General features: G+C 69.7%; 49 protein-coding genes, 1 tRNA gene, 1 pseudogene and 2 riboswitches (1 of these 53 running past the window's edge). Of the genes and pseudogenes, 32 read left to right on the top strand and 19 right to left on the bottom strand.

All coding sequences use genetic code 11. The annotated features are described in order from the left end of the window. Both AC5RUW_RS15840 and AC5RUW_RS15835 read right to left on the bottom strand, forming a co-directional pair. Nucleotides 1-1,106, bottom strand: the 5' end (the start) of a protein-coding gene (locus AC5RUW_RS15840) for a helicase-associated domain-containing protein (protein ID WP_494161555.1). Its footprint begins 1,360 nt before the window's first position; 1,106 of the gene's 2,466 nt are visible here — the first part of the coding sequence; the start codon lies at nt 1,104-1,106; its stop codon lies off the left edge, out of view. 39 nt (nt 1,107-1,145) lie between these two features. Beyond that, on the bottom strand, nt 1,146-1,406 hold the full coding sequence (locus AC5RUW_RS15835; protein ID WP_494161554.1) for a hypothetical protein: 261 nt from the start codon (nt 1,404-1,406) through the stop codon (nt 1,146-1,148). Nucleotides 1,407-1,615: 209 nt separating this feature from the next. On the opposite strand from AC5RUW_RS15835, the gene AC5RUW_RS15830 reads away from it, so the two are divergent. The 3 genes from AC5RUW_RS15830 to AC5RUW_RS15820 are packed head-to-tail and all read left to right on the top strand — an operon-like array spanning nt 1,616 to nt 3,906. Continuing rightward, nucleotides 1,616-1,999 carry a cold-shock protein gene (locus tag AC5RUW_RS15830; RefSeq protein WP_494008470.1) on the top strand — a complete coding sequence of 128 codons (384 nt, stop codon included), beginning with the start codon at nt 1,616-1,618 and terminating at the stop codon, nt 1,997-1,999. 15 nt (nt 2,000-2,014) lie between these two features. Then, nucleotides 2,015-2,587, top strand: coding sequence for a DUF3027 domain-containing protein (locus AC5RUW_RS15825; RefSeq protein ID WP_494161553.1), 573 nt, complete (start codon nt 2,015-2,017; stop codon nt 2,585-2,587). Between the two features lie 44 nt (nt 2,588-2,631). After that, nucleotides 2,632-3,906, top strand: a complete 1,275-nt coding sequence (locus tag AC5RUW_RS15820; protein ID WP_494161583.1) for an MFS transporter — start codon at nt 2,632-2,634, stop codon at nt 3,904-3,906. A gap of 34 nt (nt 3,907-3,940) precedes the next feature. Here AC5RUW_RS15820 and serC read toward each other — a convergent pair whose 3' ends face one another. Next, nucleotides 3,941-5,068, bottom strand: coding sequence for a phosphoserine transaminase (gene serC, locus AC5RUW_RS15815; protein WP_494161552.1), 1,128 nt, complete (start codon nt 5,066-5,068; stop codon nt 3,941-3,943). A gap of 285 nt (nt 5,069-5,353) precedes the next feature. On the opposite strand from serC, the gene AC5RUW_RS15810 reads away from it, so the two are divergent. The 9 genes from AC5RUW_RS15810 to fdhD all read left to right on the top strand — a co-directional run bounded on the left by AC5RUW_RS15810 (nt 5,354) and on the right by fdhD (nt 12,859). Next, on the top strand, nt 5,354-6,049 hold the full coding sequence (locus tag AC5RUW_RS15810) for an iron-dependent transcriptional repressor DtxR (RefSeq protein WP_494161551.1): 696 nt from the start codon (nt 5,354-5,356) through the stop codon (nt 6,047-6,049). A gap of 81 nt (nt 6,050-6,130) precedes the next feature. Beyond that, a riboswitch (cyclic di-AMP (ydaO/yuaA leader) is annotated at nt 6,131-6,340 on the top strand. A gap of 109 nt (nt 6,341-6,449) precedes the next feature. Continuing rightward, the gene (locus tag AC5RUW_RS15805) at nt 6,450-7,106 is read left to right on the top strand and encodes a M23 family metallopeptidase (RefSeq protein WP_494161550.1); all 657 of its coding nucleotides are present in this window, start codon (nt 6,450-6,452) and stop codon (nt 7,104-7,106) included. A gap of 125 nt (nt 7,107-7,231) precedes the next feature. Continuing rightward, nucleotides 7,232-7,388: riboswitch (cyclic di-AMP (ydaO/yuaA leader) on the top strand. Nucleotides 7,389-7,391: 3 nt separating this feature from the next. After that, a complete protein-coding gene (locus tag AC5RUW_RS15800; RefSeq protein WP_494161549.1) occupies nt 7,392-8,147 on the top strand; it encodes an NlpC/P60 family protein in 756 nt (251 codons plus the stop codon). A gap of 36 nt (nt 8,148-8,183) precedes the next feature. Next, nucleotides 8,184-8,981 (top strand): NlpC/P60 family protein, encoded by a 798-nt coding sequence (locus AC5RUW_RS15795; protein ID WP_494161548.1) that lies wholly within the window; start codon nt 8,184-8,186, stop codon nt 8,979-8,981. Nucleotides 8,982-9,199: 218 nt separating this feature from the next. Next, nucleotides 9,200-9,700: an HNH endonuclease gene (locus AC5RUW_RS15790; protein ID WP_494008463.1), complete on the top strand. Its 501-nt coding sequence runs from the start codon at nt 9,200-9,202 to the stop codon at nt 9,698-9,700. After that, a complete protein-coding gene (mobA, locus tag AC5RUW_RS15785) occupies nt 9,697-10,446 on the top strand; it encodes a molybdenum cofactor guanylyltransferase (RefSeq protein WP_494161547.1) in 750 nt (249 codons plus the stop codon). The genes AC5RUW_RS15790 and mobA overlap by 4 nt, the downstream gene beginning before the upstream one ends. Further along, on the top strand, nt 10,421-10,708 hold the full coding sequence (locus AC5RUW_RS15780; RefSeq protein ID WP_494008461.1) for a DUF6457 domain-containing protein: 288 nt from the start codon (nt 10,421-10,423) through the stop codon (nt 10,706-10,708). Before mobA ends, AC5RUW_RS15780 begins: the two co-directional genes overlap by 26 nt. After that, nucleotides 10,701-11,999, top strand: coding sequence for a molybdopterin molybdotransferase MoeA (locus AC5RUW_RS15775; protein ID WP_494161546.1), 1,299 nt, complete (start codon nt 10,701-10,703; stop codon nt 11,997-11,999). Before AC5RUW_RS15780 ends, AC5RUW_RS15775 begins: the two co-directional genes overlap by 8 nt. Before the next feature lie 32 nt (nt 12,000-12,031). Beyond that, nucleotides 12,032-12,859: a formate dehydrogenase accessory sulfurtransferase FdhD gene (fdhD, locus tag AC5RUW_RS15770; RefSeq protein ID WP_494161545.1), complete on the top strand. Its 828-nt coding sequence runs from the start codon at nt 12,032-12,034 to the stop codon at nt 12,857-12,859. Nucleotides 12,860-12,875: 16 nt separating this feature from the next. On the opposite strand, the gene AC5RUW_RS15765 is transcribed toward fdhD, so the two are convergent. Next, entirely contained in the window at nt 12,876-14,555 is a 1,680-nt protein-coding gene (locus AC5RUW_RS15765; protein ID WP_494161544.1) for a sensor histidine kinase, read from the bottom strand. Nucleotides 14,556-14,696: 141 nt separating this feature from the next. On the opposite strand from AC5RUW_RS15765, the gene AC5RUW_RS15760 reads away from it, so the two are divergent. After that, nucleotides 14,697-16,625 carry an ABC transporter ATP-binding protein gene (locus AC5RUW_RS15760; RefSeq protein ID WP_494161543.1) on the top strand — a complete coding sequence of 643 codons (1,929 nt, stop codon included), beginning with the start codon at nt 14,697-14,699 and terminating at the stop codon, nt 16,623-16,625. A gap of 33 nt (nt 16,626-16,658) precedes the next feature. On the opposite strand, the gene AC5RUW_RS15755 is transcribed toward AC5RUW_RS15760, so the two are convergent. The 6 genes from AC5RUW_RS15755 to AC5RUW_RS15730 are packed head-to-tail and all read right to left on the bottom strand — an operon-like array spanning nt 16,659 to nt 21,429. Beyond that, on the bottom strand, nt 16,659-17,471 hold the full coding sequence (locus AC5RUW_RS15755; protein ID WP_494008456.1) for a DeoR/GlpR family DNA-binding transcription regulator: 813 nt from the start codon (nt 17,469-17,471) through the stop codon (nt 16,659-16,661). Between the two features lie 6 nt (nt 17,472-17,477). Further along, complete coding sequence (locus tag AC5RUW_RS15750) at nt 17,478-18,338, bottom strand: class II fructose-bisphosphate aldolase (RefSeq protein ID WP_494008455.1); 861 nt, start codon at nt 18,336-18,338, stop codon at nt 17,478-17,480. After that, nucleotides 18,335-19,309, bottom strand: coding sequence for a 1-phosphofructokinase family hexose kinase (locus AC5RUW_RS15745; protein ID WP_494161542.1), 975 nt, complete (start codon nt 19,307-19,309; stop codon nt 18,335-18,337). Before AC5RUW_RS15745 ends, AC5RUW_RS15750 begins: the two co-directional genes overlap by 4 nt. Continuing rightward, nucleotides 19,306-20,244 carry an ROK family protein gene (locus AC5RUW_RS15740; protein ID WP_494161541.1) on the bottom strand — a complete coding sequence of 313 codons (939 nt, stop codon included), beginning with the start codon at nt 20,242-20,244 and terminating at the stop codon, nt 19,306-19,308. Before AC5RUW_RS15740 ends, AC5RUW_RS15745 begins: the two co-directional genes overlap by 4 nt. Nucleotides 20,245-20,253: 9 nt before the next feature. Further along, on the bottom strand, nt 20,254-21,189 hold the full coding sequence (locus AC5RUW_RS15735; RefSeq protein WP_494161540.1) for an SIS domain-containing protein: 936 nt from the start codon (nt 21,187-21,189) through the stop codon (nt 20,254-20,256). Between the two features lie 48 nt (nt 21,190-21,237). Then, on the bottom strand, nt 21,238-21,429 hold the full coding sequence (locus AC5RUW_RS15730) for a hypothetical protein (protein WP_494161539.1): 192 nt from the start codon (nt 21,427-21,429) through the stop codon (nt 21,238-21,240). Nucleotides 21,430-21,529: 100 nt separating this feature from the next. Here AC5RUW_RS15730 and AC5RUW_RS15725 point away from each other — a divergent pair, with 100 nt between their 5' ends. The 3 genes from AC5RUW_RS15725 (at nt 21,530) to AC5RUW_RS15715 (ending at nt 24,668) form a co-directional block, all read left to right on the top strand. After that, complete coding sequence (locus AC5RUW_RS15725) at nt 21,530-22,765, top strand: extracellular solute-binding protein (protein ID WP_494161538.1); 1,236 nt, start codon at nt 21,530-21,532, stop codon at nt 22,763-22,765. Between the two features lie 66 nt (nt 22,766-22,831). Next, entirely contained in the window at nt 22,832-23,752 is a 921-nt protein-coding gene (locus AC5RUW_RS15720; RefSeq protein ID WP_494008450.1) for a carbohydrate ABC transporter permease, read from the top strand. A gap of 1 nt (nt 23,753) precedes the next feature. After that, nucleotides 23,754-24,668, top strand: a complete 915-nt coding sequence (locus tag AC5RUW_RS15715; RefSeq protein WP_494008449.1) for a carbohydrate ABC transporter permease — start codon at nt 23,754-23,756, stop codon at nt 24,666-24,668. A gap of 121 nt (nt 24,669-24,789) precedes the next feature. Here the strand turns inward: AC5RUW_RS15715 and AC5RUW_RS15710 are convergent. Both AC5RUW_RS15710 and AC5RUW_RS15705 read right to left on the bottom strand, forming a co-directional pair. Continuing rightward, nucleotides 24,790-24,863, bottom strand: a tRNA-Arg gene (locus AC5RUW_RS15710). Between the two features lie 29 nt (nt 24,864-24,892). Continuing rightward, entirely contained in the window at nt 24,893-25,483 is a 591-nt protein-coding gene (locus tag AC5RUW_RS15705) for a MarR family winged helix-turn-helix transcriptional regulator (protein ID WP_494161537.1), read from the bottom strand. A gap of 101 nt (nt 25,484-25,584) precedes the next feature. Between AC5RUW_RS15705 and AC5RUW_RS15700 the strand changes: the two are divergent. Continuing rightward, nucleotides 25,585-27,546: pseudogene (locus AC5RUW_RS15700) on the top strand (MMPL family transporter); the annotation flags it as partial. Between the two features lie 21 nt (nt 27,547-27,567). Here AC5RUW_RS15700 and AC5RUW_RS15695 read toward each other — a convergent pair. Continuing rightward, nucleotides 27,568-28,209, bottom strand: coding sequence for a hypothetical protein (locus tag AC5RUW_RS15695; RefSeq protein WP_494161536.1), 642 nt, complete (start codon nt 28,207-28,209; stop codon nt 27,568-27,570). A gap of 49 nt (nt 28,210-28,258) precedes the next feature. Between AC5RUW_RS15695 and AC5RUW_RS15690 the strand changes: the two genes are divergently transcribed. From AC5RUW_RS15690 to sucD, 4 genes are all read left to right on the top strand, one after another. Then, the gene (locus tag AC5RUW_RS15690; protein WP_494161535.1) at nt 28,259-29,053 is read left to right on the top strand and encodes an inositol monophosphatase family protein; all 795 of its coding nucleotides are present in this window, start codon (nt 28,259-28,261) and stop codon (nt 29,051-29,053) included. 62 nt (nt 29,054-29,115) lie between these two features. After that, nucleotides 29,116-31,644: a DNA helicase PcrA gene (gene pcrA / locus AC5RUW_RS15685; protein ID WP_494161534.1), complete on the top strand. Its 2,529-nt coding sequence runs from the start codon at nt 29,116-29,118 to the stop codon at nt 31,642-31,644. A 198-nt stretch (nt 31,645-31,842) separates the two neighbouring features. Then, entirely contained in the window at nt 31,843-33,012 is a 1,170-nt protein-coding gene (gene sucC / locus AC5RUW_RS15680) for an ADP-forming succinate--CoA ligase subunit beta (protein ID WP_494161533.1), read from the top strand. Nucleotides 33,013-33,048: 36 nt separating this feature from the next. After that, complete coding sequence (gene sucD / locus AC5RUW_RS15675) at nt 33,049-33,951, top strand: succinate--CoA ligase subunit alpha (RefSeq protein WP_494008443.1); 903 nt, start codon at nt 33,049-33,051, stop codon at nt 33,949-33,951. 113 nt (nt 33,952-34,064) lie between these two features. Here sucD and AC5RUW_RS15670 read toward each other — a convergent pair whose 3' ends face one another. The 3 genes from AC5RUW_RS15670 to AC5RUW_RS15660 form a co-directional block, all read right to left on the bottom strand. Further along, nucleotides 34,065-34,895: an aldo/keto reductase gene (locus AC5RUW_RS15670; protein WP_494161532.1), complete on the bottom strand. Its 831-nt coding sequence runs from the start codon at nt 34,893-34,895 to the stop codon at nt 34,065-34,067. Nucleotides 34,896-34,998: 103 nt separating this feature from the next. Then, complete coding sequence (locus AC5RUW_RS15665; RefSeq protein ID WP_494161531.1) at nt 34,999-36,594, bottom strand: alpha/beta hydrolase family protein; 1,596 nt, start codon at nt 36,592-36,594, stop codon at nt 34,999-35,001. Nucleotides 36,595-36,695: 101 nt separating this feature from the next. Next, entirely contained in the window at nt 36,696-38,645 is a 1,950-nt protein-coding gene (locus tag AC5RUW_RS15660) for a BCCT family transporter (RefSeq protein WP_494161530.1), read from the bottom strand. 437 nt (nt 38,646-39,082) lie between these two features. Here AC5RUW_RS15660 and AC5RUW_RS15655 point away from each other — a divergent pair, with 437 nt between their 5' ends. From AC5RUW_RS15655 to AC5RUW_RS15645, 3 genes are read left to right on the top strand one after another with little or no spacing between them, the layout of a single operon-like run. Beyond that, nucleotides 39,083-40,078, top strand: coding sequence for a substrate-binding domain-containing protein (locus tag AC5RUW_RS15655; RefSeq protein ID WP_494161582.1), 996 nt, complete (start codon nt 39,083-39,085; stop codon nt 40,076-40,078). 37 nt (nt 40,079-40,115) lie between these two features. Then, nucleotides 40,116-41,159, top strand: coding sequence for an ABC transporter permease (locus AC5RUW_RS15650; protein WP_494161581.1), 1,044 nt, complete (start codon nt 40,116-40,118; stop codon nt 41,157-41,159). Further along, nucleotides 41,156-42,040, top strand: coding sequence for an ATP-binding cassette domain-containing protein (locus AC5RUW_RS15645; protein WP_494161529.1), 885 nt, complete (start codon nt 41,156-41,158; stop codon nt 42,038-42,040). Before AC5RUW_RS15650 ends, AC5RUW_RS15645 begins: the two co-directional genes overlap by 4 nt. A 30-nt stretch (nt 42,041-42,070) precedes the next feature. Here the strand turns inward: AC5RUW_RS15645 and AC5RUW_RS15640 are convergent, their stop codons facing one another. After that, entirely contained in the window at nt 42,071-43,198 is a 1,128-nt protein-coding gene (locus AC5RUW_RS15640; protein WP_494161528.1) for a VIT1/CCC1 transporter family protein, read from the bottom strand. 272 nt (nt 43,199-43,470) lie between these two features. Here AC5RUW_RS15640 and AC5RUW_RS15635 point away from each other — a divergent pair, with 272 nt between their 5' ends. Together AC5RUW_RS15635 and AC5RUW_RS15630 are read left to right on the top strand one after the other, a co-directional pair. Next, on the top strand, nt 43,471-45,207 hold the full coding sequence (locus tag AC5RUW_RS15635; protein WP_494161527.1) for a long-chain-fatty-acid--CoA ligase: 1,737 nt from the start codon (nt 43,471-43,473) through the stop codon (nt 45,205-45,207). A 15-nt stretch (nt 45,208-45,222) separates the two neighbouring features. Then, nucleotides 45,223-46,422: an AI-2E family transporter gene (locus tag AC5RUW_RS15630; protein ID WP_494161526.1), complete on the top strand. Its 1,200-nt coding sequence runs from the start codon at nt 45,223-45,225 to the stop codon at nt 46,420-46,422. A 66-nt stretch (nt 46,423-46,488) separates the two neighbouring features. Here the strand turns inward: AC5RUW_RS15630 and AC5RUW_RS15625 are convergent, their stop codons facing one another. Further along, nucleotides 46,489-48,027 carry a sodium:solute symporter family protein gene (locus tag AC5RUW_RS15625; protein ID WP_494161525.1) on the bottom strand — a complete coding sequence of 513 codons (1,539 nt, stop codon included), beginning with the start codon at nt 48,025-48,027 and terminating at the stop codon, nt 46,489-46,491. 229 nt (nt 48,028-48,256) lie between these two features. On the opposite strand from AC5RUW_RS15625, the gene AC5RUW_RS15620 reads away from it, so the two are divergent. Next, nucleotides 48,257-48,832, top strand: coding sequence for a helix-turn-helix domain-containing protein (locus AC5RUW_RS15620; protein ID WP_494161524.1), 576 nt, complete (start codon nt 48,257-48,259; stop codon nt 48,830-48,832). 27 nt (nt 48,833-48,859) lie between these two features. Here AC5RUW_RS15620 and AC5RUW_RS15615 read toward each other — a convergent pair whose 3' ends face one another. After that, nucleotides 48,860-50,557 carry an FAD-dependent monooxygenase gene (locus tag AC5RUW_RS15615; RefSeq protein WP_494161523.1) on the bottom strand — a complete coding sequence of 566 codons (1,698 nt, stop codon included), beginning with the start codon at nt 50,555-50,557 and terminating at the stop codon, nt 48,860-48,862. A gap of 162 nt (nt 50,558-50,719) precedes the next feature. Here AC5RUW_RS15615 and speB point away from each other — a divergent pair, with 162 nt between their 5' ends. The 5 genes from speB (at nt 50,720) to AC5RUW_RS15590 (ending at nt 56,613) form a co-directional block, all read left to right on the top strand. Then, nucleotides 50,720-51,688 carry an agmatinase gene (speB, locus tag AC5RUW_RS15610; RefSeq protein ID WP_494161522.1) on the top strand — a complete coding sequence of 323 codons (969 nt, stop codon included), beginning with the start codon at nt 50,720-50,722 and terminating at the stop codon, nt 51,686-51,688. After that, nucleotides 51,685-53,343, top strand: a complete 1,659-nt coding sequence (locus tag AC5RUW_RS15605; RefSeq protein WP_494161521.1) for a thiamine pyrophosphate-binding protein — start codon at nt 51,685-51,687, stop codon at nt 53,341-53,343. Before speB ends, AC5RUW_RS15605 begins: the two co-directional genes overlap by 4 nt. A gap of 100 nt (nt 53,344-53,443) precedes the next feature. Beyond that, nucleotides 53,444-55,024, top strand: a complete 1,581-nt coding sequence (locus AC5RUW_RS15600; RefSeq protein ID WP_494161520.1) for a Na+/H+ antiporter — start codon at nt 53,444-53,446, stop codon at nt 55,022-55,024. A 147-nt stretch (nt 55,025-55,171) separates the two neighbouring features. Further along, nucleotides 55,172-55,441, top strand: coding sequence for a hypothetical protein (locus AC5RUW_RS15595; RefSeq protein WP_494161519.1), 270 nt, complete (start codon nt 55,172-55,174; stop codon nt 55,439-55,441). Nucleotides 55,442-55,683: 242 nt separating this feature from the next. Beyond that, nucleotides 55,684-56,613, top strand: coding sequence for an alpha/beta fold hydrolase (locus tag AC5RUW_RS15590; RefSeq protein WP_494161518.1), 930 nt, complete (start codon nt 55,684-55,686; stop codon nt 56,611-56,613). Nucleotides 56,614-56,699 lie beyond the last annotated feature (86 nt).

Below are 56,699 nucleotides of genomic sequence, written 5' to 3'. Positions count from 1 at the left end.
TCGAGGGAGAGCAGCCCGGCCAGGGCGGAGAGCTCCAACAGCCAGGTGGTCACGGCGGTGTCGGTGTGCAGCGCCTCGCCGACGCGGCGGACCTCGCGCACCCCCACTCCGCCGGAGCGCAGGGTGCTGATGGGGGTCTGCCTGGCGACGGCCAGCAGCTCGGTGACCAGGCGCAGGGTCTCCGCAATGGCCCCGTAGGCGGCGTTGTCCCGCAGGGCGCGGGACACCGGCCGCCCCGCGGGCACCGGTTCGCGCAGCTGCAGCTCCGAGACGACCACGTGGCCCCGGCTGGCCTGCCCCACCGGGCGGGGCAGCTCCACGTGCAGCTGGTCCAGCGGCACCAGCAGCCCCCGGGCGACAAGCCACTCCACCGGAGCCGGTGCCGGGTTGTCGAACACGGCGCGGCTCAGGGAGGACCGGCGCCCGATGGTACCGACGGGTGAGTACTTGAACCGGCGCAGCAGTTCAGCGGTCTGCGGCGGAGCCTGCGCCATCAGCGCGTCCCAGCCCTGGGGGTCGGAGACGAGGTGGTGCAGCGCATGCGCCGCGGTTGAGGGGGTGTCGGCCTTCTCGATGGGCAGGCCGGCCTCGCGCAGGCCCGCCACGATGCCCACCAGCCGCTGACGGAAATCCGGCAGCTGGGCGGCAAGCGTCGAATAGGGCCGGCCCAGGCCCGCCGGATACGCGCCCAGGGCTTCGCCCAGGACCGAGACCGGAAGGTAGAAACGGCGGTTCGCGTCGGCCTTCGGGGCGCCGGGATGCGGGGCCGCCCGACGCAGCAAAGCCAGGGAATGGAGGCGGACCAGGATGGCGTCGAGCGCCTTGATCGTGGACCCGGCGACCATCGTCTTGAGCCACGCGGCGGTGGTGCTCAGCTGGGATTCCTCGTTGGTGGTCAGGTCCACGGCTTCGAGGACCTGCAGCTCGGGGGCGCTGAGTTTCTCAAGCGCCCGCTGCACGCTGATCCGGGTGGAGGCGCGGGCCGCCAGCGCATCGAAGTGCGGCACGGGCGGCAGCACAAGGTCCGGCCTGGCGGCAAGCAGTTCGCGCAGCTGCTGGTCACTGCGAGACGCGAGGTCTTCGGCCAAGGCACGAATCGCTGACATCAGCTTTACGTTACCCGAGACCGGATCAAAACAGAGGTCTTAGCTGCGCCGCCGACGGCGGATGCCGTCAATTACCAGCACGCCCATCAGGATGAAGGCGGCGGGCAGGGCATAGATGGCGCCGGCGGCGAAACCGGGCCATACGTCGGTCCCGTTGAGGGCGCCCAGCAGGATCGCGGCAAGGCTCACCAGCCCGGCCACGGCCAGCAGCCCTGCGAAGGCCGCGAAGAGCCGCTGCAGCGGGGCCCGCCGGGAACGGACCGGGGCTCCGCCGGACGGAGGGAGGGCACTGTTGCTCATGGGATTCAACGCTAGCAGCGCAGCGGCGGGGCCGCCGAACCGCCAAGGTAGGGGATGGGCCCGCGCCCGGGATATTCTAATGGGAACAGACTTCCCCGTAGGATTCGCTGACACCGGCCGCCGTTTCGGCGCCGGGGCGCGCTGCGGGCTGAACGACGACGGCGGGCCGCGCCCGCCGCTTTCCAACTGCTGAGAACGAGGTAATCGAAGTGCCCATCGGTAAGGTCAAATGGTTTGACGCTGGTAAGGGTTTTGGATTCCTGGCTACGGATGAGGGCCAGGAGGTCTTTCTTCATGCCTCCGCCCTGCCCGCGGGCGTTACCGAGGTGAAGCCGGGGACCCGCATGGAGTTCGGCGTCGCCGAAGGCAAGCGCGGGCCGCAGGCGCTGTCCGCCCGCATCCTCGAGGCGCCGCCGTCGGTGGCCAAGGCGACGCGGAAGAACGCCGAGGACATGGCTGTGATCACCGAGGACCTGATCAAGCTGCTCGACGGCATCTCCAACGGACTGCGCCGCGGCCGGTACCCGGACCGCCGGCACGCCGCCAAGGTGGCCGCCGTGCTGCGCGCCGTCGCGGACGACCTCGACGTATAGGGCGGGCGCGGTTCGATGACGACTTCCACTGCTCCGAACGGCGGGGAACCGCGCGCCGCCGACCCGACGGACCGGCCCGCTGCCCCGGCCCCCCGAAAGCGCGCGCCGCGCAGGCCGACCAAGCCCGACGCCGTCCTGGCCGCCGCCGTCGAAACGGCGCGGCAGGGGCTGCTGGAGATCACCGGCGAAGAGGAAATCGGTGCGCACGTGGGCGTGACGATCGAGGCGGACCGGCTGCTGACTCATCGGTTTGAAGCGAACCGCCGCGGATACGCGGGCTGGGAGTGGTACGCCACCCTGGCGCGCGTGCCCCGCGGCAAGGTCGCCACTGTATGCGAGGTGGGCCTGCTGCCCTCCGCGGAGGCGCTGCTGGCCCCGGAGTGGGTGCCCTGGTCCGAACGGGTGCGCCCGGAGGAAATCGCAGCGGACAAGGAACAGGCCGAGGCAGCGGCGCCCGGCGATGCTGACGCCGCCACCGGCGACGTCGACGCCGCCGCCGCGCCCGTGGCTGAAAGTGACACCGAAACCCGCCCCGCGCAGGCCCCCGCGGGCCCCGATGCACAGGGCGGGGAACAGGAGGACGAGTAACCCGTGACGGCACTGGATGCGGTAATGACGGAGGCGGAGCGATGATGTTCCGGTCCCTGAAGATCTTCAACTACCGCATCTGGTTCCTCGGGGCACTGGTCTCCAACATCGGCACCTGGATGCAGCGCACCGCCCAGGACTGGCTGGTGTACGACATCCTCACGGACCAGAACGCTGCGGCCATGGGCATCGTCATGGCGCTCCAGCTGGGACCGCAGCTGGTGCTCGCCCCCTGGGCCGGCCTGCTGGCTGACAGCTATGACCGCCGCCGGGTGCTGCTGGCCACGCAGCTGTCGATGGCGCTGCTCGGGGTCGGGCTCGGCGCCCTGGTCGTCACCGGCGCCGCGGAGCTCTGGCACGTCTACGCGTTCGCCCTGGCCCTGGGCGTCGTTTCGGCGGTGGACGCCCCGGCCCGGCAGAGCTTCGTCTCCGAAGTGGTCTCCGAACGGGACCTGCCGAACGCCGTCGCCCTGAACAGCGCCTCCTTCAACGGCGCCCGGATGATCGGACCGGCGGTCGCCGGGCTCCTCACGGTGGCGGTCGGCCCGGGCTGGGTGTTCATGATCAACGCCCTGACCTTCGGCGCGATGGTCCTCGCACTGGTGAACATGCGCTCCTCGGAGCTGCGGGTGCTGCCCAAGGCCCCGCCCGGCAAGGGCAAAATCCGGGCCGGCCTGCGCTACGTCCGCTACCGTCCGGACCTGATCATGGTGATGCTCGCGATCTTCATCGTGGGAACCTTCGGGCTGAACTTCGCCGTATATATTGCAGCCATGGCCCGCACGGAGTTCGGGCAGGACGCCGGAATCTTCGGGCTGCTGAACTCCATTATGGCCATCGGCTCGGTCACCGGAGCGCTGCTGTCCGCCCGGCGGGACCGGCCGCGGCTGCGCTTCGTCTTCGGAGCGGCGGGCCTGTTCGGCGCAGCATGCGCGCTGGCCGGTTTGGCCCCGAGCCTGGAGCTGTTCGCGCTGGCCCTGGTGCCGGTGGGGCTGTTCGCGCTGACGCTTATGACCAGCGCCAACGCCTACGTCCAGACCACCACCACGCCGGTCATGCGCGGGCGGGTCATGGCCCTGTACTTCGCCATCTTCATGGGCGGTACACCGATCGGCGCACCGATCGTGGGGCTGGTCTCTGACAGCTTCGGACCCCGCTGGGGGCTCGGGGTGGCAGCCCTGTCCGGGCTGGCGGCCGCGCTGATCGGAGCTGTCTGGGCCTGGCGGGCCGAACGGCTCCGGCTGGCCTACGACCGTTCGTCCCGGCGCCGGCTGCGCCTGGTCAGGGCCCCGGAAAAGCAGCAGGGCCCGGACGCCTGACGGCATCCGGGCCCCGGGCGGGCAGGCTGCTGCCCTACAGGTTTTCGATCACGAAGTCGATGCTGCGCAGCAGCGCACTCACGTCCTCCGGGTCGATGGCGACGAAGGTGGCGATGCGCAGCTGGTTGCGGCCCAGCTTGCGGTACGGCTCCACATCGACGATCCCGTTGGCCCGCAGGGTCTTCGCGACGGCCGCAGCATCGATCGACTCATCGAAGTCGATGGTCGCAATGACGTTCGAGCGGTCCTCGGGCCGGCTCACGAACGGGGTGGCGACGCCGGAGGCCTCCGCCCAGCGGTAGATCCGTCCGGCCGAATCGGCGGTCCGTGCAGCCGCGAACTCCAGGCCGCCGCTGTTGTTGAGCCACTGCACCTGGGCGTCCAGGGTCACCAGCGTGGACAGCGAGGGGGTGTTGTAGGTCTGGTTCAGGCGGGAATTGTCGATCGCCGTCTGCAGGTTCAGGAAGTCCGGGATCCAGCGGTCGGAGGCATTGATCCGCGCCGCGCGTTCCAGCGCCGCCGGAGAGAACAGCCCCAGCCACAGTCCGCCGTCGGAGGCAAAGTTCTTCTGCGGCGCAAAGTAGTAGACGTCGGCCTCGGACACGTCCACGTCCAGGCCGCCCGCCGCGGACGTGGCGTCGATGAGGACGAGCGCGCCGTCGTCGGCTCCGCCGACCCGCTTCACCGGAGCGGCCACGCCGGTGGAGGTCTCGTTCTGCGGCCAGGCATAGACGTCCACCCCGGCCTCGGCCTGCGGCTCGGGACGGGTGCCCGGCTCGGCCTTGAGGATCGAAGACGCGGCGAGGAACGGCGCCTTGTTGGTGGCGGCGGCGAACTTTGATCCGAACTCGCCGAAGGACAGGTGCTGCGCCTTTTCCTGCACCAGGCCGAAGGAGGCAACGTCCCAGAAGGCGGTGGAACCGCCGACCCCGAGGACCACTTCATAGCCCTCGGGGGCGCGGAAGAAGGCGGACAGGCCTTCACGGATGCTGCCTACCAGGCTGCGCACCGGGGCCTGCCGGTGCGAGGTGCCCAGCAGCCGTGCGCCGGCGTCCGACAGGGCCTGTACCTGCTCGGGCCGGACCTTGGAGGGGCCGGCGCCGAACCGCCCGTCCCGGGGCAGGAGTTCGGCGGGAATGGTCAGTGCGGGGTTTTCGCCCATGGTCTCTACGCTCCAGCGGATTCGTCAGTGCATTTCGCCCTTTCATTCTGCCCCACGCGGCGGGCCCGGCCCATTTGTGAATCGGGTCGCAGCGGCGTCGGGAAGGACTGCCTCCGCCTGCGGCTTTTCCCGTGCAGGAGCGGGAAAAGCCGGGGGCGAACCGGCAATCGGGTGATTGCCCGGGCTGAGTCGCGATGGGCTAACCTTGGGGCATACCAGGGACCTGTGGCGGCCGATGCTGCCCGCATCCCACTTCTTCCGCACGATTTCAAGGAGCGGCCGGCCATGACGGATCTCATCGACACGACAGAGATGTACCTGCGGACCATCCTGGAGCTGGAAGAGGAGAACATCGTCGCCCTGCGGGCCCGGATCGCCGAACGCCTGCGCCACTCCGGGCCCACCGTGTCGCAGACCATTGCGCGAATGGAGCGTGACGGGCTGGTGGTGGTCTCGGGCACCCGGCAGCTGGAACTCACCGAACTGGGCAGGGCCCGAGCCGTTGGCGTGATGCGCAAGCACCGGCTGGCCGAACGCCTGCTCTCGGACGTCATCGGGCTGGACTGGGCCTACGTCCACGACGAAGCCTGCCGGTGGGAGCACGTGATGAGCGAGCGCGTCGAACGCCGGCTTTACGACCTGCTGGGCCACCCGACGGCATCCCCTTACGGCAACCCCATCCCCGGCCTGGAGGAGCTTGGCGGCGTGCCCGCTCCCGGTGCGGCCGCCGACACCGTCTCGCTCGCCACGGCCGTGGCCGGCGCGGGGGAGGGCCAGAAGTACCAGCTCGTGCGGCTTGCCGAGCCCATCCAGGTCGATCCCGAGCTGCTGGGCCAGCTGGACGAGGCCGGCCTGCATCCCGGCGCGGAGCTGACCGCGGAAACGGTCGGCGGGTACATCTCCGTCCGTGTCCCCGGAATCGAGGGCGCGCTGGAACTGCCGCCCGAAGTGGCTTCCCACGTCTTCGTCGCGCAGCGCTGATTCCGCAGCGCCGATAACGGAATGGTAAATTTCGGCGCTGTTCCCCTATAGTGTTTGACGACGCTGAACCACCATCGTTATCCGGCCCAAATGCCTAACCCTGCCGTTGGGCCGGAGCACCATACCGTTCGCAGGCGGGGGCGGAGGACCCAATTCTTTGGCAGCAGCCGCTGCCTCGGGGTGAAGCCTCCACAGCAAGCAGCATGGCAACAGCCGTGCTGCCGGCCGGAGGCCGAGTGCTTCTCCACTCGAATCCGACAGCTAACTTCGCAGGCTTGAGAGAGGGAACCACTTGTCGAAGCATGCTGCTTCGGGCAGGCGCCGTGCGTCTGCCCCGGCAACACCTGCGCGCCCGCGCTCCCAGAGCGGACGCCGGCGGGCCGAAACCAAGCACCACTCCGTGGGGGACACCGCCCAGAAGGTTGCCATTACGGCGGCGACCTCCGGCCTCATCCTGAGCGTCGCCATTCCTACCACAGCAGCGGCCGAGCCGGAACCGCAGGTGCAGGCCGCTGCTGCGGTCCAGGAGACCGTCACGGCTGATCCCGCCGCCCAGGTCAGCTTCGAGCGCGCCGGCCTGAGCAGCCGGTACGACCCCGAGGCCCGCCTGCAGGAGGTCACGGTGGCGGCTGCGGCCTCCTCCGTCACCCCGGCCGCCGCCAAGGGAACGCTGGCCAAGCCCCTCAACGCCGAAATGGTGTCCACGTCCGGGTTCGGCTACCGGGTGTCCCCCATTACCGGCATGAGCGGAGAGCTCCACCGGGGCCAGGACTTTGCAGCGGCCTGCGGCACGGATGTCACTGCGGCTGCGGCCGGAACCGTCACCTTCGCCGGCTGGCACCCGTACGGGGGCGGCCAGCGCGTCGTCATCGACCACGGCAACGGTGTCGAGACCACCTACAACCACCTCTCCGCGATCCACGTGGCCGTAGGGGACACGATGGACCGCGGCGCGCTCCTCGGAGCCAGCGGATCCACCGGCGCCTCCACGGGCTGCCACCTGCATTTTGAGGTAATGGTAAACGGCGACGTCGTCGACCCCCTGGGCTGGTTGTAACCGCAGACATACCGTTCTGTGACCGGAACGTGACATTCCTGAAAGCTTCCTGTAGGGTCGTCACCGTGCCCGGCACCCCAACGGCCAGGCACCCTCGAGCAGATCGCCTAGCTCTGCCACTGTTTGAGGTCCGTTCGCACAATCGCATGGCAGGGGCGGGGGAACCAATTTTCGGGCACCGTTTGGTGCCCTTGGGGTTAAGTTGAGCGGCTTCGCGCCGCCCAGCCGGGTGACTCCCATCCGAACCCGACAGCTCACCTCGTAGGCGTAGGGAGAGGCACAGCTTTGTCATCACGCACCCATGGCCGCCGTCGGGCGGCCAGCACTTCCACGAGCCCGCTTGCAACCGTTGGCCGCCAGGCTGCCGTCGTAGCCGCCGCGTCCGGCCTCGTGCTGGCCGCCGGTATCCCGGCCCAGGCCGCCCCGAGCACCGAGCGCCAGGCACTTGAGGCCCTGCCCCTGAACATCGTCACCGGCGGCGGCGCCCTGTCCGTTCCGGCCGACGCTCCGTTCCAGCTGGCCGGCCTTGAGCAGGTTGTTTCCGAATCCGGCGCCGTCGAGCGCGCCGCCGCCGAGCAGGCAGCCGCCGAGCAGGCAGCAGCAGAGCAGGCTGCCGCCGTCGCCGCCGAGCGCACCGCCGTCCAGCAGGCCGCTGCTCCGGCGCCGGCAGCTCCCGCCCAGGCCGCACCGGCCCCGGCCGCCGAGGTCGCCGTCCAGGCCGCCCCGGCCGCCAGCGCCGTCGCCGACATCCTGGTCGGCTCCGCCTACTCCCAGATCGGCGTCGCACAGGACTGCACCGCCATGGTGGAGAAGGCCCTGCGCGCCGCCGGCAAGTCCGTGGGCGACCTCGCCCCGGCCCAGTTCTACGCGTACGGCTCCGTGGTCGGTTCGCCAATGCCCGGCGACCTTGTGATCACCCCGGGCCACGTTGCCATCTACGTCGGCAACGGCCAGGTCATCAGCGGCGGCTTCAACGGCTTCAACACCGCCCTGCACAACCTTTCCGACCTGCCGGGCGCCAGCTTCGTCCGCGTCAGCTAGACACCAGTTGTCGTAACCACTCAAGGAAGAATCAGCATGACTACGACACCTGAGCGCGCCCGCCACCGGGCCGCAGTCGAGCGCAACACCTTCTCCGCTCTGGCGGATGCAGTGTCCTCCAACGCCGGTACCGTCGGCCGCCAGGCCGCAGTCATCGCCGCTGCGTCAGGCCTGGTCCTGGCCTCCGGCGCCGCAGCCACCGCCTCCGGGGCTCCGGTGGAGGCGCAGCGCGAGGTCCACACCAGCAAGCTGGACATCGCCAACGCACCCCTGCTGGTGGCCGACGACGTGCCCGTCTCGTTTGAGCGCCCGGCGGTAGCCGGCGTGGTCGAAGCCGCTCCGGCGGTCGAAGCCGCTCCGGCGGTCGAGCCCGTCGCCGTCCAGGAGCAGGCTGCAGCCCCGGCTGCGGCTGCCCCGGCCGCCTCCGCTCCGGCAGCGGCCAACGTCTCCCTGCAGTCCCAGCAGGTCGCTCCGGCGCCTGCTCCGGCACCTGCCCCGGCCGGCGGCACCGCCGCTGTTATCGCCAGCGCCGCGCTCGCGCAGCTCGGCGTCATGCAGGACTGCACCGCGCTGGCCACCAACGCGCTGGCTGCCGCGGGCATCAACTATCACGGCTGGCCGGCCGGTTACCTCTCGCTCGGCCGCACCGTGAGCGCGGCGGAGGCTGTCCCCGGCGACCTGATCTACTACGCCGACGGCGGCATGGGCCTGGCCCACATCGCGGTTTACATCGGCGGTGGCAAGGCCGTGCACGGCGGCTTCAACGGCAACACCACGGTGATTGCCGATGCCGAGCTCGGCTCCGGCGGCGTGTACATCCGCGTCGGCGGCTAGACCGCGCCACACAGAACCAAACACCAAAGGGACCCGCCCGCGGGTCCCTTTTGTGTCGTCTGCACGTTGTCCCGCCCCGCGGCGGCGGGCCGGCGCGGGGCGGATAAATAGTCAAGACCGGAGGCTGGGCTTACCCTTGCATTGTCGATCCGTTGTACCGTTCTGCGTGGCGGCTCCTGGAGAACCGCCGCGAAGAATGCAGGCGAAGAGGACTGTGCATGCGCACTCTCGTTCTGAATGCAGGGTACGAGCCGTTGGCCGTGGTCACCTTCCGGCGCGCCCTGGTGCTGGTGCTGGCCGGCAAGGCCAGCGTGGTGGCCGAAAGCGGGGAACCGGTGGTGGGCCCCAACGAAGTGTTCGCACGACCCTCGGTGATCCTCCTGAACCGGTATGTGAGGGTGCCGTACCGGGAGGGCACGGTCGCCACCCGGCGCGGCGTGCTGCGCCGTGACGACCACCGGTGCGCTTACTGCGGCAAGGCGGCCGCGACCGTGGACCACGTCGTGCCCAAGTCCAGGGGCGGCGGAGACAGCTGGGAGAACCTCGTGGCGTGCTGCCTGCGCTGCAACAACGCCAAGGGGGACAAGACGCTCAAGCAGCTCGGCTGGGAGCTGCGGTTTCGTCCGCAGCCGCCGCGCGGTGCCCGCTGGCAGATCCGGGAACTGGAACGTCCCGCGCCGCAGTGGCACGCCTTCCTGGGCAGCGACACGGCAGCATGACCGGTACCGACCTGCCGGCGGACGGAACCCCGCAGCCGGCGAAGCCGGGGTCCGGGGTGCCTGCCCATGATGCGCTCATTCTGAGCGGGGGCCGATCGTCCCGCCTCGGCGGAGAACCCAAGGCGCTGCTGAGGGCCGGGAGCAAAACCCTGCTGGCGCGGACCGTGGAGGCGGCAGCCGGGGCGGGACAGGTGGCCGTGGTGGGCCCGGAAGAATACCTGCGGGCAGCCGGCCTTGCCCCCGGGCAGTGCCTGTCGGTGCGTGAGGACCCGCCCTACAGCGGACCCGCCGCAGCCATCGGCGCCGGGCTCGATGCGCTTGAGCGCGCCGGTGCCGGCGCGCCGTGGCTGCTGGTGCTGGCCTGCGACATGCCCGGGATCGCCGCCGCCGTCGACGCCCTGCTGGAGGCGGCGGGCAGCCCCGACGGCGTGCCGCCCGGGACGTCGCTGCTGGCCTGCACGGAAGGCCGCGCCCAGCCGCTGGCAGGCCTGCACGACACCGCCGCGCTGCGGGCCGCCGTCCGCGAGCAGCGCGGAGCCGGAGGATTGGAGAACCTGTCCGTGTTCAAACTCCTTGCTAGGGTGCAGAGGAGGGAAGTACCCGTTCCGGCAGGCAGCACCTCCGATGTCGACACATGGGAGGACGCCCGGCGGGCCGGCGCCGTCGCCGGCCCCGGACCGTCGAACGCCGGGGCACCGGAACTGCACTGGAGGAGCACGTATGGCAAGCCAGGAGGAGCAGCTTGAGGCCTGGAGCGCCAGGCTGCTGAGAGCACTCGAGCTGGAGGGCACGCCGGTGGACGTGGGCGCCGTGCTGAAGCTTGCCGCCGACGCCGCGCACTCGGTGGTCCGGCCGGCCGCCCCGCTGACCACCTTTATCGCCGGCTACGCCGCCGGTGTGGCGGTGGGAAGCGCGCAGGCCCCGGACGCCGTCGCCATGCGCGCAGCGATGCGGGCGGCAGGCTCAGAGTGCCGCGCCCTTGCCGGTGAGGAGGACCGCAATGACTGATCCCCTGGCACCCGCAGCCCCCCGGCCCTCCGCGCACGCGGACTGGCACGGAGCCCGACGCACCGCCTATGCCGCCGCTCCCGGGCTGCCGGTGGAGACGGTGCCGCTGGCCGAGGCGCTGGGCCGAATGCTCGCCGAGGACGCCCGCGCACTCCAGCCCGTGCCGCATTACGCCTCCGCCGCCATGGACGGCTGGGCCGTGGCGGGCACCGCCCCCTGGCGGCTCAAGGAGCCCGAGCCCGAGCCCGAGCGCTGGCAGATCCACCGGGAATCCGGACGCCGCCCGCTGCAGCCCGGCGAAGCGGTGGCCATCCTCACCGGCGGGACGGTGCCGGAGGGTGCGGACAGCGTGCTGCGCAGCGAAAGCGGGCTCCTGGACGGCGCCGGAATCCTGAGCCTGGCTCCGGCCGCCCGAGCCGATGAGCCGCGGCCCGGCGAGCACATCCGGCCGGCGGGGGAGGAAGCCGCAGCAGGCGAGGTCGTCATTCCGGGCGGAACCACCCTTAACCCTGCCCATATCGCGCTGGCGGCGGTGTGCGGGCACGATACGCTGCCCGTGCTGCGGGCCCCGCGGGTGTCGCTGCTGCTTACCGGAGACGAGGTCATCGAAGCCGGCTTGCCCGACACCGGCCAGGTCCGTGACACGTTCGGCCCCCAGCTGCCCCAGCTGATCGGCATGCTGGGCGGGCACGTCGACGTCGTACGCCGGCTCCCTGACCGCTTCGAGGACGTGGTCGCGGCGCTGACCACCGAAGCGACGGATGAGAGCGCCATCGCGATGAGCTTCGGCGACGTGCTGGTCACCACCGGCGGCACCGGGCGGTCCGATGCCGACCACCTCCGTCTCGCGCTGGAGGAGGTGAACGCCGAGCTGCTCATCGACGGGATCGCCATGCGCCCGGGGCACCCGACCATGCTGGCGAGGCTGGAGGACGGACGTCTGGTGGTGGCGCTGCCGGGCAATCCGCTGGCCGCGATGATGGCCGTGTTCACCGTGCTGCAGCCCCTGCTCGAAGGGCTCAGCGGCGCCCGGCCGGCCCGCCCGCACCACGTGCTGGCGGCATCGGCCGTCGAGCCGCTGCCCGGCCGGACCAGGCTGGTGCCCTGCACCATCCGGGACGGCAGGGCCCATACCTCGCCCTACTTCCGCTCCGGCATGCTTCGGGGCCTGGCCGAGGCCGACGCCGTCATGGTCATCCCCGCGGAGGGATGCCAGCCGGACGAGCCGCTGCTGGCGCTTCCGCTGCCGTGGAAGGTGCGCGAGGCGCCGACGCCCGGCAGCGGCCGCTGAGCCGGCGATCCACCACCCAGTCAGGAGGAACCATGCCCCGTCTCACCCAGCGCCGGAAGGTGACCCGCTTCCGGCTCGACGGCGGCGCCGGCAGGCGCGAGGACGTGCTGGCCGGAGAGGAGCCGCTGGAGGTCCGCGTCGGCGGCCGGTCATTCAGCGTCACCATGCGCACCCCCGGGGACGACTTTGACCTGGTCGCCGGGTTCCTGGTCTCCGAGGGCGTGGTCAGCGCCCCGGGCGAGATCGTCAGCCTGCGCTATTGCGCCGGCACCGACGACCAGGGCCAGCAGACCTTCAACGTCGTGGACGTGCAGCTGCGCCCCGACGTCGCGCCCCCGGACACGTCCCTGGAACGCCACGTCTACACCTCCAGCTCCTGCGGGATCTGCGGCACGGCGTCCATCGACGCCGTCCGCAAACAGGCCCGGTTCAACCTGGCCGAGGACGACGAAGCCTTCCCGCTGCCCCTGCTGGCTTCCCTGCCGGACCGGCTGCGCCGGGAACAGAAGCTGTTCGACCGTACCGGGGGCGTACACGCCGCGGGGCTGTTCAACCATGAAGGGGAGCTGCTGTGCCTGCGCGAGGACGTAGGGCGCCACAACGCCGTCGACAAGGTGGTGGGCTGGGCGCTGCGCGCGGGCATGCTCCCGCTGCGCGGCATGGTGCTGCAGGTCTCCGGCAGGGCGTCCTTCGAACTGGTCCAGAAGGCGCAGATGGCCGGAATTCCGGTGCTGGCCGCGGTGAGCGCGCCGTCCTCGCTGTCGGCTGAACTGGCGCACGAGGCGGGCATGACGCTGATCGGTTTCAGCCGCGGCACCTCGCTGAACTGCTACACCGGAGAGCAGCGCGTCCTCGCCTGAGCCCGGCGGCGCAGGTTCAGGCCCGGGCCGGCAGCTGGACCGTGAACGTCGTTCCCCGGCCGACCTCTGAGGCCACCTGCAGCTCGCCCCCGTGCTGGTGCACGATGTCCTGCACGATCGCCAGGCCCAGTCCGGTGCCCGGGATGGCCGCGGAGGTGGCGTTGGACGCCCGGAAAAACCGCTGAAAGAGCTTGGGCAGGTCGTCGGCCGGAATTCCGATGCCGGTGTCCGCGATGCTGACCCGGACCATCGGCCCGGACAGCTCCGAGGGCGCCATCCCCGCACTGACCCGGACCGTACCTCCGGCGGGGGTGAACTTCACCGCGTTGGACAGCAGGTTCGTGAAGACCTGTTCGAGCTGGTCGCAGTCGCCGTCCACAAGCAGCGTGTGGACGGCGCAGTCCACGTGCACGGCCACGCCGCCGGCGTCGGCGGTCGGGGCCAGCGAATCGCCCACTTCCGACAACAGCCCGGCCAGGTCGATCTCCTCAACGTCCAGTGTGGACTCTCGGGCGTCGCTGCGGGAGAGCGTCAGCAGGTCGGAGATCAGCTGGTTCAGCCGGTTGGCGTTCCGGCCCACGATGGCCAGCATCTGCTGCACGTCGGCCGGCAGCTGCGTGCCCGACCCGTCCAGGATGAGGTCGAGATAGCCGGTGATCGAGGTCAGCGGGGTGCGCAGCTCGTGGTTGACAGTGGCAACAAAGGTGGTCTTGGCCTGGTCCAGCTCGCGCAGCCGCGCCATCACCTTGCGCTGCGCGGTGATCAGGTGGCCCTGAACCAGGCCGTGCGCCAGGTTCCCGCAGACATGCTGCATCAGGGACAGCTCGGTGCTGGTGAAGGTCCGGGGCCCGGCCGAGGCCGCGAGCCAGAGCATGCCGAACGACGCTTCGCCGTGGCCCAGCGGCAGGAAGACCGAGGCCCGCACCTCCGCCGACAGCGCCTCCTCCTGGAGCGGTTCCGGCTCGTCGGCGGGCCGGAAATGGTCCTCCACGCTCGCGACCCGTCCTTCAGCCCAGAGCTGCCGGGCGAAATCCTCGACGGCTGGACCGCTGAGCACGGGGGCCGCGCCGGCGGCGTGCTCCCGGCTGAAGGCCAGGCTCAGCTGGGGAACCCGTTCATCCGGGAACGTCAGCAGCACCGCGTGATCCGCCTCGAACGCATTCACCAGCCCCTGCACCACGACCTCTGCCATGGCGTCGGGATCGTTGGTGGCGCGCACGGCCGCCGAGATACGCCGGGCGCGTTCACGCAGCGTCCCGGCCGAGGCGCGGCGGCGGCGGGCGAACAGGGTCTCGGCCTGGATCAGCGCCGCCCGGTAGCCCAGGTCCTGGCCGACCCTGTCGGCCAGGACGAAATCGGTGATGCCGCGCCGGACCATTTCTTCCACCGGCGGCAGGGCGCCGGTGGTCACCAGCAGCAGCGGCAGCGGCGAATCGCTCCCGGCTGAACGCAGCCGGGCAGCCTGCGCCGGGGCCAGCGAGGCGATGGTCTGTTCGCAGACGACGGCAAGCGCGGCCGCTTCCTGGGTGCAGGCCGCCTCGCCGCGGCTGGGGAACGGCACGGGCCGCAGTCCGCCGGCGGTCAGGGCGGCAGTGACTTCAGCGCACAGAAGGGGGTCCATGACGGCAACCAGTGCGGGCAGTCCCGCGGCCTCCCCGCCGGGGGTCCCGCCATCGATCCTGAGAGCCGTTGACATGGCGGCCTTTCTCCAGTGATGCGCCACACACGATGGCCGGCGATAGGAAGTGTACCAGCGGGTTCCCCCGGCGCGGCGCGGAGCACGCGTGTGCCGGGCATAAGCTGAAACAGAGTACTTAATGCCCGAGGAGGCACACCCATGAGCATGGAAGGCGCGGCCTGGAACTCGCTCTACCGCATCTCCCGGGCCGGCGACGGCGACCGCCGGATCTCCCGAGCCACCCTGCGCCGGATCATTGACTTCGCCGGCCCCTACCGGCGGCGGCTGGCGGGATTCGTCCTGCTCTCCGTGCTGGGTGCGGTCCTGGCCGTCGCGACGCCGGTGCTGGCCGGCGACGTCGTCAACGCCATCGTCGCCGGGAGCCCGGCCGAGACGGTGGTCCGGCTGGCCCTGCTGATCGCCGCAGTGGCGGTGGCCGACGCCGGCGTCACACTGGCTACCCGGTGGTTCTCCTCGCGGATCGGCGAAGGCGTGATCCTGGATCTGCGGACCCGGGTGTACGACCACGTGCAGCGGATGCCGGTCGCCTTCTTTACCCGCACGCGGACCGGTGCCCTGGTCAGCCGGCTCAACAATGACGTCATCGGCGCGCAGCAGGCCTTCAGCGGCACGCTCTCCGGCGTCGTCGGAAACCTGGTGTCCCTGGTCCTGACCCTGATCGTCATGCTCGGCACCTCCTGGCAGGTCACCCTGCTGGCCATGGCCCTGCTCCCGGTGTTCCTGCTGCCCGCCCGCCGCATGGGCGGGCGGCTGGCCGCGCTGCGCCGGGAAGCGGCGAACCACAACGCCTCCATGGGCACGCAGATGACCGAACGGTTCTCCGCTCCCGGCGCCACCCTGGTGAAGCTGTTCGGCCGCCCGGAGCAGGAATCCGCCGAGTTCAAGGTCCGTGCCGCGCGGGTGCGTGACATCGGCGTGAAGACCGCCATGATGCAGACCGTGTTCGTCACCGCGCTGACCCTGGTCTCCGCCCTGGCCCTCGCGCTGGTCTACGGGCTGGGCGGCTGGTTCGCCCTGACCGGGCGGCTGAACACGGGCGACGTCGTGACCCTGGCGCTGCTGCTGACCCGCCTCTATGCACCGCTCACCGCCCTGGCCAACGCCCGGGTGGAAGTGATGAGCGCCGTCGTGAGCTTCGAGCGGGTCTTCGAAATCCTGGACCTGAAGCCGCTGATCCAGGAGAAGCCGGAACCGGCGCCGCTGCCCGAGGGGCCGTTGAGCGTGGAGTTCGACGACGTGCGGTTCGCCTACCCGACCGCGGACAAGGTGTCGCTGGCCTCGCTGGAGGACGTTGCCGTGCTCGACTCCCGCGGAGGCGAACAGGTGCTGCACGGGATCTCCTTCCGGGTGGAACCGGGCCAGACCGTGGCCCTGGTGGGGTCCTCCGGCGCGGGCAAGTCCACCATCGCCGGGCTGCTGGCGCGGCTCTACGATGTCGACGCCGGGGCGGTCCGCTACGGCGGCACGGACGTGCGGGACCTGTCCTTCGCGGACATCCGCCGCGCCCTGGGCATGGTCACCCAGGACGGGCACCTGTTCCACGAGAGCATTGGCGCCAACCTGCGCCTGGCCCGGCCGGAGGCAACCGATGAGGAGCTGTGGGACGCGCTGCGCCGGGCCCGGCTCGAAGACCTGGTCCGTTCGCTGCCGGACGGCCTGGACACGATGGTGGGGGAGCGGGGCTACCGTCTTTCCGGCGGGGAACGGCAGCGGATGACGATTGCCCGGCTGCTGCTGGCCCGCCCGCGCATCGTGCTGCTCGACGAGGCGACGGCGTCCCTGGATTCCACGTCGGAGGCGGCGGTCCAGGCCGCGCTCACCGAAGCACTGGCCGGGCGGACGGCGGTCGTCATCGCGCACCGGCTGTCCACCATCCGCTCGGCGGACCGCATCCTGGTCATTGAGGGCGGGCGCATCGCCGAGCAGGGCACCCACGCGGATCTGCTGGCCCGAGGCGGCCGGTACGCAGAGCTCTACCGGACCCAGTTCAGCGAGGGTGGAGACAGCCCGGCCCAGGAAAGGGAACCCGCCCAGGAAACGGCGCCCACCCAGCTGCCATCGGCGTAGGCAACGCTGCCGTGGGGCAGGTCCGGGCCGGTGTCAGGGGCGGGCCGGGCCCGCCTTGGCCGGGTCGGCGACGATGACCCGGGTGCCGCCGGTTTCGAAGGCGGCCTTTTGCTGGACGGTGATGCCGTTGTCGGTGATCAGGTTACGGAACTCGAAATCGCTGAGGGTAGCGAAGCTGCGACTGCCGATCTTGGAGGAGTCGGCCACGATGTACGTTTCCGAGGCCCGGCGGGACATCAGCGAGTTGACTGCCGCCTCGCCCTCGTCACTGATGGTCGGCCCCACCTCGGGGTCCAACCCGTTGACGCCGACGAAAGCGAAATCCAGGGCAACCCGCTCCAGAATGGTGTCGGTATAGGGGCCGACCAGTTCGTAGGAGCGGGGATTCACCACGCCGCCGGTAACCATGATGCGGATGTTGGGCCGCACCACCAGCTGAACCGCAATGTTAATGGCGTTCGTCACTACGGTGAGCGTGGGCTTGTTGGACGGTTCCATCAGGTCCCGCCGCATACCCAAGGCCTTGGCTATGGCAGTGCTGGTGGTTCCCCCGCAGAGGCCGATCACGGCGCCGCGCGGTACAAGTGCGCTCGCGGCTTGGGCAATTGCCTCCTTCTGTGTCGCGAATACGTCACGGGTGTACCGCGAGGGAAGGCCGTAGGCCACGGCTTCCATCGTGGCTCCGCCGCGTGTGCGGGTCAGCAGGCGCTGGGCGGCCAGGGCATCCAGGTCCCTCCGGGCCGTGGCGGCGGACACTTCCAGCCCGGACACGATGTCCTCAATCTGCACTTTGCCCTGAGCCGCGAGCAGGTCAAGTATCGCGTTCAGGCGCTCTGTCTTGTCCATTGGATCCTAATCTTGGCCACCGGGGCTCCTCCCGCCGAGCGAGAGGAGGGCCAACAGCCTGCCTGCCTCCGGCGCGAGGGCCTGTCGGCCGGCATGGAGATATTTCCGTGAATCCACCAGCTCGGGAGTATTTTCCAGAACAGTCCGGACGGCACGGGTAAAAAACCCGTTCAAATGAGTTGAAACATTGATCTTAGTCATGCCCGCCCGTACTGCGGCCGCGAGCATCTCGTCCCCCACGCCGGAAGAACCGTGCAGGACCAGAGGCACGTGCAGCGCATGGCGGAGGTCGCTGATGAGCATCAGGTCCAGCTCCGCGCTGCGCCGGGTCATTGCATGTGAGGAACCGACGGCGACAGCCAAGGCGTCGACCCCGGTGGCCAGAACAAAGTCCGCAGCTTCGAAGGGGTCGGTACGGGCCCCCGGCGCGTGTGCGCCGTCCTTGCCTCCGACTCTGCCAAGCTCAGCCTCGACGAAGGCGCCGTAGGGCTCCGCGTGCTTCACCACCGATGTCGTCGCCGCCACGTTGTCGCTGTAGGGCAGGCCCGACCCGTCGTACATGACCGACCCGAAGCCCAGGTCCAAAGCCTCCCTGATGAGGGCCTGGTCCTCCGCATGGTCCAGATGCAGAGCCACCGGAACCGAGGCGGCGGCGGAGACGGACCGGCACGCCAGTGCCAAAGGCTCCAACCCGCCGTGATAGGCGGCGCAGTTCTGGGAGATCTGCAGGATAACCGGCAGGCCGACCTCCTCGGCGCCGAGGACAATGGCCTCCGCCGTTTCCAGATGCAGGACGTTGAAGGCGCCGATGCCGGTGCCGGCGGAAACGGCGGCGTCGACCAGGCTACGGGTGGGTATGAGGCTCATTCGTTCTGCTCCCGGTGCGGCGGATGGCGACGGACTCTTCTGACACGGATTTCGTCGCTGAATTCGCCGTGCCTTGTGGAGATTTCTCCGGCAACGGGCATCAGGACAGCCGCGGCCGACCACGCCGTGGCTGTCCGAATGAGGCGACACGGGTCGTGTTGCCCGGCCGCCAGCAGGACGGCGAGCGCCGCAACTGCCGCATCACCGGCACCTGTGGGGTTGCCTCGCAGCACGCGGCCGAGTGAGGCAGCCAGACAGGTCTCAGGCTCGGCCGCGCTGAACAGCCGCATGCCCTCGGATCCGGACGTGACAAAAACATGCTTGGCACCGGCCCTGATCAGGACATCGGCGCCGGCTCCGACGTCGGAGCAGCCGGTGGTCTCCAGAAGTTCCTCCCGGTTCGGCTTCACCGCGAATACTCCAGCCGCCGCTGCTGCCAGCAGCGCCGGACCTGAGGCATCCACGATGCAGGGCACACCGGCAGCAGCGCTGTACCGTGCGAGCCGGGCGTAGAAGTCGGAGGGTGTTCCCGGTGGCAGGCTGCCGGAGCCGACCACGCAGCCGGCGTGCGGAAGCTCCCGTTCGACGAGCGCGAAGAGATGTTCCCGGTCGGGGTCATCCAGGGGCACGCCACTCTCGTTAATGATGGTGGTCAGGCCGCTGGCCCTGTCCACAAAGGCCATGGAACGGCGGGTGGGGGAGGAGACCTCAGACAACCTGTGCGGAACCCCCGCGGCGGCCAGCTCGTCGCGGCAGGCAGCGCCGGTCGGCCCTCCGAGCGGTGCGAGCGCCAGCGCGGGAAAGCCGAGCTGATGAGCCACCCGGGCGACGTTGAGCCCCTTGCCGCCGGCGCGGGACAAGGGCGGGGGCACCCGATGGCTGTTGCCGGGAACCAGCGCGGCGAGGTCGTAGGTCTCGTCGAGCGCGGGGTTGGGGGTGAGGGTCAGGATCAGGTTCCGTGCTGCGTTCATGATGCGCCGCCCAGCAGGTCCCTGGCCCGCATCGCCGCCCCCACCAGCCCTGCGTCCTGGCCCAGCGCGGAGCGCAGCAGCCGGGGCCGGCGATGGAAGGAAAGCCTGGCGTCGGTCAGCCTGGCCAATGGGTCCAGCAGTGCGGGACCTGCCTGGGAAAGCCCGCCGCCGAAGATGACCGCCTCGCTGCCCAGGACGGCCGCGGTCTGGCAGATGACGGTCGCAAGGGCTTCGACCGCATCGTTCCAGATGTCGCGGGCAGCGGCGTTTCCTTTCCGCGCGGCGGCCAGCACCTCCCGGGCCTCCCGCGCCGGCGAGCCTGTCCGGTCAGCGAATCTGCGCGCGATGGCACCTGCCGAGGCAACGGTCTCGAGGCAGCCGGAGGCTCCGCAAGGGCAGGGAAGCCCGCCGCCGGCGGGCATGTGACCGAACTCGCCGGCGAACCCGCCGCCGCGCACGCGACGTCCGTCGGCAAACACGGCGCCGGCAATCCCGGTCCCGACGATGAGGACCACCACGTCACACAGTCCGCGGCCGGCGCCCACGCGCATTTCCGCCTCGCCGGCAAGCCCAACGTCGTGTCCGAAGGCGACCGGCAGTCCGGTGGCCTCGTGCAGGCGGGAGGCGAAGGGGTAGTTGCGCCAGCCCAGGTTCGCTGCGAGGATGCCGGTTCCGGCGTCCTCATCAACGAGTCCGGGCACGACGAATCCGACGGAGCGGATTGGGCGGCCCTCAGCCCGGACAGTGTACTCCTGTGCGAGCTCGGCGACCCGTTCAACGATGATGTCCCCCGGCCGGCGCGCATCCTGCGGAGTAGGCACGCGCATCAGTCCACGGAAACGGCCGGCATTATCCTGCAGGGCGGCCTTGATATCCGTTCCGCCCACATCGAAGGCCAGGACCAGACCCTCGTCCTGCGGCGGTGAGACGAACACGATGGCCTCCTAACCGGAGAGGATCACGGAACGGGTCAGGTTCCGCGGCCGGTCGGGGTTCATCCCGCGCGCGAGTGCGCGGGCCAGAGCGAGGCGGTGCACTCGGACGAGCTCGGCGAGCGGATGGTGGGAGGCTGCCTCGAAGTGGGCACCGGCGCCGCGAACCTGGTCTCCGAGGCCCTCGGGTGCGGGCGCCAGCAGCCAGGTGACGCGGCCGGGAGCCGCGATGGCGATGGGGCCATGCCGGTACTCCATGGCTGGGTACGACTCCGTCCACTCCTGCCCGGCCTCGCGCATTTTGAGGGCCGCCTCATGGGCGAGCCCCACGGTCCACCCATGGCCCAGAAACGTGAACTGCTCCGCGGCCAACAGGTCTGCGGGAATCTCTTCCGCGATCACGGTGCGCGCACCGTCCACCGCTGGGGACAGGTCCCAGCCCAGGGAAGTCAGCAGGTAGCAGAGAGCGGCTGTGGCGAAGCGGGTCTGGACCACAGAGGTCTCGTCCGCGAAAGGCAGCGCCACCACGGCCGTGGCCAGTTCGGCAGCAGGCGTATTCGCATCGCCCACGAGCAGGATGGTGGGAATGGGCGCCGACCGCAGCACCCGGAGGAGTTCGAGGACCTCGCTGGTGGTTCCGGACCGGCTGATGGCGATCACTCCGTCGTACCCGCGGGTGGGCACGACGGCCGCTTCGGAAGCCGGAAAGGCATCCGTTTCGCCCAGCCCCGAGGACTCCCGGGCCGCAGCGAAGGCCTGGGCCATGAACCAGGAGGTGCCGCATCCCACTGCGGCCACACGTGCGGTGGGCTTGGGGAGGAGGTGCTCCGCCTCCGCCCGGGCAATGGCCAGCTCCCAGATGTCCGGCTGTGACTCGAGTTCCTTGCGCATCCACTGCCCGGGCTGGGCGGCCCCGAGACCTGGAGCTGTGGTCGGAGTGTGCGGCATGCGGGGCTCCTTTCGGGCCGCGCCCCGCTGACCGGGGTGCGCGATAGCTCATGGTGAATCATGATCTTTCGATATGTCCAGAGAGCAGAAACGTGCAGGCAGGTAGTCGAATACGGATGCCATTCCGTGCGAAAAAGACCGCTTTTTCCTCTTGACGGGTGCACAGCCGAGGGCGAGCATGTGGGCATTCGACTGCTTGTCGATGAGCGTGAGCAGCGCGAAGACATCACTTTCAATCACTCAAACTCCAGCGCGGAAGAGTTCTCCCGGACGAATGCGCGTCAAGCGGCCATATGCCGGTGTCAGCGACCACCTCCGAACCGACCCGAAAGAGGATTCCATGAAGCGAATCGTGCCCTCCGGTCTGATTGCCGTCGCCACTGTCGGCGCACTGGCCCTCTCCTCCTGCGGATTCGGCGCAGAGGGAGGCGACGACGACGGATCGACTACTACTCTCGACCTGCTCGTGCCCACCTATTCCGACGGAACCAAAGCCCTGTGGGAGGGCGTGATCGAAGACTTCGAGGCCGAAAACGAGGGAATCGATGTCGTCCTGCAGGTCGAATCCTGGGAGAACCTCGAGTCGGTCCTGCAGACGAAGATCCAGGCGGGTGAGGCGCCGGACATCTACAACGGCGGACCTTTCTCGGGATTCGCCGACGAGGGCCTGCTGTATCCGGCCGAGGAAGTCGCCGGCGAGGACACGCTCGCCGACTTCCAGGAGTCCTTCGCGGAGAACGAGACCTTCGAAGGGACCCAGTACGGTCTGCCCCTCATCGCCTCGGTCCGTGCGCTGTTTTACAACGAGGACCTCTTTGACCAGGCCGGAATCGAGGCGCCGCCGACCACCTGGGACGAGCTCTACGACGCCGCGATGAAAATCTCCGATACCGGGACGCCCGGCTATGGCATGCCGCTCGGCTCCGAGGAAGCCCAGGGCGAGAGCCTCATCTGGTTCGCCGGCAACGGCGGCGGCTTCGGTGACGAAAGTTCCATCACCGTCAACAGCCCGGAAAACGTCGAGGCTGCCGCCTTCATGAAGAAGATGATTGCCGATGGAGTGACACAGCCGGATCCCGGCGCGACCCAGCGCACACCGATGATCAACGTTTTTGTCCAGGGGCAGATCGGCATGGTGTATGGGCTCCCGCAAACTGTAGGTCAAATCGAGGAGTCGAACCCCGACCTGAACTACGGGGTGGCGAGCGTTCCAACCAACACCGGTGAACCCGCAACCCTGGGCGTGGCGGATCGGTTGATGGCTTTCCGCAGTGACGAGGACAAAACCGAAGCCATCGCCGCGTTCATGGATTTCTTCTTCGCACAGGACCAGTACCTGAACTGGGTGCAGACGGAGGGTTTCCTGCCGACCACCAAGAGCGGATCCGAAGCAATGGGCTCCGACGAAACTCTGAAGCCGTTCCTGGACATGTTGCCCAGCGCCAGCTTCTACCCCACCACCAATCCGGGCTGGAACGCCACCGACGGAGCCTTCAAGTCGCTGATGGGTCAACTTGAGGACCAGGAGCCGGCCGCAGTCCTGGAGCAGATCCAGGCCAAAGCCGACGAATCCTGATCTGCAGCCCGCCGCGGGGCCGGTATCGCTCTCGGAACCGGCCCCGTACCGAGAAAGGGACCGACCATGCGCACACTGCCCCGGCCGCGCACGACGATCGGACGCCGTTCACGCCGCAGCGAGGGGCTGGCACCCGCCCTGCTGTGGATCGGACCCGTGCTGGTGCTGATTTTTGGAGTGGTGATCTTCCCAGCCGGGTATATGGTCTACAACTCCACCCGCCGGATCAGCCAGGCAGGCACCGACGTCGAGGGCGTGGGATTCGAGAACTTCGCCACGGTGTTCTCCGATCCCAACCTGCCACGGATCATGGTCAACACAGTGGTGTGGGTGGTGGCTGTCGTGACCCTGACCGTGCTGATTTCCCTGGCGCTGGCCAACTTCCTTAACAAGCCCTTTCCGGGCCGCACGCTGGTCCGGATGGCCGTCGTGGTGCCGTGGGCCGCCAGCGTGGTGATGACCACCACAGTGTTCTACTACGGGCTGGACCGGGACTACGGCATCATCAACAAGCTCCTGGTCGACGTCGGGCTGATGGACTCGAGCTACGGCTTCACCAAGAACGTCACCTCCGCTCTGGCGGCGGCAGTCATCGTGGGTGTCTTCGTGTCGCTGCCCTTCACCACCTACACGCTGCTTGCAGGGCTCCAGGCGATCGGTGACGACGCACTCGAGGCCGCAAAAATGGACGGCGCCGGCCCGGCACGGACGTTTTTCAGCGTGGTGCTGCCACAGCTGCGAGGAGCCCTGGCGGTCGCGGTGCTGATCAACATCATCAACGTCTTCAACAACCTGCCGATCCTGCGCATCATGACCGGCTCTATTCCCGGATACAGCGCCGACACCCTGATGACCTACATCTTCAAGGTGCTGCAGTTCGACAGGCGGCTGGATATCGCCAGCGCCCTCAGCGTGGTCAATTTCGCCGCGGTGCTGGTGATCGTCGCCGTCTACGTCAGGATCGTCAAGCCAATGAAGGAGGCATGAGATGGCTGCCACCGCTCCCGCCCCGGTCCAGGCCCGCCCGCCGCTGGAGCTGCACGGGCGCCCATCGCGGCACCGCGCAGGCGGGGCCGGCCGGGGCCGTATGGCAGCCCGGTCAGCCGTCGGCGCCCTCATCGGACTGGTCTTCCTGTCGCCGTATCTGATCATGCTGGTGGGGTCGCTCAAAACACGGGCCGAGATCCTCGGTGTTCCGCCTGCTTACCTCCCGCAGGAGGGGCTGCAGTTCGGAAACTACGCCACCATGTGGGACACCCCCGAGACGCCGCTGCCTTTCAACCTCGTCTCCACGATTGTCATCGCGGTGTGCGCCACCGTCCTGGTCCTGCTCGTTGCCACCCCGGCGGCGTACTACACGGCCCGCTTCCGTTTCCCGGGCCGCATGGCCTTCCTGTTCCTGGTCATTGTTACCCAGATGCTCCAGCCCGCTGTCCTGACTGCAGGGCTCTTTCGGCAGATGTTGTGGCTGGACCTGAACGACACTTGGCTCGCGATGATCCTGATCAACGCCGCCTTCAACCTTTCCTTCGCGCTCTGGATCATGCACAGCTTTTTCGCTGCGGTGCCCCGGGAGATCGACGAGGCGGCCCAGATCGACGGAGCCGGGAGACTCCGGGTGCTGTTCACCATTAACCTGCCGCTGGTGTGGCCGGGCGTCGTCACGGCTGTGATCTTCACGTTCGTGTCCGCCTGGAACGAGTTCGCCGCCAGCCTGGTCATCATGTCCACGTCGGAAAACCAGCCGCTTTCGGTGGCCCTGACCAAGTTCATTGGGCAGTACGCCACCAGCTGGCAGTACGTCTTCGGCGTTTCGATCGTGGCGATTGTCCCCGTGATCATCCTGTTTGCCGTTATCGAGAAACGCCTGATCGGCGGTCTGACTGCCGGCGCAGTGAAATAGGAACACAGGAACCCCGCCCGTGAAGCGGAAGACACCGGGGAGACCCGTCAGCGGAGGGGGAGCGGGCTGCCCGGCGGACGTGCGGTGCGCTTCGGAGCAGGCAGCGACCGGGCAGCAAAAGTGCCCCCGGCCGGAATCGAACCGACGACCTGCCCTTTAGGAGAGGGCCGCTCTATCCTACTGAGCTACGGAGGCGGGCCGGCGGGGCCGGCGCGGTAATCAGCTTACCCGTTTTCGATCCGGTCCGTGCCACCGGAGCCCCGCGTGCCGCTCAGCGGGCCGGCCGGCTGTTCGCCTCCGGAGGGCGGCAGCGCGGCGTCGTCGGCGCCGTCGCGCAGCGACTGCAGATGCCGGTCGTAGCTGCCGCGCATCCGCACCAGGAAGTCCAGGATCATGCCCAGCTCCTGCTCCGTGTAGCGGTCCATGACGCCGTCCGCGAGCGACCCGAGGGGACCGAAGAAGGCTCCGGCGAGGTCCCGGGCCACCGGCTCGAAGTGCAGCGTGACCTTGCGCCGGTCGCTGTGCCCCTTGAGTCGGTGGATATGCCCGATCCGCTCCAGCCGGTCGATCACTGCGGTGGTGGCGCCGGAGGAGGTGCCGAGGGCGGCGCTGAGCTGGCCGGCGGTGAGCGGCTCGCCCTTTGTCTCCGCCTCCATGATCATCACGAGGGCGCGCATGTCGGTGGCGTTGAGGCCGTTGCGGTGCGCGAAGACATCCGCCACCCGCTGGCCGTCCAGGCTCAGGCCCCGGATGGCGGTGATGATGTTCCACCGCAGCCGCTGCTGGTCCTCCACCGCACTCCGTCCGTTCGTCATCGGCCTCCAATATACATAGAAATGCATCCACTCGGCGTTGAAGTATCTCTACTTTTGAGATACTTTCTACCAGAGATATCTTCCCATATCAGGAGAAGCCCATGTTTGCAGGAATAGTCCGGTCCGCGAAGACCGCGGCGGCGACGCTGATCACGGGAGCGGTCGTCATCGGCGGCGCCTTCGCGATCCCGGCCCAGGACACCGGGGAGGTCGCGGTCGGCGGCCTCAGCGACAAGTACCAGTCCGCCGAGGTGGAGCAGCTCCTCGAGGACTTCCCCGATGCGCAGGACGCAACCGCCCTGATCGTGGTCTCACGGGCCGACGGCGGCGAGCTGGCGCAGGAGGACCTGGCCACCGTCGGAGAGATCACGACGGCGGCCACCGACTTGGGCGTCGAAGCCCCGCCGGCGCAGGTGCCCCCGATCGTGTCCGAGAACAACCTTGTGACGCTGGTTCCGGTGACCCTGCAGGCGACCACCGACAACGGCGACGCGGTCGAGGAAGAGGTCGCCGAGCTGCGCGAGACCATCTCCGAGGCCTCCGGCGAGGAACTGACCGCGGAACTGACCGGCGGGGCCGCGTTCTCCGCCGACCTCGCCGGCGTCTTCGCCGGGGCCAACTTCACGCTCCTGCTGTTCACGGCCATCATCGTGGCGGTGCTGCTGATCGTGACCTACCGCTCCCCATGGCTGTGGCTGGTGCCGCTGGCCATCGTGGCGACCATAGAGCAGCTCGCGCTGCACGTGGTGGAGCTGCTGGAACCGGTCACCGGCATCGGAGTGGACCCCTCCGCCGTCGGCATCACCAGCGTGCTGGTCTTCGGCGCCGCGACCAACTACGCGCTGCTGCTGATCGCCCGCTACCGCGAGGAGCTGCGCCGCAAGGAATCGGTCTACGAGGCGATGGGCATCGCGCTGACACGGACCCGGGAGGCCATCATCGCCTCCGGCGGCACCGTCGTCCTGGCGCTGCTGACCCTGCTCTTCACCGACACGCTCAGCTACCGGGGCCTCGGCTTCTCCGCTGCCACGGGCGTGGTGCTGGCCATGGCAGGCGCGCTGTTCCTGCTGCCGGCCGCCATGGTCCTGTTCGGACGACGGCTGTTCTGGCCGTTCGTGCCCAAGGTCGGCGACCCGTCCCGTGAGGGCAAGTTCTGGGGCCGGCTCGGCGAGGCCACCTACAAGCGGCCCAAGATCATTGCCGGTTCGGCGCTCGTCGTGCTGATTGCCATGGGGGCGGCCCTGTTCAACGTCCAGATCGGGCTCAGCGAGAACGAGCAGTTCACCGATAAGCCCCAGGCCGTCACCGCAGCGGAGACCCTCGCCGAAGGCTTCCCCGCCGGCTCCACCACACCGCTGACGGTCCTGGTGGACACCGGTTCGGTGGACGCCGCCGTCACCGACCTGCAGTCCGTGGACGGGGTTGACTCCGTCAGCCCGGGCTCGGAGAGCGACGGCCGGACCCAGCTGAGCGTCATCACCGGCTACGAAGCCGGCACCGATGAGGCCAACGCCCAGGTCGAGGAGATGCGCCAGGTCCTGGCGGACGGCTCCTACGGCGGACTCGTGGGCGGCGAAGCCGCCGAACGGGTGGATCAGCTGGCGGCCAACCAGCACGACATGACCCTGGTCGTGACCGCGGTCGTGATCCTGATCTTCCTGGTCCTGGTCGCCCTGCTGCGGGCGCTGGTGGCGCCGGTGCTGCTGGTGGTGACCGTGCTGCTGACCAACTTCTCCGCCGCCGGCCTGAGCTGGCTGCTGTTCAAGTACGTGCTCGACTTCCCGGCCATGGACACGCTGACGCTGCTCTACGCCTTCCTGTTCCTGTCGGCGCTGGGCGTGGACTACAACATCTTTCTGGTCACCCGGGCCAAGGAGAACGCCCGCACCATGGGAACCCCGAAGGGCATGCTCGCCGCGCTGCGCTCCACCGGCGGCGTGATCACCAGCGCCGGCATCCTGCTGGCCGCGGTGTTCGTGGTCCTGGGCGTGCTGCCGCTGGTCACGCTCACCCAGGTCGGCATCCTGGTGGCCATCGGCGTCCTGCTGGACACGCTGGTGGTGCGAACGGTGATCGTCCCGGCGCTAACCTTCCTGCTGGGTGACAGGTTCTGGTGGCCGTCCAACCCGGCGGGAAAACACGGCCGCCACAGCAGCGAGCAGGCTGAGGCCGAGCAGGATCCAGCGGGCGAGCGTGAGACCGCCGGCCAGGGCGGCGTCGCCCGCGGTTAGCTCGGCGGCGCCCAGCGCCGCATCGATGGCGACGTTCTCCCACAGATCGACGACCACGAACAGCAGCGGAGCGGACCAGAGCACCCAGCGGAGCGTTCGGCGCCGGGTGTTCTGGCCGATCAGCAGCAGCCACGTGAAGCCGAAGATCAGCGGGAAGAGCAGGCCGGCAGTCTTGTGCAGGTAGCTCAGCTGCCCCAGGGCATCGGCGTCCATCACGCCGCGCAGGGACTCAAGGTAGGCCAGGTCATAGCCGCCGATGAGCGAATCGGGCATGGCCAGGCCGCCGGCGAGCTGGGTCATCTGGTTCAGCGTCAGCAGGTGGTAGTACCAGAACAGGAACAGCGTGGTCACCACCCCCGCGATGATGATCAGGTTCGCGTTCGACTGCGCCTGCTGCGGACTGCGCTGGACGGTGGGATTGGCGGGCGGGACGGCCTTGCCGGGAACGGCCCGGTCTCCGTGCTTGGCTGCCCGCTGGGCCGGAGTCTTGGACATGGTTCCAGTATGGCTGAACGCCGGAGAGAGGGTTCGCTAGGCTGGGCCCATGAGCCTGACCCCGAGCCGCGAAGACTTCGACCTTGCCGCCGACCTGGTCCGTGAAGCCGGGCAGCTTGCCCTGCGCATGCGCGGGAGCGGACTGGACGTCCAGCAGAAAACCTCTGTGTCCGACGTCGTCACCGCCGCGGACCACGCCGCAGAGAAACTCATCGTCGAGAGGCTGCGCGCGCTGCGCCCCGAGGACGGCATCGTGGGCGAGGAGGGCGCCAGCGTGCGCGGCAGCTCCGGCCGGTCCTGGGTGATCGACCCGGTGGACGGCACCTACAACTTCTCCGCCGGCTCCACCTACTGGTGCTCGGCGCTCGCCCTGCGCAGCGATGACGCCGCCCCGCTCGACGGCGACCCCGAGGTCCTGCTCGGCGCCGTCTACCAGCCGCAGGAGGAACGGCTCTACCTCGGCGGCATCGGCCGGCCGGCCACCCTCAACGGCGGCGCCCTCGTGATGGACGACGCTCCCCTGGACCGGATCTCGGCCGGCAGCTACCTGCACCCCACCTGGCTGCCGCGTCCCGAGGTGGCAGGGCCCTGGACCCGCGCCGCCTCCCGGACCGCGACCATCCGGATGCTGGGCTCGGGCTCCTGCGACCTGGGATCGGTGGCCTCCGGCCGGCTCGGTGCCTGGTTCCAGCACAGCTGCCCGGAATGGGACTGGCTGCCCGGCAAGGCGATCGTGCTCGCCGCCGGGGGAGCCACCGACGTCGTCGAGGTCAACGGTTTCCGCTGGCACATCGCCGGCGGACGCACTGCGGTCCGGGAGATCCGCAGCGCCCTGGTGGGCTGAACGGCGCCGCGCCGGTTCCGCCCAGCAAAGCGTCAGGGGCAGCGCCTAGACTTAAGCCCACCATGGACTTTCTCTTCGATCCCTACTTCGCCGCGCCCGCCAAAGACGATCCCGAGACCAAGGATGCCCGGCGGGCCAAGGGCGGCGGCCCGGCCGGGGGGAACCCTGCGGACGGCGGCCCCTCGGCCGGCCGTGCCGGCTCCGGCGGGCACCGCGTCGACGAAGCCCGCGCCGCCGAGCTGCTCGAGGGGCTGAACCCCCAGCAGGAGGAGGCGGTGAAGCACGCCGGCTCGCCGCTGCTGATCGTGGCCGGAGCCGGGTCCGGCAAGACCCGCGTCCTGACCCACCGGATCGCGCATCTGCTCGCCACCGGGCGGGCCCGGCCCGGGCAGGTCCTGGCCATCACCTTCACCAACAAGGCCGCTGCCGAGATGCGCGAACGGATCGAGGCCCTGATCGGCCCGGCCGCGCAGAGCATGTGGATCTCCACCTTCCACTCCTCCTGCGTGCGGATCCTGCGCCGCGAGGCCAAGGCCGTGGGAATGAACTCCAATTTCTCCATCTACGACTCGGCGGACACGCTGCGGCTGATCACCCTGGTGGCCCGCGGACTGGACCTGGATCCGAAGAAGTTCACGCCCAAGGCCATCGCGAACAGGATCTCCACGCTCAAGAACGAACTGATCGACGACGAGTCCTTCGCCGCCACGGCCAACCTGTCCGACCCGTTCGAAACGGCCGTGGCCGAGGTCTACCGCGGCTACACCGAGCGCATGCGCCAGGCCAACGCCTACGACTTCGACGACCTGATCGCCCAGACCGTGTACATGTTCCGGGCCTTCCCCGGCGTGGCTGAGTACTACCGCCGGCGCTTCCGGCACGTGCTGGTGGACGAATACCAGGACACCAACCACGCCCAGTACGCCCTCGTCCGGGAACTGGTCGGCGCCGGTGTCCCCGCCGTCGACGAAGCAGGGAACGACGGCGAGGCGGTCCCGCCGGCCGAACTGACCGTCGTCGGCGACTCCGACCAGTCCATCTACGCCTTCCGCGGCGCCGACGTGCGCAACATCAACGACTTCGAAAAGGACTACCCGCAGGCCCGGACCATCCTGCTGGAACAGAACTACCGCTCCACGCAGACCATCCTGAACGCGGCGAACGCCGTGATCTCCCGCAACCCGAACCGGCCCGAGAAAAAGCTCTGGACCGCCGAGGGCGCCGGGCACCGGATCATCGGCTACGTGGGCGAGAACGAGCACGAAGAGGCCCGCTTCATCGCCGAGGAGATCGACCGGCTGCAGGACGAGGAGAACCTGCGCCCGGGCGACGTCGCCATCTTCTACCGCACCAACGCCCAGTCCCGCTCCCTGGAGGACGTGCTGGTCCGCGTGGGCCTGCCGTACAAGGTGGTCGGCGGCACCCGGTTCTACGAGCGCAAGGAGATCAAGGACGCCCTGGCCTACCTGCGCGTGCTGGTCAACCAGGACGACGTCGTGAACCTGCGCCGGATCCTCAACGAACCCAAGCGCGGCATCGGCGACCGGGCCGAGTACGCCGTCGCGGCCCTGGCCGAACGCGAACGTGTGTCCTTCATGGCCGCCCTGCGCCGCGCCGACGAGGCGCCGGGCCTGGCCACCCGCTCCCTCAATGCGGTCAACGGCTTCGTGAAGCTGATCGACGACCTCGCCGAGGTGGCCTCCGGCTCCGGCGCGTCCGCCGCCCTTGAGGCCGTGCTGGAGCAGACCGGCTACCTGGCGCAGCTGCGCTCCAGCGGCGATCCGCAGGACGAGTCCCGGGTGGAGAACCTGGCAGAGCTGGTCGCCGTCGTGCGCGAATACGAACGGGAGAACCCCGAAGGCACCCTCGAGCAGTTCCTGGAACAGGTCTCCCTGGTCGCCGACGCCGATCAGGTGCCCGACGCGCCCGCCGACTCCGCCGAGGAGGTCGCGGCAGCGGTGGAGGAATCCAGGCGGCAGGGCGTGGTCACCCTGATGACCCTGCACACAGCCAAGGGCCTGGAATTCCCCGTCGTCTTCCTCACCGGCATGGAACAGGGCATCTTCCCGCACCAGCGCTCCGCCACCGACCCCGCGGAACTGGCTGAGGAGCGCCGGCTCGCATACGTCGGGCTCACCCGGGCCCGGCAGCGGCTCTACCTGACCCGCTCCGAGGTGCGCAGCATGTGGGGCCAGAGCCAGTACAACCCCGCCAGCCAGTTCGTCGGCGAAATCCCCGCCGACCTGATCGAGTGGAAGCGCGAAGGCATGGACCGCCCGGCCTGGGGCGGCGGCGGGTCCATCTCCTCCACGGGCAGCCGTTACGGCGGCTCCTGGTGGGGCGCCGGGAACAGCGCCGCGACCGGTGATCCGGTGCCGCCGGTGGCCAAGGCCAAGGCCATCGGCCGGGTGCAGCCGCAGAAGGAAGTCATCTCCGTGGTGGTGGGGGACAAGGTCAACCACAACAGCTTCGGGCACGGCGTGGTCCTCTCCGTGGAGGGCAGCGGCGACAAGACCGTGGCGAAGGTGAAGTTCGACGCCGGCGAGAAGCGGCTGCTGCTGCGCTATGCCCCGCTGACGAAGGAATCCTGAGCAGGGGGCGCGCCATATCGCAAACCCCGTATTTTCTACAAACCATAGAACTGTGCCCTTGATCACTAAACAGGTACTCTGGGGACCGTGCCGGAGCGCGGGCGGTAAAGTTCCCAAGGGGCAGGCCCGCGGTCACGCACCTGCTTCTCGATCGCGAGATCGACGTAAACCTACTTCGACGTAGAAGGACACTAGCCCGTGGACCTGTTTGAATATCAGGCGCGCGATCTGTTTGAGGCGCACGGAGTACCCGTGCTGGCCGGCATCGTGGCGCACACTCCTGAAGAAGCGAAAGCCGCAGCGGAGAAGATCGGCGGCGTCGTTGTCGTCAAGGCCCAGGTCAAGGTGGGCGGCCGCGGCAAGGCCGGCGGCGTGAAGGTCGCCAAGACCGCGGACGAAGCGTTCGAACACGCGTCCAACATCCTCGGCATGGACATCAAGGGCCACACGGTCAAGAAGGTGATGATCGCGCAGGGCGCTGACATCGCCGAGGAGTACTACTTCTCCGTCCTGCTGGACCGCGCCAACCGCAACTACCTGGCCATGTGCTCGGTCGAAGGCGGCATGGAGATCGAGCAGCTCGCCGTCGAGCGTCCCCACGCCCTCGCCAAGGTCGCAGTGGACCCGGCCGTGGGCATCGACGCGGCCAAGGCCGACGAGATCGTCGCCGCCGCCGGCTTCCCCGAGGAACTGCGCGGCAAGGTCGCCGAGACGATCACCAAGCTGTGGGATGTCTTCACCAAGGAAGACGCCACCCTGGTGGAGGTCAACCCGCTGGTGAAGACCGGCGCCGGCGACATCGTCGCCCTCGACGGCAAGGTCTCCCTCGACGAGAACGCCGCCTTCCGCCAGCCCGGCCACGAGGCCCTGGAGGACAAGGACGCCGCCGATCCGCTCGAGGCCAAGGCCAAGGCCAACGACCTCAACTACGTCAAGCTCGACGGCGAGGTCGGAATCATCGGCAACGGTGCGGGCCTGGTCATGTCCACCCTCGACGTCGTCGCCTACGCGGGCGAGAAGCACGGCAACGTGAAGCCGGCCAACTTCCTGGACATCGGCGGCGGCGCCTCCGCGGCCGTCATGGCCGCCGGCCTGGACGTCATCCTCAACGATGAGCAGGTCAAGAGCGTCTTCGTGAACGTCTTCGGCGGCATCACCGCCTGCGACGCGGTCGCCAACGGCATCGTCAAGGCCCTGGAGATCCTCGGCGACAGCGCCAACAAGCCGCTGGTCGTCCGCCTGGACGGCAACAACGTCGAAGAGGGCCGCCGCATCCTCAACGAGGCCAACCACCCGCTGGTCACCCTCGCCACCTCCATGGACGAAGGCGCCGACAAGGCAGCCGAGCTGGCCAACGCCGCCCGCTGACCCGAGCCTGCCTGAAGCAGAAAAGAGAATAGAACCATGTCTATCTACTTGAACAAGGACTCCAAGGTCATCGTTCAGGGCATCACCGGCGGCGAAGGCACCAAGCACACCGCCCTGATGCTCAAGGCCGGCACCAACATCGTGGGTGGCGTGAACGCCCGCAAGGCCGGCACCACCGTCACCCACGGTGACGTGGAGCTGCCCGTCTTCGGCACCGTTGAAGAGGCCATCGAGAAGACCGGCGCCGACGTCTCCATCGTCTTCGTGCCGCCGGCCTTCACCAAGGACGCCGTCATGGAGGCCATCGACGCCGAAATCGGCCTCGTCGTGGTCATCACCGAAGGCATCCCGGTGCAGGACACCGCCGAGTTCTGGGCCCACGCCCAGTCGAAGGTCGACGCCGACGGCAAGCAGATCACCCGCATCATCGGCCCGAACTGCCCCGGCATCATCACCCCCGGCGAAGCGCTGGTCGGCATCACCCCGGCCAACATCACCGGCAAGGGCCCGATCGGCCTGGTCTCCAAGTCCGGCACCCTGACCTACCAGATGATGTACGAGCTGCGTGACCTCGGCTTCTCCACCGCCATCGGCATCGGCGGCGACCCGGTCATCGGCACCACGCACATCGACGCCCTGGCTGCGTTCGAAGCCGACCCCGAGACCAAGGCCATCGTGATGATCGGCGAAATCGGCGGCGACGCCGAGGAGCGTGCCGCAGAGTTCATCAAGGCCAACGTCACCAAGCCGGTCGTCGGCTACGTGGCCGGCTTCACCGCTCCGGAAGGCAAGACCATGGGCCACGCCGGCGCCATCGTCTCCGGCTCCGCAGGCACCGCCCAGGCCAAGAAGGAAGCCCTCGAGGCCGCGGGCGTCAAGGTCGGCAAGACGCCGTCCGAGACAGCCACCCTGCTGCGCGAGGTGTACGCCGCCCTCTAAGGCAGCCGCATCATCTGGAGGGACCCCCGCACGGCATCCGTGCGGGGGTCCTTTTCGCATGGGTCCTTTCGCATGCTGCCCGCTGCGGCTGCACCGCGCGGCGGTGCGGGGGCCTAGTGCCCGAACTCGTCGGAGTCGGTGAGCGGGGCGGCCGGATCGGCCAGCGCGTCGATGGCCGCGACCTCGGCGGTGTCCAGCTCGAAGTCGAAGACGTCCAGGTTCCGGCGCATCCGCTCCGGGTTGCCCGACTTCGGGATGGCGACGAGGCCGTGCGCAACGTGCCAGCGCAGCACCACCTGGGCGGGAGTCTTGCCGTATTTGTCCGCCAGGGCCGTGAGCACGGGCTCGGCGAGCAGGTCCCCGCCGCGGCCGATGGGACTCCAGGATTCGGTAACGATGCCGCTGCCCGCATCAGCTTCGCGGACGTCGTGACGGGGGCGGTAGGGGTCGAGGTGGACCTGGTTGACGTCGGGCACCAAGCCTTCGGCCAAGAGCCGCTGCAGATGGGCGGGCTTGAAGTTGGAGACCCCGGCGGCCCGGATCCGCCCCTCATCCAGCAGCTCGCGCATCCCGGCGAAGGCCTCGACGAAGCGGTCCTGGCCGGGGTTGGGCCAGTGGATGAGCAGCAGGTCCACGTATTCGGTGCCCAGGCGCTCCACGCTGTGCCGCAGGGCCTCGCGCACGCCGTCGCGGCTGTGCCATTTCCGGTTGAACTTGGTGGTGACGAACACTTCGGACCGGGCGATTCCGCTGCGCCGGATGCCTTCGCCGACGCCCCGCTCGTTGCCGTAGTTCTCGGCGGTATCGAAGTGCCGGTAGCCGACGCCGATGGCCGCCTCAACGGCGGCGGCGGCTTCGGCGTCGTCCATCGGCCAGGTGCCCAGGCCGATCTGCGGGATCTCGGCGGAGCTGCGCAGCTGAAGCGTGGGGGCGGGCTGTACCATCCGGTGCCTTTCCGGGCCGGGCGTTCACTGCGACGCCGGCCCGACGGCGGCGGGCGGGGCTCAGGAACCCGGCCCGCCGCCGTCGTGGTTGTGTGCGGTCAGGTTATGGAACTACAGGGTAGTCCGCGACGGTGGGCAGCGTGATGGCGGCGGTGAAGCTGGTGTGCGCCGTGACGGTGGGCGGGGCGTAGACCGTCGACGCCGGGGTCAGCTGCAGCGCGAGGCGGGTTCCCGGGGAAACCGTGTGCGAGATTTCCTCCAGCGGGATGGTGATCGTGCGCTCCACCCCGTCCAGGATCAGCGGCACCGGAGTGACCTGGTTACCGGCCACCAGGGACGCCCGAGACCGGTCGATGATCTGGGCGTAGACGTGCGTTTCGGCGGTCCGCCCGGTTCCGCGGTAGGTCAGGGTCAGCTGCGGCGCACCGAACACCGAGGTGGTGACGGCGGGCGCGCCGATCGGCACGTTCACCGCGGACGGCGCCCAGGCGGCGGCGACGATGCCGCCGCTGACGGCCGCCGGGCTGAGCAGCAGCGAACCCTTCCCGGTGCCGGTCAGCGCGCCGGCGGCCTGCGGGTAGGCGTCAGCGGCCCGGGTTACTCCGAGCTGGTCGATGAATTCGAATCCGGGACCGGTGTCGACGGCGCGGCCGTCCAGGTGCCTGCCGAACCAGTCCAGCGTGGCCTTGGTGATGCGCTCCGGCCCCGCGGTGGCCGAGCACAGGCCGTGGCCGCCGCAGAACTGCAGCATCTTCACTTCGATGCCCGCGCTGCGGATCAGGTCATAGTTGCGGGTGGCCTCGTCCTGGGGGAACAGCGTGTCCACGGTGCCCTGGATGATCAGGGTCGGGGCGCTGATCGAGGTGAACAGGGCGTCGGAGGTGAGCCCGGCGAAGTAGTCCACGGAGGTCTGGCTCAGCTTGTACGGGTAGTTCATTCCCTCCCGGCAGGCCTGCCGCACCGGAGCGGCCAGGGCGCCGTGGTTGCCGACCAGGGAACCGAGCTGGCCTGACACGGTGCCCTGCAGGCACAGCAGCGAACCCCAGCCCTTCTTGAAGGCCCCGTCCTGGTACAGGCTGGTGGTCAGGTCGTTCCAGGCGATGGTGGGGGCGATGGCGTCCACCCGGCTGTCCCTGGCGGCGAGGACGAACTGGATGCCGCCGCCGTAGGAGGCTCCCGCCATGCCGAGCACGGGATCACCGGGGGCGTCGAGTGCGGCTTCGGGCTGGCCGGCGACGAAGTCGACGAGCATCTGCGCATCGCGGCCCTCGAACTCGGGGTGGTTCACGTACGCTTCACCGCCGCTGTAGCCGAACCCGCGCGGATCCCAGGTCAGCACGTTGTAGCCGGCTTCGCGGAGCGGGCCGAGGCCGATCGAGCCGATCAGGGCGCTGGTGGCCGAGTCCGGGTTCCGCCCGCCGGGCGAGCCGAAGCCGGGACCGACCATGATCGTCGGTGCCTTTTCTCCCGCCGCCAGGCCCGCTGCCGGGAAGAAGTTGGTGTGGATGGGAGTGCCGTCAAAGGACGTCAGCACGACGTCGGTGCGGGCCGCGGGCGGCGGTGCCGCCTCGGCGGGGACGGGGGGAGTTGCTTCGGTGACGGCGGCGGCGCCGGGCGCTGCTGCGAGGGAGGATCCCAGCAGCAGCGCCGCGGCAAGCGCGGAGCCCAGGGCTTTGTTCATGGCTGACCTCGTTGTCATGGACCGGATGCTTGGTTACCGTACGGTAACTTCGCAGGAGCCTACGAGTTCTGGCCAGCCCTCAACAAGCCCCGGGCCGGGCTTTCAGCGCAAAGGACGGGCTATTCGCCCTTGCCTTCTGGTTCCCGTGTACCTGGGCGGGTACCCTTCGCCGGTACCTTGCCGGAGGCGGCGGGACCGCCGTCGGACTCGTCGTCGGACGCCGCGGGCACGTCGGGCGGCGAGGTGACCAGGTTGAACGGTTCTCCCTTGTGCTCCTCGACGCCGCTGCGGATGGCCCGCTCGACCACGGACAGCGCGAGTTGGCGCCGCAGTGCCCGCGGGTCCCGGGACAGGTCCTTGTAGAGCGCCACGCACAGCAGCAGCATCACGATCGCGAAGGGCAGGGCCGCGACGATGGTGATGTTCTGCAGCCCGTCCAGCGCCTCGGACGGCTCGTCACCGCCGGCGAGCAGCATCACCGCCGCCACCGCTCCGGTCAGCAGGCCCCAGAAGACCACGACGACGCGGGAGGGCTTCTCGCTGCCGTTGGAGCTCAGGGTGGCCATCACCAGGGACGCGGAGTCCGCGCCGGTCACGAAGAAGATGGCAACGAGGACCATGGCGAGGACCGATACCGCCGCGGCGAGGATGTTCGGCAGCGGCAGCGCGTCCAGCAGGGTGAACAGCGCGCCGTCGAACGAGATGCTGAGCTCGCCGTCGGTCATGGTGGCCAGGCCCTCGCCTCCCGAGGCCTCAGCGGAGCGCTGCAGGCCGATGGCGCCGCCGCCGAAGATGGAGAACCAGATGAGGCTGACGGCCGTGGGGACCAGCAGCACGCCGGTGACGAACTGGCGGATGGTGCGGCCGCGGCTGATCCGGGCGATGAACAGGCCCACGAACGGCGTCCAGGACAGCCACCAGGCCCAGTAGAAGATGGTCCAGGAGGAGAGCCACTCGCGCAGGGCATCGCCGCCCACGGCCTCGGTCCGCGCCGCCATTTCCGCCATGTCCGCGGCGTAGCTGCCCAGCGCGGAGGGAATGACGTTGAGGATGAACAGCGTGGGGCCGGCGACGAAGACCACCAGGGCGAGGACGACGGCCAGGACCATGTTGATGTTGGACAGCCACTGGATGCCCCGGGAGATCCCGGACAGGGCGGAGGCCACGAAGCAGGCGGTCAGGACGGCGATGATCGCCACCAGGATGGGGGTTCCGACGTCACCGAACCAGCCGGTGGACTGGATGCCGCTGCCGATCTGGAGCGCACCCAGGCCCAGGGAGGCGGCAGTGCCGAAGAGGGTGGCGAAGATGCCGAAAATGTTCAGCACCTTGCCCACCGGCCCCTCGACCGTCCGCTTGCCGAACAGGGAGGTGAAGAGCGAGGAAATGAGCTGGCTGCGGCCCAGCCGGAAGCTGCCGTAGGCCATTGCGATGCCGATGACGCCGTACATGGCCCAGGGGTGCAGGCCCCAGTGGAACATGGAGGTGGCCAGCGCCGTCTCGATCGCCTCGGCGGACTGGCCCTCGACGGTGCCCGGCGGCGGGGAGAGGTAGTAGAAGAGAGGCTCGGCCACGCCGTAGAACATCAGGCCGATGCCCATGCCGGCGGCGAACATCATGGAGATCCAGGACCAGGTCCGGTACTCCGGTGCCTCGCCGTCCCGGCCCAGCGGAATGCGGCCAAAGCGGCCCAGGGCCAGCCACAGGACGTAGAGCACGAAGAAGGACGCCAGCAGCACGAACAGCCAGCCGGTGTTCTCCATGACCCAGTTCAGGGCGGAGGTGGAGGCGGTGCCGAGCCCGGAGCTGTCCAGGAAGCCCCACAGGATGAACGCCAGGGTCAGGACGCCGGCCACCGCGAAGATGGTCCGGTCGAGCTTCGCCGGGGTCGGTTCGTCCTGCTGCGCCGCCACTTCGGCCTCGCTCTCGAGCAGCTGGCCCAGGATCTCCTGGTCGCGCTCATGCCCGGCGGGAGTGTCCGCAGCGGGATCGTGCGGCGCGGACTCCGCCTCGGCGGGGCCGCTGCCCGGCGTCGGACTTTCGAGGGAGGGGTCGTTGATGGTCCCCAAGGTGATGCCTCCGTTCACGTGGAAAAGGGCTGCCTGCAGCGTGCTGTTCGAGCAGACGGAGGATCCCTCGGGCCCGGCACCGGTGGGACCAGCCCTGCCGGGCGGCAGTGAGAGGGCTGGGGACTGGCGGTGATCCTTCGTGCAGGCGGCCCTTTCTCCGGTTGACATGGAATCGGTTCAAGACTTCAACGCGCTCATGGACAAGTCAAATCCCGGATGATCCTGCGGAACCGGTCACAGCGGCTGTTGGATGCGTGATTCCGCGGATTCTCCGGCCCCGACGGTACCCCGCGGCGGGGTGCCGCCCGCCCGTGCCCGCTGCGGGACCCGATATGGTGGAAAGCCCGGCCGGGTGCCATCGACGCTGCCCGGAACCGGGGAAGTCCGCACGGCGGCTGCCGACCAGGCGAGAGCCGTGCCCAAAGGAGATGAAGATGCTGAAGAAGAACGCCTGGCGGAAGGCAGCTGCCGCCGCCATGCTGCTGCCGCTGCTGGCCGTGGCCGGCTGCTCCGGCAGCGGCGGCCGGGCCGCCGCTGAAGCCGAGGCCGCCGGCGGCGGACAGGTCGCCAACACACCTGAAATAACTGTCGCGCTGATCACCCACGCCGGCCCGGGAGACACCTTCTGGGACATCGTGCGCAAGGGCGCCGAGGAAGCCGCAGCCAAGGACAACGTCGACCTGCTGTACAGCTCCGACCCCGACGGCGGCCGGCAGGCCCAGCTGGTGGAACAGGCCATCGACCAGCGGGTGGACGGCATCGTGGTGACCCTGGCCAAGCCGGAGGCGCTGTCGTCCGCCGTCCGGAAGGCCGCCGACGCCGGCATCCCGGTGGTGAGCATCAACGCAGGCGAAGATGTTTCGGCCGGGCTCGGCGCCTTCACCCACTTCGGGGCCAACGACCGGCTGGCCGGCGAAGCCGTGGGGCAGCGGCTCGTGGAGGAGGGCCTGGAGCGGCCCATCTGCGTGATCCATGAACAGGGCAACGTCGGCCATGAGGCCCGCTGCGCCGGCGTGAAGCAGGTGATTCCGGAGACCGAGAACCTGTACGTCCAGGGCACCGACATGACCCAGGTCGCTTCCACGGTTACCGCCAAGCTGCAGACCTCGGGCGACATTGACGCCGTGATCGGCCTGGGCGCACCGTTCACCCTGACCATAGCCTCCGCGGTCCGCGAGACCGGCCACGCGGCCAAGGTCGCCTCGTTCGACCTGAACCCGGAGCTGGCGCAGGGCATCGCCGACGGTTCGGTGATGTTCACGGTGGACCAGCAGCCCTGGCTGCAGGGCTACGGAGCGGTCGAGGCGATCTGGCAGTACACCCGCGGCGGGTTCCAGGTCGGCGGCGGGCAGCCCGTGCTGACCGGGCCGGCCATCATCGACGGTTCCAACGCCGGCGAGGTCCTGGACCACGCCCGCGACGGCATCCGCTGACCCGCCGGCGAAAGGAGAGACCATGTCGCATGCAACCATGATCCGCCCGCCCGCGGCGCCCGACGGCGGAGCACCGGCCCACCGGAAGAGCCTTCCGGTCCGCCTGCTCGGCCGCCCCGAATTCGGAGCCCTGGTAGGCGCGGTCGCCATGTTCGCGTTCTTCGCCGTCGTCGCCCCGACCTTCCTGCAGCCGGGGTCCTTCGCCACCGTGCTGTACGGTTCCTCGACCATCGGGATCATGGCGGTGGCCGTGTCGCTGCTGATCATCGGCGGCGAATTCGACCTCTCGGCCGGCGTCGCCGTGATCAGTTCGGCCCTGACCGCATCCCTGTTCAGCTGGTACTTCTCGCTGAACCTGTGGGTGGGGGTGGGCCTGGCGCTGGCCGTTTCGCTGGGCATCGGTTTCCTGAACGGCTGGCTGCTGATCCGCACCAAGCTGCCGTCCTTCGTGGTCACGCTGGCGACCTTCCTGATGCTCACGGGCCTCAACCTGGGCCTGACCCGCGCCGTCGGCGGGAGCGTGTCGTCGCCGAGGATCTCGGACATGGACGGCTTCGCCTCGGCGAAGGCGGTCTTCGCCTCGTCGGTGACCCTCGCCGGCGTGGAAGTGAAGATCACCGTGTTCATGTGGATCGCGCTGGTGGCGGTGGCCTCGTGGATCCTGCTGCGGACCCGGGCGGGGAACTGGATCTTCGCCGCGGGCGGGGACGAGAACGCGGCCCGCGCCGTCGGCGTCCCCGTCGCCAGGACCAAGATCGCCCTGTTCATGGCGGTCGGCTTCTGCGGCTGGCTGCTGGGCATGCACAACCTCTTCGCCTTTGAGACGGTGCAGTCCGGCGAGGGCATCGGGAACGAGTTCCTGTACATCATCGCAGCGGTGATCGGCGGCTGCCTGCTGACCGGCGGTTACGGATCGGCGATCGGCGGAGCCATCGGCGCGTTCATTTTCGGAATGGCCAACAAGGGCATCGTGTACGCCGAGTGGAACCCGGACTGGTTCAAGTTCTTCCTCGGCCTGATGCTGCTGCTGGCCACGATCGTCAACCTTGTCGTGAAACGGCGTGCGGAGGAAAGCAAATGAGCGCCACCCCTGAAAGCGCAGCCATCCGGCACGGGCACCCCTCGGCCGCTGACGGCGACACCGGGCTGCTGAGCCTGCGCGGCGTCGGCAAGCGCTACGGCAACATCCATGCCCTCGGCGGGGTTGACCTGGACGTGGAGGCCGGGCGCGTCACCTGCGTGCTTGGCGACAACGGCGCCGGCAAGTCCACGCTGATCAAGATCATGTCAGGGCTGCACCGCCACGACGAAGGCACGCTGCTGGTGGGCGAGGAGGAGACGGTTTTCACCTCTCCGCGCAAGGCGCTCGACGCCGGCATCGCCACCGTCTACCAGGACCTGGCCGTGGTGCCGCTGATGCCGGTCTGGCGGAACTTCTTCCTCGGCTCCGAGCTCACCGTGGGCGCCGGGCCCTTCAAACGGCTCGACGTGCGGCGGATGAAGGAGATCACCCGCACCGAACTGGCCGGCATGGGCATTGACCTGCGGGACCCGGAGCAGCCCATCGGCCAGCTGTCCGGCGGCGAGCGGCAGTCCGTCGCCATCGCCAGGGCGGTGTACTTCGGGGCGAAGGTGCTGATCCTCGACGAGCCCACCGCGGCGCTGGGCGTCAAGCAGTCAGGGGTGGTGCTGCGCTACATCCTCCAGGCCCGGGACCGCGGGCTGGGCGTGGTGTTCATCACCCACAACCCGCACCACGCCTACCCGGTGGGGGACCGGTTCCTGCTGCTCAAGCGCGGCCGGTCGATCGGCTACCACACCAAGGACGGCATCAGCCTGGACGACCTGACCACGCAGATGGCCGGCGGTGCGGAGCTGGAGGAACTGGCACACGAGCTTGAGCAGCTCGGCGGCCACGGCCAGGAGGCAGCGGACATCCGCCAGGCGGCGGCAGCCGGCTGAGGCCCGGCGGCGCCGCCGTCGGGCCCGCCGTTAGCCGACGGCGACGCCGAAGACCAGGCCCAGCACGTAGGTCACGCCGGCGGCGCCGAAGCCGATGGCCAGCTGGCGGAGCCCGCGCAGCAGCGGGGAGGTGCCGGAGAGCAGGCCGACGACGCCGCCGGTGAACAGCAGCGCCAGCCCGACCAGGACCAGGGATGCGACGACGGCGGTCATGCCGGTCAGCCCGAACAGGTACGGCAGCACGGGCACGATCGCTCCCGAGGCGAAGAAGCAGAAGCTGGACACCGCCGCGCCCAGCCCGGTGCCGACCTCTTCGTACTCGTCCGCGGTGTCCCCGGCCTCGGGGTTCAGGGAGAGGCTCGGATCGCAGTCGCAGCTGAACAGGCCCATGCGCTCGGCTGCGCGGTGCTCGGCCGCTTCCTTGCTCATGCCGCGGGCCCGGTAGATGAGCACCAGCTCGTTGGCGTCGATGTCCAGGGACTTGGCCGCGGAGAGGGTGATCTGCGTGGGCTTCGAGGCGTCCAGCAGCTCCCGCTGGGAGCGGACGGAGACGTACTCTCCGGCGCCCATCGACAGCGCCCCGGAAAGCAGCCCGGACAGGCCGCTGATCAGGATGAACGTGCTGGACACTCCGGTGGCGCCGATGCCCATGATCAGCGCCAGGTTGGAGACCAGGCCGTCGTTGGCTCCGAACACCGCGGCCCGGAAGTTGCCGGAGAGCCGGGTGCGCCCCCGGGTGGCCAGGCCGCGGATGACCTCTTCATGGATCTGTTCGTCAGCGGCCATGGCCGGGGTGGCGGAAGGGTCCCGGCTGTACGGGGAGCGGCCCTCCGCCCGCTGGGCGAGGGCCAGGACGAAGACGGACCCGAACCGGCGCGCCAGGAACCCAAGCAGCCGGTTGCGCCAGGACGGCCGCAGCCGCTGGTCGGCGTGGCCTCCGAGCAGCTTGAGCCAGTGCTCCTCATGCCGGCCCTCCGCGTCGGCCAGCCGCAGCAGGATGTCCCGCTCCTCGCCCTGCCGCCGGTCGGCGAGGTAGCGGTAGGTTGCGGCTTCGGCCCGCTCATCGGCCAGGTACTGCCGCCAGCGGCGGATGTCCTGGGCGGAGGGCTCGGGGGAGGGCTGCTCGCCGGGCCTCGGGGTGTCGGCGGTGGGATTCACTGTGCTCCTGTCAGGGCCGGAGCATGCACGCGGGGGCTCCGGCCGGCATACGACTGCTGGCCGAAGGTCTCGCTCGCCCGCACTGCGGGTGGACTGCCGGGCCGGTCAGGCCAGTATGTCGACAGGCCGCGACACCCCGGCGGGGCCGGCGGTGTCGGAGCTACTCCCCTTCAGCGCTCCAGTGTAGCCGAGACCGCCCGCCCGCGGGGGAAGGGCCCGGCCTTCGGAGCGGCCCTGCGCAAACCCACAGGAGCGCCCGCTAAAGTCGAAGCGTGAGCAGGAAGAACAACACCCCGCAACCGGACCCGCACCGCCCCTGGACCCGGCACTATGCCGACGGCGTTCCCACCGCGCCGCAGCTGCCGGACGTCTCGCTCGTGGACCTGCTGGAGCAGTCCGTGCGCCGCTACGGCAGCAGTCCGGCCCTGGTCTTCTTTGGCCGCAGCACCACCTACCGGGAACTCGGCGACCAGGTCCGCGCCGCCGCGGCCGGGCTGCGCCGGCTGGGCGTCAGGGCCGGCGACCGGGTCGCCCTGGTGATGCCCAACTGCCCGCAGCACGTGGTGGCGTTCTACGCCGTGCTGCGGCTGGGAGCCGTGGTGGTGGAGCACAACCCCCTCTACACGGACCGGGAACTGCGCCACCAGTTCGAAGACCACGACGCCGTCGTCGCGATCGCCTGGGACAAGGTGGTGGACCGCCTGCAGGGCCTGCCCGAGGACCTGGCCCTGCGCAGCATCATCTCGGTGAACCTGGTGGAGGCCATGCCGCGCGGCACCCGGCTGAAGCTGAAGCTGCCCGTCCCGGCCGCCCGGAAGGCCCGCGCCGCGCTGACCGTCAAAGACAAGGTCCGGCAGGAGCCCCGCCCCGTGACCTCCTGGCGGAAACTGCTCAAGGGCCGCCCCCTGCCGAAGCGCCACCGCCGGCCCGTGCCCGGGGACCTGGCTGTCATCCAGTACACCAGCGGGACCACCGGCCATCCCAAGGGAGCCATGCTCACGCACGCGAACTTGGCGGCGAACGCCGCGCAGGGCCGGGCCTGGGTGCCCGGGCTGTGCGACGGCGGCGAGACGTTCTACGGCGTGCTGCCCATGTTCCACGCGTACGGGCTGACGCTGTCGCTGACGACGGCCATGGCGGTCGGGGCCCGGCTGGTCCTGTTTCCGCGCTTCGACGTCGACCTGGTCCTGGACGCGGCCGCGAAGACCCCGCCCACCTTCCTGCCCGCCGTGCCGCCCATCTACGACCGGCTGGTCGAGGGGGCACAGAAGCGGGGCATTTCGCTGAGCGGCGTGCGCTTCGCGATCTCCGGCGCCATGAACCTGCCGGTGGAGACGGTCCGCCGCTGGGAGGAAGCCACCGGAGGCCTGCTGATCGAAGGTTACGGGCTCACCGAAACCTCGCCGATCGCGCTCGGCAACCCGATGGGCCCCACCCGCCGCCCCGGAACGGTCGGCGTGCCTTTCCCGCTGACCGACATCCGCGTCGTGGATCCCGAGAACCCGGACCGGGACCGGGAGCCGGGGCAGGAGGGGGAGCTGCTGATCCGCGGACCGCAGGTCTTCCAGGGGTACTGGAACCGTCCGGAGGACACCAGGGCGGCGCTGCTCGACGGCGGCTGGTTCCGTACCGGAGACATCGTGAGCGTCGATGAGGACGGCTTCGTGACGGTCCGGGACCGGATCAAGGAACTGATCATCACCGGCGGCTTCAACGTCTCCCCGTCCGAGGTGGAGGAGGCGCTCAAACGGCATCCCTCGGTGGCCGAGGCCGCCGTCGTCGGGATGACCCGGGTGGGCGGCGGAGAAGAGGTGGTGGCCGCGGTGGTTCCCGCCGGCGAGGTCATCGACGCCGAGGAGCTGCGGACCTTCGTCCGCCGCGAGCTGGCAGCCTACAAGGTACCCCGTAGGATCGTTCAGATACAGGACCTTCCCCGTTCGCTGATCGGCAAGGTGCTGCGCCGGCACGTCAAGGACCGGCTGCAGGACCCGCCGCAGGACCAGGACTGACAGGAGAACCCTTCCATGGCCACCCAGCTTCACGAGCCCGCCTCCGGCGCCCCGAAACCGGGCGGCCGCACCTGGAACGACGGGCTGGGCCGGGCCGGCCTCCGCTCCGCCCAGCTCCTGCTGGTGCTGCTGCTGGTCACCGTGACGGTCTACGCGCTGACGAGGGTGACCCTGGTGGTCATTCCGGTGCTGCTGGCCCTGATCCTGGCCGCCGCCATCGCGCCGTTCGTGAACTGGCTGCGCCGGCACGGCTGGCCCGGAGCGCTCGCCACCATCACCTCGTTCGTGCTGCTGCTGGTGATCTTCGGCGGCCTGGTGACCGGCATTGTCTTCGCCATCCGCAATGAGTGGAGCTCGCTGGTCGAACAGGCGGTCGCCGGGTTCGACGAGCTTTACGCGCTGATCCAGTCCGGGCCGCTGGAAATCAACACCGACATGCTTGAGGATGCCCGCGACGCGGCGGTCGACTTCGCCACCTCCAGCACCGCCGGCGCCGGAGCCCTGGCCGGCATTTCCGCCGCCACCAACTTCATCACCGGCTTCCTGCTGATGGCCGTGGTGCTGTTCTTCTTCCTGAAGGACGGCGACCTGATCTGGCGCTTCATCCTGCGCTGGTTCCCCGAGGACCGCAAGGAGAAGGCCCGGCTGGCCGGGGCACGGACCATGGAGGTGCTGGGCAGCTACGTGCGCGGCACTGCGATCGTGGCGCTGGTCGACGCCGTCTGCATCGGCGCGGCCCTGTTCATCCTGGGCGTTCCGCTGGCCCTGCCGCTGGCCGTGATCGTGTTCGTCGGCGCATTCATCCCGCTGGTCGGCGCGACGGCGGCCGGCGTGCTGGCCGCGCTGATCGCGCTGGTCGCCAACGGTCCGGTGATCGCGCTGATCGTGGTGGCGGTCATCATCGGCGTGAACCAGCTCGAGGGAAACCTGCTGCAGCCGGTCGTGATGGGCCGCTCCCTGAGTATCCACGCACTGGTCATCCTGCTGGCCCTGACGGCCGGCACCATCCTGGCCGGGATCGTCGGCGCGATCCTGGCCGTGCCGCTGGCCGCCGTCGGCTGGGCCGTGATCAAGGTCTGGATCGGCGAGGACCAGGGGGACCCGGCCGAAGTGGCCGAGCTGCCCGAGGAACCCGACGCCGATGCTCCTCAGGACACGGCAGGCACGAAAAAGCCGGCCGGATCCGTGGATCCGGCCGGCGGAAACCGCTCCTGACGCCGGTGCCGGACGGGCGGGGGTGAACCGTCCGGGAGCCGGCGCCGGGAGCGGCGCCTTGGGGGTTTAGCCCCGTGTGGCCGCCGAGTCGGCGTCCTGAGCGCCGGCCGGAGCCTCGGCGGCGTCGGAGTCCTCCACGCCGCGGCCGGCGAGCCGGTCTTCCCAGCCGCGCATGACGGTCTCGTCGGTGCGCGGGCTGAGCAGGGAGAGCACCACGTAGACGACGGCGGAGGCGACCAGGCCGAAGTAGATCGGCTCATTGGCGTAGATGCCGTCGTACTGCTGCTCCGCGGTGACCTCGAGGTAGATCATGGTGGTCAGGGTGACCACGGTGCCCACCGCCATGGACGCTGCGGCGCCCTGGCCGGTGCCGCGCTTCCAGAACAGGCCGCCCAGGATGGCAACCAGCAGGCCGCCGACCAGGATGTCGTAGGCGATGGTCAGGGCGGCGACCACGTCCTGGACCAGGATGGCCAGCAGGATCGACACCAGGCCCAGCCCGAGCACCCAGGCCCGGTTGCGGGCGACGTCGTGCTCCGGGTTGCCGGTGGAGGCGGCGGCGCGCTTGCCGAACCAGCCGCGGACGAACGGCACGACGTCGGCGCGGGCCACCGTGGCTGCGGCGATCAGCGAGCCGGAGGCGGTGGACATCATGGCGGCGACGGCGGCGGCGAGCACCAGGCCGCCGATGCCCACCGGCAGCAGGTTCATCGCGACGTCGGCGTAGACATCGTCCTTGGATTCGACGCCGGGCAGGACCACCGAGGCGGCCATGCCGATCAGCGCGCCGGCCACGCCGTAAAGGATGCAGTAGATGCCGGCGGCGGTGCCGCCCCAGCGGGCGATCAGCGGGGTGCGGGCGGTGAAGACGCGCTGCCAGATGTCCTGGCCGATCAGCAGGCCCAGCGTGTAGACCACGAAGTAGGTGATGATGCTCTGCGCGCCGATGCCGGTGATGTTGAAGAACTCGGCGTCGACCCGCTCACGGATGCCGTCCAGCCCGCCGGCGTCGGCGAAGGTGAAGGGCAGCATCAGCGCGAACACGCCGATGGTCTTGATGATGAACTGGGCCATGTCCGCCAGGGTGATGGACCACATACCGCCGATCGTGGAGTAGATCAGCACGACGGCGCCGCCCACGGCGATCGCCATCCAGCGCTCCCAGCCGAAGAGGACTACGAAGATGGTCGCGTAGGCGCCGGTGGAGGTGGCGCACAGCATCAGGGTGTAGGCCAGCATGACGATCGAGGAGACCTGCGTCGAGGTCCGGCCGTAGCGCAGGCTGAGCATCTGCGAGACGGTGTAGATCTTCAGCTTCTGCAGCGTGGAGGCGAACAGCAGGCTCAGCAGGAGCACGCCGACGCCGATGGCGACGACCAGCCACATGCCGGAGATGCCGTACTGGTAGCCCAGGCCCACGCCGCCCACGGTGGAGGCGCCGCCGAGCACGACCGCGGCCATGGTGCCGGTGTAGAAGAAGGGGCCCAGGCGGCGGCCGGCCACCAGGTAGTCGCTTTCGTTCCGGGTGCGGGCTTTGCCCCACCAGCCGAAGGCGAGCATGCCCACGAGATAGGCCACCACGATGGCGGCGTTCAGATATTCCATAGCGTTCCTGCCGGTAAGGGGACATAAATTGCCCCTTGGAAAACAGATGTTTACCGATACGCTAGTTCTCCGGACGGAATCCGGTCAACGTTTTCGCCCAATGTGTCCGTTCTGCAACACAGGGGCGCGGGGCCCGGAGCCGGATCGGCACAGCGGGCTGGATATGCTCTAGGTCAGTCTCGCTGCCGCACCGTTACCGGTGCTGCTCCTCGAAAGGATCCGCCCCACCATGAAGGCACTGCCCGTTGAACCGAAGGACGAAACGGTTGCGATCGGACCGCGGATCCGGGCAGCGCGGCAGGCCAGGCACCTGACCATTGAGCAGGTTGCCGACGCCACCGGCCTGACCAAGGGATTCCTGAGCCGGGTGGAACGGGACCTGACGTCGCCGTCGGTCGCCTCGCTGCTGACCCTGTGCCAGGTGTTGTCGATTTCCATCGGAGATCTGTTTAACGCACCGGATACCCAGCTTATCCGCTGGAGCGAGGCCCCGCGGATCAGCCTCGGCGGGCACGGCATCAATGAGCGGCTGGTCAGTGCCCGCACGGAACGGCGGGTGCAGGTGGTCCGGTCGGTGATCACGCCCGGCGGTGCCGGCGAGGCCGACCTCTACAGCGTGGACTGCGACGTCGAGGTCCTCCACGTGGTCGCCGGCCGGCTGGTGCTCATCTTCGGCAACGCCACCATGGAACTGGGGGAGGGTGACACGGTCACCTTCCCCGGCCGGGAGCCGCACTCATGGTCCAACCCCGCCGACGAGGAAGCCGTGGTGATCTGGACCCTGGTCAGCCCGGGCGTCCGCTGAAGTTGACGGTCCGGTCCGGCCGGCCTTTCAGCCTGAAACGGCAGGCGCAGCGGAGCCCGCGGCCGCGGAGCCGGAGGCGGCGGTGAGCCGGCGCAGGTATGCGACGGCGCCGTCCAGCTCGGTGCCGGTCGACCGGTAGCCGATATGCCCGTCAGGGCGGATCACCAGCAGCGCCGGGCGCTGGGCGCGGACGCCGAGCCGGCGGAGGGCATCGCCGGTGGTGTCCTGGACGACGCCGGGTGCCGCCGCCGCGATCGGGCTGCCGGGAACCAGCCGGTGGACGGAGAGCAGCCCGGTGAGCCGGGGCAGCTCGGCGGCCAGCCGGGCCGCGGCGTCGTCGTCCCAGCCCTGGCCGGTGAGCAGCACGTGGAAGCCGGGCGCGGCCACCACGTCGTGCAGGCGGCGGCGGGCGCCGTCCCGAAGTACCTCGGCGTCCGGCAGCCGGTCGCCCGGGCGGGGAGCCCCGGGGAACGGGAAGCCGTTGCTGTCGGTCATGTCGCTGCCGCGGTAGCCGATGCCCAGCTGCGAGACGCGGCGGTACACGGCCGAGCGCAGCGGGGTGATGCCGGTGGCCCGCGGGGCCAGCAACGGCAGCAGCTTGGTGCGCGGCAGCTTCATCAGTGCGTTGCGGCTGGTGGCGAGGCGGAAGATCCGGTCGGTGAAGCCCAGGATGTCCTTGGCCACCGGCCGCCGTTCGGCGTCGTAGCTGTCGATCAGGTCGTCGCTGGCCAGGCCGCGGGCACCGAGGGCGAGTTTCCAGCCCAGGTTCAGGGCGTCCTGAATGCCGGTGTTCATGCCCTGGGCGGCAACCGGGGAGTGCACGTGGGCGGCGTCGCCGGCGAGGAAGACCGAGCCGTTCTGGAAGTACTCGGCGATCTGGTGCGAGAGCCGGAAGGTGCTGATCCACTGCGGGTCGCGGACAGTCACCTCGCCGTCGCTGAACCGGTCCACGATCCGCTGCAGGGACGCGGTGTCCAGGGCGGAGTCGTCGCCGCGCTCGCGGATGCTGATCATCCGCCAGCCGGCCGGGCGGCCGAGCGGGAAGAGGAACAGGAAGCCGTCCTCGGCCGGATAAGCGTGCACGGTGTCCGGCTGCACGCCGTCGACTTCCAGATCGGCCACGACGAAGGTGTCCGGGTAACGGCCGCCGCGGAAATCCATGCCGGCCTTGGCCCGTACGGTGCTGTCGACGCCGTCGGCGCCCACCACGTAGCGGGCCCGGATCCGCTCGATTCCGCGGTCCATGCGCTGGATCCGCGCCTCCATGCCGGCGAAGGGATCTTCAGGGTCCAGCCGCTGCAGGTCCATCAGTTCGACGCCGCGCTCCACCCGGACACCGCGGCTGCCGAGGTGGCGGATGAGGGCCAGTTCGGTTTCGGACTGCGGCAGGAACAGCAGGTGGCCGTATTCCGTGTCCTCCAGCCCGGCGTCGAACAGGTCGACGTCGAGGTTCTCCTCGGGCAGGTGCAGCTGGAGCCGGCGGGCGGGCGTTCCCGCTGCGGCGAGCTCGGCGCTCACGCCGAAGGGGCGCAGGGCCTCCAGGGTGCGCGGCTGGATGGCCAGGGCGCGGGACTCCTCCACGGGACGCATGCGGCGGTCGAGGATCCGGAAGCTGGTGCCGTAGGCTGCCAGCTGGGCGGCCAGGGCCAGTCCGGTGGGACCTGCGCCCACAATGAGGACGTCGACGTCGTAGGAACCTGCGGCGGTGGAAACCTGGTGGGCCATGGCCCCAGCCTAGTCTTGACGCAGACCACACTTCCACTTTAGCCTTCGACTAAACATTTGATTCCCATTAGAAAACCTGTGTTCCCCTGCCCGTGCGGGGGGACAGGCACCACAGGGCGGCGAGGCCATCGGCCGCCGCCCGGATTGCGGAGAGAAAAAGCGATGCAGAACCCGCCGCGGATCAGCGAGAACGGCAACATTGGACCCATCGACGCGGCGCAGGTGCCGCGCTACGCCGGAGCCGCCACCTACGCCCGCCTGCCCCGTCTGGACCAGGTGGAGCGCGCGGACGTGTCCATCGTCGGCGTGCCGTTCGACACCGGCGTCTCCTACCGCCCCGGCGCACGCTTCGGCGCCAACCACATCCGTGAGTCCTCCCGCCTGCTGCGCCCCTACAACCCGGCGATGGACACCTCGCCGTTCGCGAACCTGCAGGTGGCCGACGCCGGCGACATGGCCGTGAACCCGTTCAACATCAACGAGGCGATCGAGACCATCCAGCAGAACGCCCTGGACCTGACCGGGAACGGCTCCAAGCTGCTGACCCTGGGCGGGGACCACACCATCGCCCTGCCGCTGCTGCGCGCCGCCGCCGAGCGGGCCGGCGAGCCCGTGGCCATGCTGCACTTTGATGCGCACCTCGACACGTGGGACACCTACTTCGGTGCCGAGTACACCCACGGCACCCCGTTCCGCCGCGCCGTTGAAGAGGGCATCCTCGACACGGAGGCCATCTCCCACGTGGGCACCCGCGGCCCCCTGTACGGCAAGAAGGACCTGGAGGAGGACCGCCGCTTCGGCTTCGGCATCGTCACCTCCTCCGATGTCTTCCGCCAGGGCGTGGACGAGGTCGTCGCCAAGCTGCGGGACCGGATCGGCAACCGTCCGCTGTACATCTCCGTGGACATCGACGTGTTGGATCCGGCCCACGCGCCGGGCACCGGCACCCCCGAGGCCGGCGGCATGACCAGCCGCGAGCTGCTGGAGATCCTGCGCGGGCTGCGCGGCATGAACCTGGTGGGCGCCGACCTGGTCGAGGTCTCCCCGGCCTACGACCACGCCGAGCTGACCGGCGTCGCCGCCTCCCACGTGGCATACGACCTGATCACCCTGATGGGCCTGTCCGAGTGAGCACCCCGGCGCCCGGCACACCCGTCCGCAACGGCGGCGACCTCGTCGTCGAGACCCTCTCCGCGCTGGGCGCCACCACGGTGTTCGGCATTCCCGGGCAGCACGCCCTGGGACTGTTCGATGCCCTTTCCCGTTCCCCCCTGGAGTTCGTGTCCTCCCGGGTGGAGAACAACTCCGCCTTCGCCGCCGACGGGTTCTCCCGGGCGACCGGCAAGGTGGGCGTGCTGTTCCTGTCCACCGGCCCCGGCGCCCTGACCGCGCTGGCCGGGCTGCAGGAGGCCTACGCCACCGGTGTGCCGATGGTGGTGGTGGCCAGCCAGATTCCGATCGAGGGCCTGGGCGCCCGACGCCGGGGCATGCTGCACCAGCTCGATGACCAGAAGGCCTCGGCCGCGAACGTCACGAAGAGCCAGCGGCTGATCCAGCACGCCTCCGGCATCCCGTCAGCCATCCAGGACGCCTGGACCGAGGCGATCTCCTCGCCCGCCGGGCCGGTGTGGATCGAGATTCCGCAGAACGTGCTGCTGAACCCGGTGATGGTCCCGGCCGTCGAGGACGCCCTCGCCGAGCCGTTCGACAACCCGCCGCGGATCGAACTCGTCCGCGAGGCGGTGCGCTGGCTGGGTGAAGCCCGGCGGCCGGCGATCATCGCCGGCGGGGGCACCCGCCGCGGCGGGGCCGAGGCGCAGCTGCGTTCCATTGCCGAGAAGCTGCGTGCACCCGTGGTGTGCTCGCCCGGCGGCAAGGGCGCGTTCCCGTGGGAGCATCCGCTCTCGCTGCAGTCCTGGGTCGAGGACCGGCACGTCACCGACGTGCTGGAAGGCGCCGACGTGCTGATCGTCGTCGGCTCCTCCCTGGGCGAGGTGACGAGCAACTACTTCACCATGGAGCCGCGCGGACGGATCATCCAGATCGACGCCGAACCCAGGGTGCTGGAGTCCAACCGCCCCGGCCTGGGCATCCGGGCCGACGCCGGGCAGGCACTGACTGCCCTGGACGAGGCGCTGGCGCCCACGCCGGCCGGCCGGGAACCGGACTGGCACGGACGCACCGCCGAGCAGGTCGTGGCCGACACACTGGCCAGGGTCCGGGCCCGGCTGGACAGCCAGGACCTGGGCCTGGAGCGCCGGTTCATGGACGACATCCGCGCCGCGGTGCCGGATACCATGCAGACCTTCTGGGACATGACCATCGCCGCCTACTGGGCCTGGAGCTGCTGGGATGCGCGCAGCGGGGCCTTCCACTCCGCGCAGGGCGCGGGCGGGCTCGGCTACGGGTTCCCGGGTGCGCTCGGCGCCGCCGTCGGGCTGGGTGAACGGGTGCTCGCCGTCTCCGGCGACGGCTCGGCCATGTACTCCATCGCCGAGCTGGCCACCGCACGCCAGCATGATCTGCCGGTCACCTGGCTGATCGTCGACGACGGCGGCTACGGCATCCTGCGCGAGTACATGACCGATGCGTTCGGCAAGGCCACCGCCACCGAACTGGCCCGCCCCGACTTCGTGCAGCTGGCCGAATCCTTCGCGGTGCCGGCCCGCCGTACCGGGCCCGAGGGCGTGCGAGCCGCGCTGGAAGAATCGTTCGCGGCGGAGGGCCCCAACGTCGTCGTCGTCGAGACGCTGCTGCGGCTCTTCGCCCCCACCCACCTCACGTAACGTCCAGCTTCCTCCGATAAAGTTTCCTCAGGCAACCAGTCACATCTGGGGAACGACGCCCGGCACGGTGCGTTCCCCGCCATGCGGAGGAGGCACCGCCGTGGAGTTCCTGATCCTTCTCGTGTTCCTGCTGTTCGGAACCGTGCTGGTGGTGGGAATCGGGGAACGGATCCGGCTGCCCTATCCGGTGCTCATGCTGGTGTTCTCCGCGCTGGTGGCGTTCCTGCCGATCATTCCGGAAATCCACATCGATCCGGAGCTGATCCTGCCGCTGTTCCTGCCGCCGCTGCTCTACGCAGCCGCGCAGCGCAGTTCCTGGTCCGTGTTCCGGCTGCGCTGGCGCTCCCTGGTGCTGCTGGCCGTCGCGCTGGTGGCGGTGACCGTCGCCGTCGTCGCCGGCGTCACGCTGCTGATGGTCCCGGCCATTGCGCTGCCCGCCGCCATCGCGCTGGGCGCCATCGTCGCGCCGCCGGATCCGGTGGCCGTGGAGGCCGTGGCCGGCAAGGTGAAGATGCCGCGCCGATTGATCAGCGTCCTGCAGACCGAGGGCCTGTTCAACGACGCGATCGCCATCGTGATCTTCCAAGCCGCGGTCACCGCGACGCTCAGCGGCGGCGAAGTCGGCTGGGACGTGGTGCCGCGGTTCCTGCTCGGGGCGGCCGGTGCCGTCCTGCTGGGCCTGGCCATGGGCTGGCTGGTCGGGGCGCTGAACCGGTTCGTGCCGAACCTGGTCGCCCGGTCGGCAGTGACCCTGGTGGCGCCGTACGCGGTGTACCTGCTGGCCGAGGAGCTGCACTTCTCCGGGGTGGTCGCCGTCGTCGTCACCGCGCTGGAGCTGGGCCGCCGGGCGCGGCCGCAGGACTCGGAGGAGCGGCTGACGCGCACCGCGTTCTGGGAAGTGGTGGAACTGCTGACCACCGGTGCCGCCTTCGGCCTGGTGGGCATCGAGATGCGCTACGTCATCGAGGACGAGGGACGCGACATCCTCGGCTTCATTCCCGGCATCATCGCGATCTGCGCCGCCGTGGTGCTGGTGCGCTTCCTCTGGATGTACGGCATCTACAGGTTCGGCGGCGTGGAGAAGCGCAACCAGGCACCCGGCTCCCTCAGGGAAGTGCTGGTCCTCAGCTGGTGCGGCATGCGCGGGCTGGCCACGCTGGCGCTGGCCCTGGCGCTGCCCTCGGCCACCGACGCCGGGGAACCGCTGGAGGGGCGCAACTTCATCATCGCCGCGGCCTGCTCCGTGCTGCTGGTGACCCTGGTGCTGCCCGGACTCACCCTGGGGCGGCTGATGCGGGCGCTGAACCTGCCGGACGACCACCGCGCGGCGGCGGCCAAGGAACGCGACCTGGCGCGGCGGGCCGAGAAGGTGGCGCTGGAGACCATGAAACGCTCGACGGCGGCGCAGCAGCTCCCGCCGGAGCGCCGCGCCGCGCTGGCCCGCCGGATGTCCTCGCTGCACACCATCCTGGAACGCGACTTTGAATCCGACCCGGAGAAGATGCTGGCGCTGAAGGCCACCCTCGAGGTGATGGACCAGGTGCAGCGGGAGGCCTTGGCCGCCGCCCGGCGCGAGGTGCTGGCCGCCCGCCGCCAGCCCGGCGTCGACCCGGAGGCTGTGGACCGGGTGCTGCGCCGCCTGGACCTGCGCACCGTTACCCTGGACCGCGGCGGCCACTAGCGCCGCACCCGGGACGCCGTGCCGTCATGGGGCGTGCGGGGCCGCAAGTGCCGGCGGGTCCTTCAACTGCCGCCCGCGCCGGACGTACCGTGGAGCCGTACCGTGCAACGGCCGGCGGCCCGCCGGCCGGGAAGACCGGAGGCTGCCATGAGTACCGTCCTGCGGGTGGAACACCCGGCCGAAGACATGTACGTGCTGCGCAACACCAGTGACCGCGAGCTGCACAACGTGGTCGTGGACGGATCCCAGGTGGGAGTCCAAACGAAGAACCTCCCCGCGGGAATGGACCTGGCACCCGGCGAGGGGGTGGAGTTCCACATGTACAAGCACGGCGGCACGGAGCCGCCCGGCCACCTCTACGTCCGGTGGGACGAAGCCGACAAGTGGGACCGGATCGCCGTCGGCCCCGCGGCCTGAACCCCTCGCCGAGCCCGCCTCCTCCTGAGCGCTTTCCCGGCACGCGCCCGGCGGGCGGGCGGCCGCAGGCGACGCGCGCACCGGCCGGGCAGTACGTGTGCGGGCGCCGCGTGGTCCAGACTGGAGCGCATGAGCAGCGCACCCCAGGGAATCGAGGCCGGCCCCGACGTCGGCATCGTCATTGTCGGCGCCGGGCTCTCGGGCATTGGGGATGCGGCAGCAGCCCGGGCCGGCGGCGCGGAATGAGTGTGGAGGACGCCCGGTGGATCCTGGTGGAGGGCACGCCGCTGCGGGTGCGGGTCTCCGGGCCCGCGTCCGGCCCTCCGGTCCTGCTGCTGCACGGGGTGGGGCGCAGCCTTGAAGACTGGCAGGACGCCCATGACCTGCTGGCGGCCGACCACCGGGTCATCAGCAGCGACCACCCCGGGTTCGGGCTGAGCCCGAAGGGCACGGTTCGCCCCAGCCTGGCCTGGTATGCCGCCGCTGCGGCGACGGTGCTGGACGCCGTGGGGGAGGACCGGCCCGTCCACGTCATGGGCAACTCCCTGGGCGGGGCGGTGGCCATGCAGTTTGCCGCCCGGTACCCCCGACGCGTGGCCAGCCTGGTGCTGGTCAACAGCGCCGGCTTCGGGCGGGTGGCCAAGCTGTCCCTGGCCCCCGTCGTGCTGAGCCTGGCAACCCGCCTGCCGCGCGTGGGGCCGCGCTTCCGGCAGCGTGCGCGGGAAGCGGGAGCGCAGGCCAACCGGCGCCTGTTCTTCGACCCCGCGCACGCCACCGAGGCCCGGCTGCGGCACGCGGCGCAGGTGGGACGCCAGCCGGACCATCTCGCCACGTTCGCCACCGTGACCCTTGGCCTGGGACTGCCCTACGCCGGGGTCTACCGGCGCTGGCGCGCCGAGCTGCTGGAGGTCGTCGCCGGCCTGGGCCTGCCCACCCTGGTGGTGTGGGGCGACGCTGACCGGATCCTGCCGAACAGCCAGTTGGACGCCGCGCTCGCCGCCCTGCCCAACGCGCAGAGCCACATCTTCCCCAATACCGGGCACATGCCGCAGATTGAACGTGCGGCCGAGTTTGTCGACCTGGCCCGCCGGTTCATCCGGCAGTCCGGGCAGGACGGCGCAGGCGAAGGGCGGGCGACGGAACCGGGCAGCGGCGGGACCGGCGCGGCCTAGATGTAACTCTTACGGTCGTTGTGAACGCGTTCTATGGGTGAGCGTCCCTCGATCCCGGTATGGGGTCGGTGATAATTGTAGTGATG

Source organism: Arthrobacter sp. Y3222053 (assembly GCF_059092805.1).
Note: the sequence above shows the minus strand (reverse complement) of the source record. Positions and strands in the feature narration are given on the sequence as shown.

Bases quoted from the DNA above. Each gene is read 5' to 3' on its own strand.
- AC5RUW_RS15835 (WP_494161554.1), bottom strand. From the start codon at position 1,406: ATGAGCAACAGTGCCCTCCCTCCGTCCGGCGGAGCCCCGGTCCGTTCC.
- AC5RUW_RS15825 (WP_494161553.1), top strand. From the start codon at position 2,015: ATGACGACTTCCACTGCTCCGAACGGCGGGGAACCGCGCGCCGCCGAC.
- AC5RUW_RS15820 (WP_494161583.1), top strand. From the start codon at position 2,632: ATGTTCCGGTCCCTGAAGATCTTCAACTACCGCATCTGGTTCCTCGGG.
- serC (WP_494161552.1), bottom strand. From the start codon at position 5,068: ATGGGCGAAAACCCCGCACTGACCATTCCCGCCGAACTCCTGCCCCGG.
- AC5RUW_RS15810 (WP_494161551.1), top strand. From the start codon at position 5,354: ATGACGGATCTCATCGACACGACAGAGATGTACCTGCGGACCATCCTG.
- AC5RUW_RS15795 (WP_494161548.1), top strand. From the start codon at position 8,184: ATGACTACGACACCTGAGCGCGCCCGCCACCGGGCCGCAGTCGAGCGC.
- AC5RUW_RS15790 (WP_494008463.1), top strand. From the start codon at position 9,200: ATGCGCACTCTCGTTCTGAATGCAGGGTACGAGCCGTTGGCCGTGGTC.
- mobA (WP_494161547.1), top strand. From the start codon at position 9,697: ATGACCGGTACCGACCTGCCGGCGGACGGAACCCCGCAGCCGGCGAAG.
- AC5RUW_RS15780 (WP_494008461.1), top strand. From the start codon at position 10,421: ATGGCAAGCCAGGAGGAGCAGCTTGAGGCCTGGAGCGCCAGGCTGCTG.
- AC5RUW_RS15775 (WP_494161546.1), top strand. From the start codon at position 10,701: ATGACTGATCCCCTGGCACCCGCAGCCCCCCGGCCCTCCGCGCACGCG.
- fdhD (WP_494161545.1), top strand. From the start codon at position 12,032: ATGCCCCGTCTCACCCAGCGCCGGAAGGTGACCCGCTTCCGGCTCGAC.
- AC5RUW_RS15765 (WP_494161544.1), bottom strand. From the start codon at position 14,555: ATGTCAACGGCTCTCAGGATCGATGGCGGGACCCCCGGCGGGGAGGCC.
- AC5RUW_RS15760 (WP_494161543.1), top strand. From the start codon at position 14,697: ATGAGCATGGAAGGCGCGGCCTGGAACTCGCTCTACCGCATCTCCCGG.
- AC5RUW_RS15755 (WP_494008456.1), bottom strand. From the start codon at position 17,471: ATGGACAAGACAGAGCGCCTGAACGCGATACTTGACCTGCTCGCGGCT.
- AC5RUW_RS15750 (WP_494008455.1), bottom strand. From the start codon at position 18,338: ATGAGCCTCATACCCACCCGTAGCCTGGTCGACGCCGCCGTTTCCGCC.
- AC5RUW_RS15745 (WP_494161542.1), bottom strand. From the start codon at position 19,309: ATGAACGCAGCACGGAACCTGATCCTGACCCTCACCCCCAACCCCGCG.
- AC5RUW_RS15735 (WP_494161540.1), bottom strand. From the start codon at position 21,189: ATGCCGCACACTCCGACCACAGCTCCAGGTCTCGGGGCCGCCCAGCCC.
- AC5RUW_RS15725 (WP_494161538.1), top strand. From the start codon at position 21,530: ATGAAGCGAATCGTGCCCTCCGGTCTGATTGCCGTCGCCACTGTCGGC.
- AC5RUW_RS15720 (WP_494008450.1), top strand. From the start codon at position 22,832: ATGCGCACACTGCCCCGGCCGCGCACGACGATCGGACGCCGTTCACGC.
- AC5RUW_RS15715 (WP_494008449.1), top strand. From the start codon at position 23,754: ATGGCTGCCACCGCTCCCGCCCCGGTCCAGGCCCGCCCGCCGCTGGAG.
- AC5RUW_RS15705 (WP_494161537.1), bottom strand. From the start codon at position 25,483: ATGACGAACGGACGGAGTGCGGTGGAGGACCAGCAGCGGCTGCGGTGG.
- AC5RUW_RS15695 (WP_494161536.1), bottom strand. From the start codon at position 28,209: ATGTCCAAGACTCCGGCCCAGCGGGCAGCCAAGCACGGAGACCGGGCC.
- AC5RUW_RS15690 (WP_494161535.1), top strand. From the start codon at position 28,259: ATGAGCCTGACCCCGAGCCGCGAAGACTTCGACCTTGCCGCCGACCTG.
- pcrA (WP_494161534.1), top strand. From the start codon at position 29,116: ATGGACTTTCTCTTCGATCCCTACTTCGCCGCGCCCGCCAAAGACGAT.
- sucD (WP_494008443.1), top strand. From the start codon at position 33,049: ATGTCTATCTACTTGAACAAGGACTCCAAGGTCATCGTTCAGGGCATC.
- AC5RUW_RS15670 (WP_494161532.1), bottom strand. From the start codon at position 34,895: ATGGTACAGCCCGCCCCCACGCTTCAGCTGCGCAGCTCCGCCGAGATC.
- AC5RUW_RS15665 (WP_494161531.1), bottom strand. From the start codon at position 36,594: ATGACAACGAGGTCAGCCATGAACAAAGCCCTGGGCTCCGCGCTTGCC.
- AC5RUW_RS15650 (WP_494161581.1), top strand. From the start codon at position 40,116: ATGATCCGCCCGCCCGCGGCGCCCGACGGCGGAGCACCGGCCCACCGG.
- AC5RUW_RS15645 (WP_494161529.1), top strand. From the start codon at position 41,156: ATGAGCGCCACCCCTGAAAGCGCAGCCATCCGGCACGGGCACCCCTCG.
- AC5RUW_RS15630 (WP_494161526.1), top strand. From the start codon at position 45,223: ATGGCCACCCAGCTTCACGAGCCCGCCTCCGGCGCCCCGAAACCGGGC.
- AC5RUW_RS15625 (WP_494161525.1), bottom strand. From the start codon at position 48,027: ATGGAATATCTGAACGCCGCCATCGTGGTGGCCTATCTCGTGGGCATG.
- AC5RUW_RS15620 (WP_494161524.1), top strand. From the start codon at position 48,257: ATGAAGGCACTGCCCGTTGAACCGAAGGACGAAACGGTTGCGATCGGA.
- AC5RUW_RS15615 (WP_494161523.1), bottom strand. From the start codon at position 50,557: ATGGCCCACCAGGTTTCCACCGCCGCAGGTTCCTACGACGTCGACGTC.
- speB (WP_494161522.1), top strand. From the start codon at position 50,720: ATGCAGAACCCGCCGCGGATCAGCGAGAACGGCAACATTGGACCCATC.
- AC5RUW_RS15595 (WP_494161519.1), top strand. From the start codon at position 55,172: ATGAGTACCGTCCTGCGGGTGGAACACCCGGCCGAAGACATGTACGTG.
- AC5RUW_RS15590 (WP_494161518.1), top strand. From the start codon at position 55,684: ATGAGTGTGGAGGACGCCCGGTGGATCCTGGTGGAGGGCACGCCGCTG.